We start from the raw sequence: 54,478 nt of genomic DNA, 5'->3' as shown, positions 1-54,478 counted from the left end.
CATGCCTACATCACCAACCGGCAGATCGAGTCGGCCCGTATCGCCATCAACCGCCACATCAAGCGCGGCGGCAAGGTCTGGATCAACATCTTCCCGGACCGCCCGCTGACCAAGAAGCCTGCCGAAACCCGGATGGGTTCCGGTAAGGGTTCGCCCGAGTGGTGGGTGGCCAACGTCAAGCCGGGTCGCGTGCTCTTCGAGCTGAGCTACCCGGACGAGAAGACCGCACGGGAAGCGCTGACCCGTGCAATCCACAAGTTGCCGATCAAGGCACGCATCGTGACCCGAGAGGAGCAGTTCTGATGGCAGTGGGAATTTCCGCTGGCGAACTGCGCGAGCTCACCGACGACGAGCTGACCGACCGCCTGCGCGAATCGAAGGAAGAGTTGTTCAACCTGCGGTTCCAGAACGCCACCGGGCAGCTCAACAACAACCGTCGGCTGCGCACGGTGCGACAGGAAATTGCGCGCGTCTACACGGTGTTGCGCGAACGTGAACTGGGTCTGGCCGCCGGGCCCGTTGGTGAGGATTCGTAATGGCAGAAGTATCAGAAGCTAAGGGTCCCAAGCGTACCCCGCGCACCGAGCAGCCCCGCGGCCGTCGCAAGACCGCCATCGGCTACGTGGTGAGCGACAAGATGCAGAAGACCATCGTCGTCGAGCTGGAATCTCGCAAGAGCCACCCGCTCTACGGCAAGATCATCCGGACCACCAAGAAGGTCAAGGCCCACGACGAGAACGGGGACGCCGGTATCGGCGACCGCGTCTCGTTGATGGAGACCCGCCCGATGTCGGCCACCAAGCGGTGGCGCCTCGTCGAGGTGCTGGAGAAGGCCAAGTAGCCAAACCTCCAGTGCCGTAGGGCACTTGACGCGCAGAACCCCCGCACGCCCACGAGGCGGCGGGGGTTTTTGCAATCTGGCGAATTGTGGCTTGCGGTGGTTTCTCTCATCGCAGCGCCGAGAGTGGGTGCCAGGTACGACCGGTCAGCAGCACGATGCCGGCTGCGGTGGGAATTGCAGCAGATCGGCGGCCCGCAGAGAGTAGTGTCCGAACCGGTTCGGGACGGTCATCGAGGTTGGGGGCGGGCAATGGCTGCTGAGTTCAACGGCAGGATCGAGCTGGATATCCGCGACTCCGAGCCGGATTGGGGCCCGTACGCGGCGCCGACGGCACCCGAGGGCGCGCCCAACGTGCTCTATCTGGTGTGGGACGACGTCGGCATCGCGACCTGGGACTGCTTCGGCGGGCTGGTCGACATGCCCAACATGAGCCGCATCGCCGAACGCGGCGTGCGGCTTTCGCAGTTCCACACCACCGCGTTGTGCTCGCCGACGCGGGCGGCGCTGCTCACCGGCCGCAACGCCACCACCGTCGGCATGGCGACGGTCGAGGAGTTCACCGACGGCTTCCCCAACTCCAGCGGCCGCATCCCCAACGAGACCGCGCTGCTGTCGGAGGTGCTCGCCGAGCGCGGCTGGAACACCTACTGCGTCGGCAAGTGGCATCTGACCCCGCTGGAGGAGTCCAATCTGGCTGCCAGCAAGCGACATTGGCCGCTGGGCCGAGGCTTCGAACGGTTCTACGGCTTCCTGGGCGGCGAGACCGACCAGTGGTATCCCGACCTGGTGTACGACAACCACCCGGTGCCCGCCCCGGCGACCCCCGAGGACGGTTACCACCTGTCGAAGGACCTCGCCGACAAGGCCATCGAGTTCATCCGCGACGCCAAGGCGATCGCCCCGGACAAGCCGTGGTTCTCCTACCTGTGTCCGGGCGCCGGCCACGCCCCGCATCACGTGTTCGCCGACTGGGCCGACCGCTACCGGGGCCGCTTCGACATGGGCTACGAGCGTTATCGCGAGATCGTGCTGGAGAACCAGCGGCTGATGGGCCTGGTGCCGCCGGACACCGAACTGTCCCCGCTGAATCCCTACGAGGACGTCACCGGACCCGACGGCCAACCGTGGCCGCAGCAGGACACGGTGCGGCCGTGGGACTCGCTGAACGACGACGAGAAGCGGTTGTTCTGCCGGATGGCCGAGGTGTTCGCGGGCTTCCTGAGCTATACCGACGACCAGATCGGACGCCTCCTGGACTATCTCGAGGACTCCGGTCAGTTGGACAACACCATCATCGTGGTGATCTCCGACAACGGCGCCTCCGGGGAGGGCGGCCCGAACGGTTCGGCCAACGAGGTCAAGTTCTTCAACGGCTACGTCGACAGCATCGAGGAAAGCCTGCGCTACTACGACGAACTGGGCACGCCGTCCACCTACGGGCACTATCCGATCGGCTGGGCGATGGCGTTCAACACGCCCTACAAGCTCTACAAGCGCTACGCCTCGCACGAGGGCGGCATCGCCGACCCGGCAATCATCTCGTGGCCGAAAGGCATTGCGGCCCAGGGCGAGACCCGCGACGTCTACGTCAACGTCTGCGACGTCACCCCGACGGTCTTCGACCTGCTCGGGATCACCCCGCCGGCCACCGTGCGGGGCATCCCGCAAAAGCCGTTGGACGGAGTCAGTTTCGCGGCGATGCTCAAGGATCCGGGATTCCCCACCGGCAAGGACACCCAGTTCTACTCGATGCTGGGCACGCGCGGGATCTGGCACAAGGGGTGGTTCGCCAACGCGGTGCACCCCGCGGCGCCGTCCGGCTGGGGCAACTTCGACGCCGACCGCTGGGAGCTGTTCCACCTCGAAGCGGACCGCAGCCAATGCCACGACCTGGCCGAGCAGCATCCCGAGCGGCTCGAGGAACTCAAGGCGCTGTGGTTCAGCGAGGCCGCCAAGTACAACGGTCTGCCGCTGGCCGACCTCGACGTCTTCGCCATGTTCGGGCGCTGGCGGCCCTATCTGGTGGGGGACCGGCAGCGGTTCACCTACTACCCGGGCGCCGCCGAGGTGGGACCCGGCGCGGGCGTCGAACTGCGCGGGCAGACGTTCTCGGTGCTGGTCGAGGTGTCCGTCGAGGACCCGGGGGCCGCCGGGGTGCTGTTCAAGCACGGCGCCGGCCACGGCGGTCACGTGCTGTTCGTGGCCGACGGCGCGCTGCGCTACGTCTACAACTTCATGGGCGAGGACGAGCAGACCGTGGTGGCCCCGGGCGCGGTGACCGTCGGGGAGCACGTGTTCGGCGTGCGTTACGACCGCACCGGCACGGTCGAGGGCAGCCACACCCCGCTGGGGACGGTCTCGCTGTACGTCGACGACGCCGTCGTCGCCAGCCGGGCCGACGTGCGGGCCCACCCGGGCACCTTCGGACTGGCCGGGTCGGGGCTGACGGTCGGGCGCAACGACGGTCAGACCGTCTCGTCGGCCTACGCGGCGCCGTTCGCGTTCACCGGCGGTACCATCGCCAAGGCCGTCGTCGACATTTCCGGCGCGCCGTATGTGGACATCGAGACCGAGGTCGCGGCCGCCTTCGCCAAGGATTGAGCGTCCCGGATCGAGCCCGGTCAACGCAGGTCTGGGCGGTCATCGCACAGATTTGGTGCATTGCCGCTTGTCACCTAGACTCTAGGGGTTGCCGTGGGCAGACCTCGGTCGACGTGTGTTTCGTCGGCCCCGCGTGCCCTTCGGTGACGAAGACCGAGCTCGTCAAGGTTTGTTCGGCATGCCCTGCCCTGTATGCAGGGGGTGTCGGGGATTTCTTGGCGTGCGCAACGAGGAGACCAGCGCGTTTCGGCCGGGATCGAACGACACGGGCTGGGAAATATAGGGAGATCTAGTGATTCAGCAGGAATCGCGGCTCAAGGTCGCCGACAACACGGGCGCCAAGGAGATCTTGTGCATCCGCGTTCTCGGTGGCTCGTCGCGTCGCTACGCCGGCATCGGTGATGTCATCGTGGCGACCGTCAAGGACGCCATCCCCGGCGGCAACGTCAAGCGCGGCGACATCGTCAAGGCGGTCGTGGTGCGCACCGTCAAGGAACGGCGTCGGGCCGACGGCAGCTACATCAAGTTCGACGAGAACGCGGCCGTGATCATCAAGGCCGACAACGACCCGCGCGGTACCCGCATCTTCGGACCCGTCGGTCGTGAGCTTCGCGAAAAGCGCTTCATGAAGATCGTCTCGCTGGCCCCGGAGGTTTTGTAAATGAAGGTCCACAAGGGCGACACCGTCCTCGTCATCTCCGGCAAGGACAAGGGTGCCAAGGGCAAGGTCCTGGTTGCCTACCCGACCCGTAACCGGGTCCTGGTCGAGGGCGTCAACCGCATCAAGAAGCACACCGCGGTCTCGGCGAACGAGCGCGGCGCCTCCTCGGGCGGCATCGTCACCCAGGAAGCCCCGATCCACGTCTCCAACGTGATGGTCGTCGACTCCGACGGCAAGCCCACCCGGGTGGGATACCGCACCGACGAAGAGAGCGGCAAGCGCGTCCGCATCGCCAAGACCAACGGCAAGGACATCTGAGAAGCATGACCACTGTGGAAACCACCGAGAAGGTTCAGCCCCGGCTGAAGCAGCGCTACCGCGAGGAGATCAAGGACGCGCTGCTCAAGGAATTCGAGTACGCCAACGTGATGCAGATCCCGGGCGTGGTCAAGGTCGTGGTGAACATGGGCGTGGGCGACGCCGCCCGCGACGCGAAGCTGATCAACGGCGCGGTCAACGACTTGGCGCTGATCACCGGCCAGAAGCCGGAGATCCGCAAGGCCCGCAAGTCCATCGCGCAGTTCAAGCTGCGTGAGGGCATGCCCATCGGCGCCCGCGTGACCCTGCGCGGCGACCGGATGTGGGAGTTCCTGGATCGACTGATCTCGATCTCGCTGCCCCGTATCCGCGACTTCCGTGGACTGAGTCCGAAGCAGTTCGACGGGACCGGCAACTACACCTTCGGCCTGACCGAGCAGTCGGTGTTCCACGAGCTCGACGTGGACTCGATCGACCGCCCCCGCGGCATGGACATCACCGTCGTCACCTCGGCGACAAATGACGACGAAGGACGAGCGCTGCTGCGGGCTCTCGGCTTCCCGTTCAAGGAGAACTGAGCAGATGGCAAAGAAAGCTCTGATCAACAAGGCCAACAAGAAGCCCAAGTTCAAGGTGCGTGGCTACACCCGCTGCAACAAGTGCGGTCGGCCGCACTCGGTGTACCGCAAGTTCGGCCTGTGCCGGATCTGCCTGCGCGAGATGGCGCACGCGGGCGAGCTGCCCGGCGTGCAGAAGTCCAGCTGGTAACCCACAGACCCACAACGACCAAGTAAGGGCGCGGCAGGCCCGGACCAGTAGCTGGGAACCGCCGCGAGGAAGGTGACATACCTGTCATGACCATGACGGATCCGATCGCAGACTTCTTGACGCGTCTGCGCAACGCCAATTCGGCGTACCACGACGAGGTGGTTCTCCCGCACTCGAAGCTCAAGGCGAACATCGCCGAGATCCTCAAGACCGAGGGCTACATCACCGATTACCGGACCGAGGACGCCCGGGTGGGCAAGGCCCTGGTGGTCTCGCTCAAGTACGGCCCCAGCCGTGAGCGCAGCATCGCCGGCCTGCGCCGCGTGTCCAAGCCCGGTCTGCGGGTTTATGCAAAATCCACCAATCTGCCGCGGGTGCTCGGCGGCCTGGGCGTGGCGATCATCTCCACGTCCTCGGGTCTGCTCACCGACCGTCAGGCAGCGCGACAGGGCGTGGGCGGCGAAGTCCTCGCGTACGTCTGGTAGCGGGATAGGAGCTAGGAGACTATGTCGCGTATTGGAAAGCAGCCGGTCCCGGTTCCCGCCGGGGTCGATGTGACGATCGACGGACAGAACGTGTCCGTCAAGGGCCCGAAGGGCACGCTGTCGCTGGACGTCGCCGAGCCCATCGTGGTGACGCGGGACGACGACGGCGCCATCGTGGTGACCCGCCCGGACGACCATCGGGACAACCGCAGCCTGCACGGGCTGTCGCGGACCCTGATCGCCAACCTGGTGACCGGTGTGACCGAGGGGTACACCACCAAGATGGAGATCTTCGGCGTCGGCTACCGCGTAGTGGCCAAGGGCAGCAACCTCGAGTTCGCCCTCGGCTACAGCCACCCGGTCGTGGTCAGCGCCCCCGAGGGCGTGAACTTCGCGGTGGAGAGCCCGACGAAGTTCTCGATCTCCGGAATCGACAAGCAGAAGGTCGGCCAGCTGGCGGCCAACATCCGTCGTCTGCGGAAGAGCGACCCCTACAAGGGCAAGGGCATCCGCTACGAGGGTGAGCAGATCCGCCGCAAGGTCGGAAAGACAGGTAAGTAGACATGGCCGAAACCACCTCTCCCAAGAAGCATCAGCCGGTCGGGCAGAACATCTCGGCGACCCGGCGGGTGGCGCGGTTGCGTCGGCACGCGCGGTTGCGCAAGAAGGTGTCCGGTACCCCCGAGCGTCCGCGCCTGGTGGTCAACCGCTCCTCGCGGCACATCCACGTTCAGCTGGTCGACGACCTGAGCGGCACCACGCTGGCCGCGGCCTCCTCCATCGAGGCCGACGTGCGTGGGGTCGAGGGCGACAAGAAGGGCAAGAGCGTCCGGGTCGGTCAGCTGATCGCCGAGCGCGCCAAGGCCGCTGGAATCGAAGCCGTGGTGTTCGACCGTGGCGGATACACCTACGGCGGCCGTATCGCGGCGCTGGCCGACGCCGCCCGCGAGAACGGACTGAAGTTCTGATGACTGACAACGGAAGGACCGCATGATGGCGGAGCAGACTACGGGCGGAGCGGCCGAGACGGCCGCCAGCACCGGCGCCCCGACCGCCGGTACCCGGACCGACACCGAGCGTGGCGGACGCGGCGGACGTGACGGCGGCCGTGGCCGCCGCGACGACCGCGGTGGCCGCGGCGGCCGTGACAACGCCGACAAGAGCAACTACCTCGAGCGGGTCGTCACGATCAACCGCGTGTCCAAGGTGGTCAAGGGCGGTCGCCGGTTCAGCTTCACCGCGCTGGTCATCGTCGGCGACGGCAAGGGCATGGTCGGCGTCGGCTACGGCAAGGCCAAGGAAGTTCCGGCCGCCATCGCCAAGGGCGTCGAAGAGGCTCGCAAGAACTTCTTCCGGGTCCCGCTGATCGGCGGCACCATCGTGCACCCGGTGCAGGGCGAAGCCGCTGCCGGTGTCGTGATGCTGCGTCCGGCCAGCGCGGGTACCGGTGTGATCGCCGGCGGTGCGTGCCGCGCGGTGCTGGAATGCGCCGGCGTGCACGACGTCCTGGCCAAGTCGCTGGGCAGCGACAACGCGATCAACGTGGTGCACGCCACCGTTGCCGCGCTGAAGATGCTGCAGCGCCCCGAAGAGGTGGCGGCCCGTCGCGGTCTGCCGATCGAGGACGTCGCGCCGGCGGGCATGCTGCGCGCGCGTCGGGACAGCGAAGCGCTGGCTGCCGCAGCGGCGCGTGAAGGAAGCAACTAGTCATGGCTGAAGTGAAGATCACCCAGGTGCGCGGCGTCATCGGCGCGCGCTGGAAGCAGCGGGAGAGCCTGCGCACTCTCGGCCTGCGGAAGATCCGCCATTCGGTGGTCCGCGAGGACAACGAGCAGACGCGCGGTCTGATCCGCGTGGTAAACCACCTCGTCGAGGTTGAGCCAGTTGAGGAGGGCGGCAAGTGAGCGTCATCAAGCTCCACGACCTGAAGCCGGCCGCCGGGTCGAAGACCGCCAAGACCCGCGTGGGTCGCGGTGAGGGATCCAAGGGTAAGACCGCGGGCCGCGGCACCAAGGGCACCAAGGCACGCAAGAACGTGCCGGTCACCTTCGAGGGCGGGCAGATGCCGATCCACATGCGGCTGCCCAAGCTGAAGGGCTTCAAGAACCGGTTCCGCACCGAGTACGCCGTCGTCAACGTCGGCGACATCGCCAAGGCGTTCCCCCAGGGCGGCACCGTCGGCGTCGACGAACTCGTCGGCGCGGGCCTGGTCCGCAAGAACGTTCTGGTGAAGGTGCTGGGCGACGGCAAGCTGTCGGCCAAGGTCGACGTGACCGCCCACAAGTTCAGCGGTAGCGCGCGGGAGGCCATCACGGCCGCCGGCGGCAGCGCCACCGAACTGTAGGCACAGCAAACGAGAGAACGGCCCCCGCCGCGGCGGGGGCCTTTCTCATGGGCGTCCCATGGGCACCGCGCCTTCGGGAGGCGCGAGCGGGCCGTCGGCGACTACACTGCGTCTGGCGAGCAGCGAGGAGAGCCATGAAGCATCGGAGTACCGCCGGCGTACTGGCGGCGGCCTGCATCGGCGCGAGCGCGTTGCTGGCTGCCGGCGCGGCCCAGGCCAGCACCGACGATCAGCGGTTCACCGATGCGGTGGCCACGCTGAACATCCCGATGGCCCCCGACGTCGACGTGCCCAAGGTGGGCCGCGACGTGTGCGGCATGATCACCTCCGGCCGCGCGACCACCGTGGACCCGGTCCGGACCGTGCGCGGCGTGGTCGGCACCCTGGAGAAGAGCGGGATGAATCGCGGTCAGGCCGTGGGCCTGATGCGCGCCTCGGTCGCGGTGTACTGCCCCGAGCACGGCGGCATCGTCGGCCGCTGACTCGGGCGGATCCGGGCCGGACCTCGTGCCGGGCCGACTCGGTACGCTCGATTTCATGCTTGCGTTCCTGCCCGGCCTGCCCGGGCCCGACGATGTCCGGGCCCTGGCCAAGAAGGTCGACACCGCCCGCCACAACGGCGTGCCCGACGGCTGCATCATCGAACTCGACCTGCAGTCGGTGCCGCCGGAGACCGGCGGCACCGGCCCGGTGGCGATGGTGTCCAACATCGTGGGGCAGCGCCGGCCGCTGACGCTGCGCGAGACCGTGGCGGCCCTGCACCGCGCCGCCGAGGACGACCGTGTCGCCGGGTTGATCGCCCGGGTGCAACTCAGCGCCGCGCCGCCGGGACCGATCCAGGAACTGCGCGCGGCGATCGCGGCGTTCACGGCGGCCAAGCCGTCGCTGGCCTGGGCCGAGACCTACCCCGGCACACTGTCCTACTACTTGGCCTCGGCGTTCGGCGAGGTGTGGATGCAGCCGTCGGGCACCGTCGGCCTGATCGGCTTCGCGACCAATCCGATGTTCCTGCGCGACGCGCTGGACAAGGCCGGCGTCGAGGCGCAGTTCATCACCCGCGGCGACTACAAGTCGGCGGCCAGCCTGTTCACCGAGGACGGCTACACCGCCGCGCACCGCGAGGCCGACACCCGGATTGTGCAGAGCCTCGCCGAGCAGGTGTGGCGCGAGGTCGCCGAATCCCGCGGCACCACCGTGGATGCCGTCGACGCCCTGGCCGACCGGGCGCCGCTGCTGCGCGACGACGCGGTGGCCGGCAAGCTGATCGACCGGATCGGCTTCCGCGACGAGGCCTACGGCCGGATCGCCGAACTCGTCGGCGCCGAGGGTATCTCGCCGAGCACCGGGGACCCGGATGGCGAGGACGCCCCGCCGCGGCTGTACCTGGCGAAGTACGCCCGCAGCGGCAAGCCCGAACTGCCCGCGATGAACATCCCCGGCCGCCGGGGCCCGGCCACCGTCGCCGTGATCACCCTGGCCGGTCAGATCGTCAGCGGGCGCACGACACCGCAGGTGCTGCCGGTCGGCCGGCCCAGCGCCGGCGCGGACACCATCGCCGCGGCGTTGCGGGAGGCCGCCGCCGACGACGACATCTCGGCGATCGTGCTGCGGGTCGACAGCCCCGGCGGTTCGGTGACGGGTTCGGAGACCATCTGGCGGGAGGTGGTCCGGGCCCGGGCCGCCGGCAAGCCGGTGGTCGCATCGATGGGGGCGGTGGCCGCCTCCGGCGGGTACTACGTGTCCATGGCGGCCGACGCGATCGTGGCCAACGGCGGCACCATCACCGGGTCCATCGGGGTGGTGACCGGCAAGCTGATCGCGCGCCACCTCAAGGACCGCCTCGGCGTGGCCTACGGCGGCGTGCGCACCAACGAGAACGCCGACGCCTGGTCGATCAACGCGCCGTTCACCGCCGAGCAGCAGGCCCGCGTGGAGGCCGAGGTCGACCTGTTCTACACCGACTTCGTCGAGCGCGTCGCCGACGGCCGCGGGATGACCACCGACGCGGTCCACGACATCGCGCAGGGACGGGTCTGGACCGGCGCCGACGCGCTGGAGCGCGGGCTGGTCGACGAACTCGGCGGGCTGCGCGCCGCGGTGTGCCGGGCCAAGGTGCTCGCCGGGGTCGACCCGGACGCCAAGGCCCGGGTGGTGGCCTATCCCGGGTCTTCGCTGCGCGACATGCTGCGGCCGAAACCGTCGTCGGTACCCGCGGCCGCGGCGCTGTCCGCGGCGGTGCCCGCGATGCTGATGACGGCGGTCACCGAGGCCGTTGACCAGGTGCAACGGCAGTTCACCGGCGCCAACGCGATCTGGTTGGGGCAGCACCGCTTCTGAGCTGCGTGACACTCCCGGAATGCCCGAATGTTTGCCGCGCGAACCTGCGGGTACCTAACATCAGGCGTTGGAGCCGGCATTGTCGGGTGAGCCGAGGAGGAGCGCTGTGGAGCGCGAACACCAGCAGGAGTTGACTGCCGAGGGTCCGCAACCACCGCCCGGAGTGCTGAAACGCGCGATCGCCGCCTCGGCGATCGGCAACGCCACCGAGTGGTTCGACTACGGTCTGTACGCCTACGGCGTGGGCTACATCTCGGTCGCGATCTTTCCCGGCGACACCCAGAGCGCCACGCTATTGGCACTGATGACGTTTGCCGTCTCGTTCCTGGTTCGACCGCTCGGCGGTTTCGTGTGGGGACCGCTCGGCGACCGCATCGGACGGCGAGCCGTGCTGGCGGTGACCATTCTGTTGATGTCGGGGGCCACGCTGTGCGTGGGGCTCGTCCCGACCTACGACATGATCGGGTTCTGGGCGCCGCTGCTGATGGTGCTCTTGCGGATGATCCAGGGCTTCTCCACCGGCGGCGAGTACGGCGGGGCGGCCACGTTCATGGCCGAGTACTCGCCCACCCGGCGACGCGGATTCCTGGGCAGCTTCCTGGAATTCGGCACGCTGGCCGGGTTCGCCACGGGTGCGTTGATGATGTTGGGCATGTCGCTGATGCTCAACGACGAGCAGATGCACAGCTGGGGCTGGCGAGTGCCGTTCCTGATCGCCGCACCGCTGGGGTTGATCGGCATCTACCTGCGTTCGCGGCTGGAGGAGACGCCCATCTACCAGGAGTTGGAAGACGAGGGCCGCACCGAGAAGGGGATCACGGAGGAGTTCAAGGATCTGCTGGTGCGGTACCGGGGTCCGATCCTGCGCCTGGGCGGCTTGGTGGTGGCGCTCAACGTCGTCAACTACACGCTGCTGACCTACATGCCGACCTATCTGGGCGCGACCATCGGGCTGTCGGAGACGATGTCGCTGCTGGCGCCGATCATCGGGATGTTGGCCATGATGGTCTTCCTGCCGATCGCCGGTCAGTTGTCCGACCGTGTGGGCCGCAAACCCCTGTGGTGGTTCTCCCTGATCGGGTTGTTCGTCATGGGTATCCCGATGTTCCTGTTGATGAGTACCGGCGTCGCGGGCGCGGTGATCGGGCTTGCGATCCTCGGGTTGTTGTATGTGCCGCAGCTGGCCACGATTTCGGCGACATTCCCGGCGATGTTCCCGACCCAGGTGCGCTTCGCCGGGTTCGCGATCGCCTACAACGTGTCGACGTCGCTGTTCGGAGGCACCGCACCGGCGGTCAACGACTGGTTGATCAACGCCACCGGCAACAATCTGGTGCCGGCGTACTACATGATGGGCGCGTGCGTGATCGGCGCGATCGCACTGGTCGGAATGCCGGAGACCGCTCGGTGTCCGATCGGCGGCACCGAGACCCCGGGCACTCCGGAGGCGCCCGATCAGTTGGAGTACGCGGTGGCCGGGGCGAGGTGAACGTCAGCTCTGCGGTGCGTTCTAGCTCAAGGTGGCGCTGACGTAGACGATCTCACCGAGCGGGTCGACGCTCTCGGCGGTGGGGACGGGCCGGCGGAACCGGGCGAACAGGTCGTCGCGCGGGATACCGCTGACCTGCCAGCCCAGACTGGCCAGATAGTCCATCACGTGGCTGCGCCGGCCGGCGTACACCAGCGCGGACATGTCGATGTCGAGGCCGTGTTCGCGCAGCGGCGCCGAGAGTTCCCGCGCCTGTTCGGCGTTGAAATCCATGATGCCCGGGGCGTATTCGGTGGCCACCGTGCTGCCGGCCGCCGACAGCGCGGTGATCAGGTCGAACAACCGGTCCTGCGCCTCGGGCGGCAGGTAGATCAGCAGACCCTCGGCCAGCCAGGCGGTGGGTGCGGCGGGGTCGAATCCGGCCGCGCGCAACGCCGCCGGCCAGTCCTCGCGCAGATCGATGCCCACCGTGCGGCGTTCGGCCGTCGGCGTCGCGCCGATGTCCGCCAGCGTGCCGGACTTGAACTCGATTACGGCGGGCTGGTCGATCTCGTAGACCACCGTGCCGCTCGGCCAGGCCAGCCGGTAGGCCCGGGCGTCCAGGCCCGAGGCCAGGATGACGGCCTGGCGCACCCCGGTGGCGGCGGCGTCGGTGAAGTAGTCGTCGAAGAACTTGGTGCGCACCGCCATCCCGTCGATCATGGCCTGCAGTCGCTCCGGGGACGCGTCCGGAACCTGCGAGAGGTCCAGGTCGCCGTCGAGCATCCGGGTGAAGAAGTCCAGGCCGACGGCGCGCACCAACGGCGCGGCGAACGGGTCGTCGATCAGCGGGTCGGGGGAGCGGCTGGCGATGGCCCGTCCGGCGGCCACCATGGTCGCGGTGGCGCCCACGCTGGAGGCCAGATCCCACGAGTCGTCACCGGTGCGTGCCATGGCTGCCCTCCTCAGGTCGGCCGCGCGGACAGTTCGGCGCTCAGATAACCGGAGTCGCCGATCATCGCCAACAACTCGTCCTTGGGCGCCTCGTAGCCCTGCGCAGTGTAGGCCTGCGCGGTGGTGCGAATGCTGATCTGCCAGCCGCGTTCGGCCAGGTAATCGCGGGCGCTGTTGCGTTCGCCCGAGTAGAACAGCTTGGTCAGGTCGACGCTGCTGCCGTGGCGTTGGCCGCGTTCGGTCAGCTTGCGCGCCCAGTCGCCGGTGAACGCGCGGCTGTCCATGTGCTCGGTGGCCAGCCGGCTGCCCGGGGCGCTGAGCGCGGTGATGTGGTCCAGCAACCGGTCCTGCGCATCCGGCGGCAGGTAGATCAGCAGACCCTCGGCGATCCAGGCGGTGGGGGCGTCGGGGTCGAAACCGGCCGCGGTCAGCACGGCGGGCCAGTCCTCGCGCAGGTCCACCGCGACGGCGCGCCGGTCGGCGGCCGGTTCGGCGCCGAGGTCGCCGAGCACCCGGGTCTTGAACTCGATGACGGCGGGCTGGTCGATCTCGAACACCACGGTGTCCGCCGGCCAGTCCATCCGGTAGGCGCGGGTGTCCAGGCCCGAGGCCAGGATCACGGCCTGGCGGATGCCCGCGGCGGTGGCCTCGGCGAAGAAGTCGTCGAAGTAGCGGGTCCGGACCACGATCTGGGCCCGCATCGTGTCGCCGTCGAACAGCGGGTCCTCGTCGAAGTCGACCGCGCCCTCGGCCACCCGGACGAAGTAGTCGGTGCCGACGGCCCGCACCAGCGCCGCCGCGTACGGGTCGTGGATGGGCGGGTTGGGGCCCCGGCTGGCCAACGCCCGCGAGGCCGCCACCGACGTCGCGGTGGCCCCCACGCTCGAGGCCAGGTCCCAGGTGTCGCCTTCACTGCGGGCCATGGCTATTTCTCCGCACTCACGTAGGTGACCGCCGCGAACCCCTCGTCGGCGTCCAGCCGCTGCATGCCGTAGCGGACCAGCAGGTCGTTGGCCGTCGCCGCCGTCGTCGACCAGCCGTGTGCCTGCAGGTAGCTGGTGACGTCGGCGCGGTCACCGAGAAAGACCAACGCCGAGAAGTCGATGTCGAAGCCGTGTTCGCGCCAGCGGTCGGCCGAGGCCTGCATGCGTTCCCGGGTCTCGTCCTCGTCGGCGTCGGCCTGGCTGGGCACGCCCTCGGCGGCCAGCCGGCTGCCCGGCGCGCTGAGCGCGCTGATCTGGTCGAGGAGCCGGTCCTGGCCCTCGGGCGGCAGATAACCGAACAGGCCCTCGGCGATCCAGGCGGTGGGTGCGGCGGGGTCGAAGCCGGCCGCGGTCAGCGCGGCGGGCCAGTCGGCGCGCAGATCGATCGCGACGGTGCGCAGGTCGACGCGGGGCTGGGCGCCCAGGCCGGCCAGGGTGGTCGTCTTGAACTCGATGACCTCGGGCTGGTCGATCTCGTAGAGCACCGTGCCCGTCGGCCACGCCAGCCGGTACCCGCGGGCGTCCAGACCCGAGGCCAGGATCACGGCCTGCCGGATGCCGGCCTCGGCGGCGGCGGCGAAGAAGTCGTCGAAGAAGCGGGTCCGGGCCGCCATGCCGTCGGCGAACCGGCTCATCCCGACGGGGGAGTCGCCGCCGTCGAGTTCGGCCGCGGTCAATTCACCGCGGGCCAGGCGGGCGAAGAACTCGATGCCCACGGCCTCCACCAGCGGCGCGGCGTACGGGTCGTCGATCACCGCGGGCTCGGCCCGGGTGGCCATCGCACGGGCGGCGGCCACCATGGTCGCGGTCGCCCCGACGCTGGAGGCGAGGTCCCAGGTGTCGTCATCGGTTCGGGCCATGCGCATCCTTTCGGAAGATGTCAGGTAATTAGGTAATTAGTCTGTATAAGAAGATACTGCGAGCCTACGCGCGCCCGACTGAGGAAAAGCTGTGAGGAGGTCGGCCCGCGGCGCCGAGAAGTTCGATCGGCCGGACAGCGTTGTGCGATGCGGATCCGCCCGAGTCCGGCTGTTACTCTCGTAGACTGCTGCACGCCGCCGTCATCGGCGCGTCACACCCGGACAAACCCGACGCTGGCTTGGGACATCTCGAAGCCAGCCCCATTGGCACGTCGCGGCACCCACCCGGCGGCCCAGGAGGAAGAGTGCTCTCAGCCTTTATCTCGTCGCTGCGGACACCTGACCTGAGGCGCAAGATCCTCTTCACGCTCGGAATTGTCCTGTTGTACCGCGTCGGCGCGACCCTGCCGTCCCCGGGCGTCGACTACGGCAACGTCCAGCAGTGCATCGACCAGGTCAGCGGCGGCGACTCCGGTCAGATCTATTCGCTGATCAACCTGTTCTCCGGCGGCGCGCTGCTGCAGCTGGCGGTCTTCGCCGTCGGCGTCATGCCCTACATCACCGCGAGCATCATCGTGCAGTTGCTCACCGTGGTCATCCCGCGGTTCGAGCAGCTGCGCAAGGAAGGCCAGTCCGGCCAGGCCAAGATGACGCAGTACACCCGCTACCTGACGATCGCGCTGGCCATCCTGCAGGCCACCTCGATCGTGGCGCTGGCGGCCAACGGTGGCCTGCTGCAGGGCTGCTCGCTGGAGATCATCCCGGACACCAGCATCTTCTCGCTGGTCATCATGGTCCTGGTGATGACCGCGGGTGCCGCGCTGGTCATGTGGATGGGCGAGCTGGTCACCGAGCGCGGCGTCGGCAACGGCATGTCGCTGATGATCTTCGCCGGCATCGCCGCCCAGATCCCGGGCGAGGGCCAGATGGTCCTGGAGAGCCGCGGCGGCATGGTCTTCACCCTGGTCTGCATCGCCGCCCTGGCGATCCTGATCGGCGTCATCTTCGTCGAGCAGGGTCAGCGCCGGATCCCGGTGCAGTACGCCAAGCGCATGGTGGGCCGCAAGATGTACGGCGGCACCTCGACCTACCTGCCGCTGAAGGTCAACCAGGCCGGCGTCATCCCGGTGATCTTCGCCTCGTCGCTGATCTACATCCCGCAGCTGATCACCCAGCTCATCCAGAGCGGCCGCAGCGAGCCGGGCAACAGCTGGTGGGACCGGTTCGTCGCCGACCACCTCACCAACCCCGCCGACGTCGTCTACGTCGCGTTCTACTTCGGGCTGATCGTGTTCTTCACGTACTTCTACGTGTCGATCACGTTCAACCCCGACGAGCGCGCCGACGAGATGAAGAAGTTCGGCGGCTTCATCCCGGGCATCCGGCCCGGTCGTCCGACCGCGGACTACCTGCGCTTCGTCCTGAACCGCATCACGCTGCCCGGCTCGATCTACCTCGGTGTCATCGCCGTGATGCCCAACCTGTTCCTGCAGATGGGTAGTGGGGCCACGCTGCAGAACCTGCCGTTCGGCGGTGTGGCCGTGCTGATCATGATCGGCGTCGGCCTGGACACGGTGAAGCAGATCGAAAGCCAGCTCATGCAGCGCAACTACGAAGGGTTCCTGAAGTGAGAATCGTTTTGCTCGGACCTCCCGGAGCCGGTAAGGGAACCCAGGCGGTCAAGCTGGCCGAGGAGCTCGGCGTGCCCCAGATCTCCACCGGAGACCTGTTCCGCTACAACATCAGCAACGGCACCGACCTGGGTAAAGAGGCCAAGAAGTACCTCGACGCCGGTGACCTGGTGCCGGCCACGCTGACCAACGCCCTGGTCGACGACCGGCTCAACGACGCGGACGCCGCCGCCGGGTTCATCCTCGACGGCTTCCCGCGCTCGGTGGAGCAGGCCGAGGCGCTCGCCGAGATGCTCGCCAAGCGCAACGTGGCCCTCGACGCCGTCGTCGAGTTCCGGGTGCCCGAGGACGAGCTGGTGACGCGCCTCAAGGGACGCGGTCGCGCCGACGACACCGAGGACGTCATCCGGCACCGGATGGGCGTGTACCGCGACGAGACGGCCCCGCTGCTGGACTTCTACCGCGATCAGCTCAAGACCGTCGACGCCGTCGGCTCGCTCGACGAGGTGTTCGCCCGGGCGCTGCAGGCGCTCGGCCGCTGACGGCGGCACCGGCTCATGGTTTCGTTGCCCGGACTGCGCAGCCGCAAGGTCGTCGCGCAGCGTAGCGCCGCCGAACTCGACGCCATGGCCGTCGCCGGCGCGCTGGTCGCCGCCGCCCTGCGCGCGGTCCGCGAGGCCGCCGCACCCGGCGTCTCCACCCTGGACCTGGACCGGATCGCCGAGGCCGTCATCCGCGACGGCGGCGGCGTCCCGTCGTTCCTCGGCTACCACGGCTTTCCCGCCACCGTGTGCTCCTCGGTCAACGACCGCGTGGTGCACGGCATCCCGTCGGCCGCCGAGGTCCTGTCCGCGGGCGACCTGGTGTCCATCGACTGCGGGGCGATCGTCGACGGCTGGCACGGCGACTCGGCGGTCACGTTCGGGGTGGGCGAGCTCATCCCGGCCGACGAGGCGCTGTCGGCGGCCACCCGGGACTCCATGGAGGCCGGTATCGCCGCCATGGTGCCCGGCAATCGGCTCAGCGACGTCTCGCACGCCATCGAACGCGGCACCCGGGCGGCCGAGGCCAAGTACGGCCGCCGCTACGGCATCGTCGAGGGCTATGGCGGGCACGGCATCGGCCGCCAGATGCACATGGATCCGTTCCTGCCCAACGAGGGAGCCCCCGGGCGCGGCCCGCTGTTGGCCCCGGGCTCGGTGCTGGCCATCGAGCCGATGCTCACCTTGGGCACCGTCAAGACCCGCATCCTCGACGACGAGTGGACCGTCGTCACGACCGACGGTTCGCGCGCCGCGCACTGGGAGCACACCGTCGCGGTCACCGAGGACGGCCCGCGGATCCTGACACTCGCGGCGGACTGAGGTCCACCCCACCCGCATGCGGTATGAATGTGCCGATGGTCGATTCGGTTGAGTCGCGCGACCCGATCGCGCAGGCGCACGATAACTGGGAGCGTTCCGGCTGGGGCGATGTCGCCGACGGCATGGTTGCGGTCACGTCGGTCATGCGGGCCCATCAGATCCTGCTGGCGCGGGTCGAGACCGCGCTGCGGCCCTACGATCTGAGCTTCTCCCGGTTCGAGCTGCTGCGGCTGCTGGCGTTCAGCCGCAGCGGTGCCCTGCCCATCACCAAGGCCTCGGATCGGCTGCAGGTCCACGTCACCAGCGTCACGCACGCCATCCGCCGGCTCGAGGCCGCCGGCCTGGTCCGGCGGCTGCCGCATCCGACCGACGGGCGCACCACGCTGGTGGAGATCACCGAGTTGGGCCGGTCGACGGTGGAGGACGCGACGGTCACGCTCAACGAGAAGGTGTTCGCCGACATCGGGATGTCTGCGGAGCAGTCCCGCGCCCTGGTGGGCTCGATCGAGTCGTTGCGCCGGCACGCCGGCGATTTCTGAACTGCCGGTGAACAACCGGTGTCACGGTAGCTCGGCACACACCCTCTGACGTGACCGTCGATGAGGGTCTCGTCACATTGATTCGCCATACTTGCCCAGAAACCGGGTCATACCTCTATGGTTTGTCGACAAGAAGATTTGCTGTGCCGATGCGGCGCGCGAATCGTCGGGCAAACGAGAAAGGTTCGCTGGCATGGCACGGGGATCGGGCGGGTGGCATCCGGTGCGCAGCGGCTGGCAGTTGCTGGGCGCGGCGGCGGTGCTGGGGGCGTTCCTGGCGCTGTGCGTACCGCTGTCGCTCAGCGTCGTCGACCGGGCCGGTCAACCCATCGGCTGCGGCAGCGGCCTGAACCCGGACACCTCGGCCGCGCGCTACGTCGACACCGTGAACCAACGGCTGCACGTTCAGGGCGGCGCGGCCTTCGTCGCCAGCGATTATGTCGGCGAATGCCATGGTCTGATCGGCGATCGCCGCGCGGTGGCGGGCACCGTCGGCGGGGTCGGGACGGCTGTGCTGCTCACGGCGCTCATCGCGCCGGTGGTCGCCGGGGCCCGGCGTTCCCGAACCCCGGCGCTGCACTACTCGCCGCGCAGGGCCTCGATGACGGCGCTGAAGTCCTTGTCCGCGTGATCGGCGGCGAACTTGGCGTAGATCTCGGCGGCGTGGCTGCCCAGCGGTGCGTTCGAGCCGGTGGAGGACACCGCGGCCATCGCCAGCCCGAGGTCCTTGTTCATCAGCGCGGTCGCGAAGCCCGGCTTGAAGTCGTTGTTGGCCGGTGAGGTCGGCACCGGTCCGGGCACCGGGCAGTTGGTGTGCACCGCCCAGCAGTTGCCGGTGGCCCCGGTGATGACGTCGAACAGCGACTGCGCCGACAGGCCCAGCTTCTCGGCCAGGACGAACGCCTCGCCGACGGCGATCTGCTGCACCGCGAGCACCATGTTGTTGCAGACCTTGGCGGCCTGACCGGCCCCGGCCGTGCCGCAGTGCACCACCTTGGCGGCCATCGGCTCCAGCACCGCGCGGGCGCGTTCCACGGCGTCGTCCTCGCCGCCGACCATGAAGGCCAGGGTGCCGGCGACGGCACCCTTGACCCCGCCGGAGACCGGCGCGTCGAGCTGAGCGAAACCGGCCTCGACGGCCTGCTTGTGCACCTCGCGTGCGTCGTCCACCGAGATCGTCGAACTGTCGATGAACAGGGCACCGGCCTTGGCCGCGGGCAGCACCTCGGCGTAGCAGCGCTTCACCACATCGCCGTTGGGCAGCATGGTGATCACCACATCGGCGCCGTCGACGGCCTCGGCGCCGCTGCCGAACACCTCGGCGCCCTTCTCGGTGGCGGCCTGCGCCAGCGCGGCAACCGGGTCGAACCCGCGCACGGTGTGGCCGGCATCCAGCAGGTTGGCCGCCATCGGCCCACCCATGTTGCCCAAGCCCAGGAATGCGATCGTCGTCATTGCCAACCTTTCCAGCGGTTCTTTAACCGGCGGCCCTGGCGCGGGCGGCCTCGGCCCGGCCGATGACCACACGCATGATTTCGTTGGTGCCCTCGAGGATGCGGTGCACCCGCAGATCGCGGACGATCTTCTCGATGCCGTACTCACCCAGATAGCCGTAACCGCCGTGCAACTGCAGCGCCTGATCGGCGACGTCGTAGCAGGTGTCGGTCACGTAGCGTTTGGCCATCGCGCACAATTCGACCTTGTCGGCGGCGCCGGCGTCAAGAGCGGAAGCCGCGCGCCACAACATGATTCGCGAGGTCTCCAGCGCCGTGGCCATGTCGGCCAGGGTGAACCGGATGGTCGGCTCGTCGAGCAGCGAGCCGCCGAACGCCTCCCGGTCACGGACGTAGCCGGCGGCCTTCTCGTGCGCGGTGCGGGCCCCGCCCAGCGAGCAGGCCGCGATGTTGATCCGGCCGCCGTTCAGCCCGTTCATCGCGATGCCGAAGCCGGTGCCCTCGCCCTCGGGGCCGCCCAGCATCGCCTCGGCGGGCACCCGGACCTTCTCGAAGATCACCTGGGCGGTGGGCTGCGCGTTCCAGCCCATCTTGGCTTCGTTGGCGCCGAAACTCAGTCCGGGCGTGTCCTTTTCGACCACGAAGGTGGAGATCCCGCGCGGCCCGTCGGCGCCGGTGCGGGCCATCACGACGTAGACGTCGGACACCCCCGCGCCGGAGATGAACTGCTTGACGCCGTCGAGCACGTAGTCCGAGCCGTCGCGCACCGCCCGGGTGCGCAACGCCGAGGCGTCCGAACCCGCACCCGGTTCGGTGAGGCAGTAGCTGGCGATGGACTCCATGGAGGCCAGCCGCGGCACCCAGGTCTTGCGTTGTTCCAGGGTGCCGTAGCTGTCGACCATCCACGCGCACATGTTGTGGATCGAGATGAACGACGCGATGGCCGGGTCGGCCGCGGCCAGTTCCTCGAAGATCCGCACCGCGTCGAGCCGGCGCAGACCACTGCCGCCCACGTCCTCGTTGCAGTAGATCCCCGCCATGCCCAGTTCGGCGGCCTCGCGCAGCACATCGGTGGGGAAGTGCTTGGTCTCGTCCCACTCCAGCGCGTGCGGCGCAAGGCGTTTGGCGGCGAACGCGGCCGCCGTCTCGGCGATCACGCGTTCGTCGTCGTCCAATTCGAACACGTCGGACCTCACCCCTCCTTGAAGGTGGGGATGGAGAACTCGGCGCCATCCTTGATGCCCGAGGGCCAGCGCTCGGTGACGGTCTTGACCTTGGTGTAGAACTGGATCGAGGCCGTGCCGTACTGGTTCAGGTCGCCGAAGCCGGAGCGCTTCCAACCGCCGAAGCTGTGGTAGGACACCGGAACCGGGATCGGGACGTTGACGCCGACCATGCCGACCTGCACGCGCGAGACGAAGTCGCGGGCGGCGTCGCCGTCGCGGGTGAAGATCGCCACGCCGTTGCCGTACTCGTGCTCGGAAGGCAGCCGCAGCGCCTCGTCGTAGTCGTCGGCGCGCACGATGCACAGCACGGGCCCGAAGATCTCGTCGGTGTAGATGGACATGTCGGCGGTGACGTTGTCGAACAGGGTGGGCCCGATGAAGTAGCCCTTCGACAGGTCGTCGTCACCGAAGGCCAGGTCGTCGCTGGCGCGCTCGCGGCCGTCGACCACCAACTCGGCGCCGGCGTCGACACCCTGCTGGATGTAGTCGCGCACGCGCTCCAGGGCGGCGCCGGTGACCAGCGGGCCGTAGTCGGCCTTGGGGTCCAGGCTGTGCCCGACGCGCAGCTGGCTGATCCGCTCGACCAGCCGGGACCGGAGCCGGTTCGCGGTCTCCTCGCCGACCGGCACGGCCACGCTGATGGCCATGCAGCGCTCGCCGGCGCTGCCGTAGCCGGCGCCGATCAGCGCGTCGACGGCCTGGTCCAGGTCGGCGTCGGGCAGCACGATCATGTGGTTCTTGGCGCCACCGAAGCACTGGGCGCGCTTACCGGTGTTGGCCGCGCCCGAGTAGATGTACTGGGCGATGTCCGAGGAGCCGACGAAGCCGACGGCCTGGATGTCCGGGTGGTTCAGGATGGCGTCGACGGCCTCCTTGTCGCCCTGCACGACCTGCAGCACACCGTCGGGCAGGCCCGCCTCGCTGAACAGCTCGGCCAGCCGCAGCGGCACCGAGGGGTCCCGCTCGGAGGGCTTGAGGATCAGGGCGTTGCCGCAGGCCAGCGCGGGGCCGGCCTTCCACAGCGGGATCATCGCCGGGAAGTTGAACGGCGTGATGCCGGCGACCACGCCGAGCGGCTGGCGGATCGAGTAGACGTCGATGCCGGTGCCGGCGTTCTCGGTGAACTCGCCCTTCATCAGGTGCGGGATGCCGACGGCGAACTCGATGACCTCGATGCCGCGCTGGATGTCGCCGTGGCTGTCGGCGACGGTCTTGCCGTGCTCCTTGGAGAGCAGCTCGGCCAGCTCGTCGGCGTTGGCGTTGACCAACTCGATGAACTTCATCAGGATCCGCGCGCGGCGCTGCGGGTTGTAGGCCGCCCACTTCTTCTGGGCTTCCACCGCCGAGGCGACGGCGGTGTCGACGTCGGCGGTCGAGGCCAACAGCACCTGGGCCTGGACGTCGCCGGTGCTCGGGTTGAGCACGTCAGCGGTACGGGTGGAGGAGAGGTCGCTACGACGTCCATCGACGAAGTGCGGAATCTTAGTGGTCATGTGACGTCCTGCGGAGAGTCGGAGCAGAGATACTTGCATATCCTAGTAAATGGCTACGGCGGCGCGCAAGACCTTGTTCGAGGGGGCACAGCCCCGGCGGCGGGCGATCCCGCCGTCGAGCGCCGCCGCCATCGAGAGTGCGCTCAGGGCTGTGGTCGCGGCCGATCGCACGACCCTGGTGATGTTCTCGGCGCGCCGAGCGGTCGTGCTAGGCCAGGCCGGCGAGGAAGTCCTGGGTCTCCTGCCAGGTGGGCAGCAGCCCGGCGGCCTTGACCTCGGCGAGGCTGGGCGCTTCGGCGTCGCGCTCGGAGATGACCCGACTGCTACCGAAAACCGTGTCCGGCCAGTCGATCCCGATCTCCGGGTCGGTGGGGGAGATGGTGTGCTCGCGCTGCGGGTCGTAGCCCGCCGAGCACAGGTACATCACCGTGGAGTCGTCCTCGAGCGCCAGGAAGCCGTGCGCCAGGCCCTCGGACAGGTAGATGGTGTTGCGGGTCTGCTCGTCGAGGCGCACCGAGTCCCACTGCCCGTAGGTGGCCGAACCCACGCGCACGTCGACGACCACGTCGAACACCGCGCCGCGCACGCACGTGACGTACTTGGCCTGGCTCGGCGGCAGCTGGGCGAAATGCAGTCCGCGCAGCACGCCGGCCGAGGACACCGAGCAGTTGGCCTGCCGCAGATCGAACCGGTGCCCGGCGAACTCGGTGAACTCGGCGTCGGTGAACCATTCGAAGAAGGTGCCGCGCGCATCGGAGTGCAACCTCGGGGTGATCTCGTAGGAGCCCGGGATCTTCAGTTCGCGAAAGGCCATCTCACTGTCCCCGCTTTGCGTATCGGTCTTCCACGGCGTCCTTGAGCGGGGACCACCACTGGGGGTTGTCCCGGTACCAGTCGATGGTCGCGCGCAGCGCGTCGTCGAAATCGGTGTGCGCCGGCGTCCAGCCCAGCTCGTCGCGCAGCACCGTCGGGTCGATCGCGTAGCGCAGGTCGTGGCCGGCGCGGTCGGTGACATGGTCGAAGTCGTCCGGATCGCGGCCCATGAGCCGCAGGATCGCTTGCAGCACAGTGATATTGGAGCGCTCGTTGGAGGCGCCGATCAGGTAGGTGCGGCCCATCCCGCCCTGGTCCAGGATGCGGCGCACCGCACTGTTGTGGTCGTCGACGTGGATCCAGTCCCGCACGTTGGCGCCGGTGCCGTACAGCTTGGGCCGCCGGCCGGTCAGGATGTTGGTGACCTGCCGCGGGATGAACTTCTCCACGTGCTGGTAGGGCCCGAAGTTGTTGGAGCAGTTGGAGATCGTGGCGCGCACCCCATAGGACCGCACCCAGGCGCGCACCAGCATGTCGGCGCCGGCCTTGGACGCCGAATACGGGCTCGACGGGTTGTACGGGGTGGTCTCGGTGAACCGCTCGGAGCCGTCGAGGTCCAGGTCGCCGTACACCTCGTCGGTGGAGATGTGGTGCAACCGCACGCCGTGCTTGCGCACCGCCTCGAGCAGCGTGAAGGTGCCCATGACGTTGGAGTGCAGGAACGGGCTGGGATCCGAGAGCGCGTTGTCCACATGGGTTTCGGCGGCGAAGTGCACCACGGCATCGCACGCCGAGACCAGCTTGTCCACCAGCGCCGCGTCCGCGACATCGCCCTCGACGAGTTCGACCGCGTCCTCGACCGGGGCCAGCGCGGTCCGACTGCCCGCGTAAGTCAGGGCGTCGAGCACGGTGATCTCGTCCTCGGGATGCTCGCGCACGGTGCTCTGGACGAAGTTCGCGCCGATGAAACCCGCACCCCCGGTGACCAGCAGCCGCATGCCTGCAGACCCTACCTGGGCGCTCAGCTTCGGGCCGTGAGGCCCAGCGGCCCGGCCAGGTCGGCCAGGGTGGGCAGCAGGTCCTCGGGGTCGCCGAGCACCTGGATGGTGACGTGGTCGGCGCCGAGTTCCAGATGTTCGGTGAGCCGCGCGGCGATGTCGTCGGGCGTGCCGTGGGCGACCACCGCGTCGATCAACCGGTCGGCGCCCGGGCGGGCGACCTCCTCGGCGGTGAAGCCGAGCCGGCGCCAGTTGTTGACGTAGTTCGACAGCCCCAGATAGAAGTCGACGGTCTGCCGGCCGAGCGCGCGGGCCTGCTCGGCGTCGCGGGTCAGCACGACCTTGTGTTCGGGGGCGAGGAACACGGTGTTGCCGATGGTGCCGCGGGCGCTGGCGGTGTGCTCCGGGGTGGTCAGGTACGGATGCGCGCCGGCGCTGCGCTGCGCCGAGAGCTGCAGCACCTTGGGGCCCAGCGCCGCGATGACCCGCCGGCTGGTGGGCACGGTCTTGGCGTCCAGGGCGTCGAGGTAGCTCACCAGGGCGTCCAAGGGCTTGGTGTATTCCTCGGTGTTCTCCGGGTGACCCACCCCGATACCCAGCAGAAACCTTCCGGGGTAGGCCTTTTCGATGCGGTGATAGGAGTCGGCGACCTCGTCGGCCGGGGCCGTCCAGATGTTGATGATGCCGGTGGCCACCTGCAGGCTGTCGGTGGCCGCCAGGATCGGCTCGACGAACTCGAGGTCGGCGGCCGGTGAGCCACCCACCCACAACGCGCCGTAGCCGAGCTTCTCGATCTCGACGGCGGTCTCCGGGCTGACGGGGCCGAATGTCCAGACGCCGTAGCGGCCGAGGTCGGGCTTGAGCGAAACTGCGTCGGTCATCGGGTGTCCATCTCCGTGTCGCTAAGCGGCGCCGGCGGTCAGCCCCAACGGGCCGGCCAATTCGGCGAGGGCAGGTATCAGCTTGTCAGTTCGGGTCAGCACCTGCACGGGTACGTGGTCGGCGCCGGCGGCGCGATGCTCCTGCAGGCGCGCTGCGACCTGCTCGGCGGTGCCATGGGCGATGACCGCGTCGACCAGCGCGTCGCTGCCCGGTTTTTCCAGGTCGGCGTCGGTGAAGCCGAGCCGTTTCCAGTTGTTGCGGTAGTTCTGCAGGCCCAGGTAGATGTCGAGCATCTTGCGCCCGGCCGTGCGGGCCTGGTCGATGTCGGTGTTCAGCACCGCCTTGTGTTCGGGCGCCAGGAAGGCGTCGGGGCCGAGCACCTCGCGGGCGCGCGCGGTGTGCTCCGGGGTGGTCAGGTAGGGGTGTGCGCCGGCGCTGCGCTGCGCCGACAACGCGAGTACCCGCGGACCGAGCGCGGCAACCACCCGGCGCTGCCGCGGCACCCCGTGCCTGTCGAGTTCGTCCAGGTAGGCCACCAGCGCGTCGTAGGGCTTCTGGTACTCGGTCTGCGCCTCGGGATGGCCGGCCCCGATGCCGAGCAGGAACCGACCGGGGAAGGCGGCGTCGATCCGGTGGAAGGATTCGGCGATCTCGGCGGCCGGCGCCGTCCAGATGTTGACGATCCCGGTGGCCAGCTGCAACCGCTCGGTCGCCCGCAGGATCGGCGCCACCCAGTCCAACTCGGCGGGCGGGGACCCACCGGCCCACAGGGCCCCGTAGCCCAGGGCCTCGATCTCGCGGAGTTGTTCGTCGCTGAACTGCTGCCACTGGGCGTAATGGCCGAAGACACCGAAGGCGCCGAGATCTGGGGAGGTCATGTCTGAGGACAACCCGGGGGCTCGGCCGGACTATTCCTCGACGGGCGCGAGCGGGTCGACACCGTTGCCTTTGGTCCGGTTCAACATCTCGGCCAGGTCGATCCCGGACGACTGGAGCGTCTCGATGATCTTGGCGACCGCCAGCGGGCTGACCCCGAGCAGCCCGCCGACCGCGTCCTGGGTGTCGGCGGACCCGCCGATGATGGACAGCCGCTCGATCTCGGCCAGCGGTGCGGCCGCGGCCTCGGTGGACTTGATCACCGACTGGAGCACGTCGGGCAGCATCTGCAGCCGCGCGGCGTCGGCGGAGTAGGTGTTCAGCGCCGGTCCTGCTGCGCGAGTTTTGGCGCCTGGGCACCGAGCGGGTATCGTGGACCAACGGTGCGGCCACCGCGCCGACTTCTCGCGTGCTTTCTCCTGCCGTCCTGGAATTCCAGGGGTGGATTTCACGTTTATCGTAGTCGCAGCTGTGGCTGTGCCCACCTGGGCGCAAACGAAGTTAAGTACATACGAAACCGACATAGTTACGAAACACCAGACGACAGGATCGCCAAGAAGTTATGGCCAAGAAAGACGGTGCCATTGAGGTCGAGGGCCGCGTGGTCGAGCCCCTGCCCAATGCGATGTTCCGCATTGAGCTGGAGAACGGACACAAGGTGCTCGCGCACATCAGCGGCAAGATGCGGCAGCACTACATCCGCATCCTCCCTGAGGACCGCGTCGTAGTGGAGCTCTCTCCCTACGACCTGTCCCGCGGCCGCATTGTGTACCGCTACAAGTAAGCCGCCCCGCAATACCACCCCCGTACGAACAGAGAACAGGATCGAACAGCCGTGAAGGTGAACCCGAGCGTCAAGCCGATCTGCGACAAGTGCAGGGTGATCCGCCGGCATGGGCGGGTCATGGTGATCTGCTCCGATCCTCGCCACAAGCAGAGGCAGGGCTAGTCCGGATCAGTCCGGGGCTCTACCGGAGCCGGTACACCGGCCGTCGCAGCACCACAACTTAATGCAGACCTCCCAGCACCACTGAGCAGATTGGCTGCTCATCACGTCCGGCACGGAGGCCGGACCCCATCAGCAGGTGGGAACGGACTGGGAACAGACCTCCGCATAGAAGAAGGAAGCACACCACTGTGGCACGTCTAGTGGGCGTCGACCTCCCGCGCGATAAGCGTATGGAGATCGCGCTGACCTACATCTACGGCGTAGGCCGTACCCGCTCCCAGGAGATCCTGGCTGCGACCGGTATCGACCGGGATCTGCGCACCAAGGACCTGACTGATGACCAGCTGACCCAGCTGCGCGACTACATCGAGGGCAACCTCAAGGTGGAGGGCGATCTGCGCCGCGAGGTCCAGGCCGATATCCGCCGCAAGATCGAGATCGGCTGCTACCAGGGCCTGCGGCACCGCCGCGGCCTGCCGGTGCGCGGCCAGCGGACCAAGACCAATGCGCGCACCCGCAAGGGCCCCAAGCGCACCATTGCCGGCAAGAAGAAGGCCAGGTAACCCCCGATGGCAACAGCAAAGAAGGCGGCAGCCGGGCCCAAGAAGGGCAAGACCACCCGTCGCCGGGACAAGAAGAACGTCCCGCACGGCGCCGCTCACATCAAGAGCACGTTCAACAACACGATCGTGTCGATCACCGATCCGCAGGGCAACGTCATCGCCTGGGCGTCCTCGGGCCACGTCGGCTTCAAGGGTTCGCGCAAGTCGACGCCGTTCGCCGCGCAGCTGGCGGCCGAGAACGCCGCCCGCAAGGCGCAGGAGCACGGCGTGAAGAAGGTCGACGTGTTCGTCAAGGGACCGGGCTCCGGTCGCGAGACCGCGATCCGTTCGCTGCAGGCCGCCGGCCTCGAGGTTGGCGCCATTTCCGATGTCACGCCGCAGCCGCACAACGGCTGCCGTCCGCCCAAGCGGCGCCGGGTCTAGGGAAGAGGATTTAGACAATGGCTCGTTACACAGGACCCGTGACCCGCAAGTCGCGCCGCCTCGGCGTCGACCTGGTGGGCGGCGACCAGTCGTTCGAGAAGCGCCCCTACCCGCCCGGCCAGCACGGCCGCGCGCGGATCAAGGAGAGCGAATACCGGCTGCAGCTGCAGGAGAAGCAGAAGGCCCGCTTCACCTACGGCGTGATGGAGAAGCAGTTCCGCGGTTACTACGAAGAGGCCCAGCGCCGCGCCGGCAAGACCGGTGAGGAGCTGCTGCAGATCCTCGAGAGCCGGCTGGACAACGTCGTGTACCGCGCCGGCCTGGCGCGTACCCGCCGGATGGCCCGCCAGCTCGTCAGCCACGGCCACTTCACCGTCAACGGCGTTCGGGTCGACGTTCCCAGCTACCGGGTGTCGCAGTACGACATCATCGACGTCCGGGACAAGTCGCTGAACTCCGTGCCGTTCCAGATCGCCCGCGAGACCGCGGGTGAACGCCCGATCCCGTCCTGGCTGCAGGTCGTGGGCGAGCGGCAGCGCATCCTCGTCCACCAGCTGCCGGAGCGGGCACAGATCGACGTGCCGCTCGCCGAGCAGCTGATCGTCGAGTTCTACTCGAAGTAAGAGATGGGTCGCCGGTAAACCGGCCGGCGACCACCTAACGGCATCAAATAGCGGGTGCCGAGAAGGAGATAAGAAACACCATGCTGATTTCTCAGCGTCCCACCCTGAGCGAAGAGGTCATCGCCGAGGACCGCTCCCAGTTCGTCATCGAACCGCTGGAGCCGGGTTTCGGTTACACCCTTGGCAATTCGCTGCGGCGCACGCTGCTGTCGTCCATCCCGGGCGCGGCGGTCACCAGCATCCGCATCGACGGCGTGCTGCACGAGTTCACCACGGTTCCCGGGGTCAAGGAAGACGTCACCGACATCATCCTGAACCTCAAGGGTCTGGTCGTGTCCTCCGAGGAGGACGAGCCGGTCACCATGTACCTGCGCAAGCAGGGCCCGGGTGAGGTCACCGCGGGCGACATCGTCCCGCCGGCCGGCGTCACCGTGCACAACCCGGACATGCACATCGCGACCCTGAACGACAAGGGCAAGCTCGAGGTCGAGCTGGTCGTCGAGCGGGGCCGCGGCTACGTGCCCGCCGTGCAGAACAAGGCCTCCGGCGCCGAGATCGGCCGCATCCCGGTCGACTCGATCTACTCGCCGGTGCTCAAGGTCACCTACAAGGTGGAGGCCACGCGTGTCGAGCAGCGGACCGACTTCGACAAGCTGATCCTCGACGTCGAGACCAAGAACTCGATCAGCCCGCGCGACGCGCTCGCGTCGGCCGGTAAGACCCTGGTCGAATTGTTCGGTCTGGCACGGGAACTCAACGTCGAGGCCGAGGGCATCGAGATCGGGCCGTCGCCGGCCGAGGCGGACCACATCGCCAGCTTCGCGCTGCCGATCGACGACCTGGACCTCACCGTCCGCTCGTACAACTGCCTCAAGCGCGAGGGTGTGCACACCGTCGGCGAGCTCGTCGCCCGCACGGAGTCCGACCTGCTGGACATCCGCAACTTCGGTCAGAAGTCCATCGACGAGGTCAAGATCAAGCTGCATCAGCTGGGTCTCTCGCTCAAGGACAGCCCGGCCACCTTCGACCCGTCCGAGGTCGCCGGCTACGACGCGGCCACCGGAACCTGGAACAGCGAAGCCGGCTACGACCCGGAAGACAACCAGGACTACGCCGAAACCGAGCAGCTCTAAAGAACAACCGTCCCGGCCCTACCTGATACGGGGGCCGGCCCCATTGAGGAGATAGTCGCAATGCCCAAGCCCACCAAGGGCCCTCGCCTCGGCGGGTCGTCCTCGCACCAGAAGGCGCTGCTGGCCAACCTGGCCACCTCGCTCTTCGAGCACGGCCGGATCAAGACGACCGAGCCGAAGGCGCGGGCGTTGCGGCCGTACGCGGAGAAGCTGATCACCCACGCCAAGAAGGGCACGCTGCACAACCGGCGTGAGGTGATGAAGAAGATCCGCGACAAGGACGTCGTGCACAGCCTGTTCGCCGAGATCGCGCCGTTCTACGCCGATCGCGACGGCGGCTACCTGCGCATCATCAAGGTCGAGAACCGCAAGGGCGACAACGCGCCCATGGCGGTCATCGAGCTGGTGCGCGAGAAGACCGTGACCGACGAGGCCAACCGGGCCCGCCGCGCCGCGGCCTCGCAGGCCAAGGCCGAGCAGCCGGTCGCCGCGGCAGCGGCGCCGCAGGCCGCCGTCGAGCCGGAGGCGACCGAAGGTCCCACCGCCGACGACGCCACCGAGGCTCCCGAAGCTGAGGCCACCGAAGCTCCCGAGGCCACCGAGTCCGAGGCTCCCGCCGAGGATGACGCTGCCAAGTAGCGAAGACGCCACGAACATGCCCGCCATCGACTCCGGTGGCGGGCATGTTCGTCTTAAGCTCGACATCGCCTACGACGGCACCGATTTCGCCGGTTGGGCCGTCCAGCGGGGCCAGCGGACCGTGGCCGGGGTCGCCGAGGAGGCCTTGTCGACGGTGTTCCGGACCCCGGTGGTGTTGCGCGCCGCCGGCCGTACCGACACCGGCGTGCACGCCACCGGCCAGACCGCGCACATCGACCTCCCCGACGACGCGCTGGTCCACGCCTACCCGCGCACCGTGCGCCACGGCGAGCCCGAATTCCGGCCGCTGGTGCGCAGATTGGGCCGTTTGCTGCCCGAGGACGTCCGGGTGCGGGACATCGTCCGGGCGCCGGCCGGGTTCGACGCGCGCTTCTCGGCGCTGCGCCGCCATTACGTCTACCGGCTGTCGCTGGCGCCCTACGGCGTCGATCCGCAGGAGTCCCGGTTCGTCACGCCGTGGCCGCGGCCGCTGGACGTGGCGGCCATGAACGAGGCCGCCCGAGAACTGTTGGGGCTGCGCGACTTCGCGGCCTTCTGCCGGCATCGTCCCGGCGCCACCACGATCCGCGAACTGCAGCGGCTCGACTGGGAGCGCGACGGCGACCGGGTCAGCGCCCACGTCACCGCCGACGCGTTCTGCTGGAACATGGTGCGGTCGGTCGTCGGGGCGCTACTGGCCGTGGGGGAGGGCCGCCGCGACGCGGACTGGACGGCCGGGCTGCTCGAACAGACCAGCCGGTCCAGCGATTTCGCGGCCGCCCCGGCCCGCGGGCTCACGCTGGTCGGGGTGGACTACCCGCCCGACGACCAGCTCGCCGCGCGCACCCTGATCACCCGCGACCTGCGCAGCGCCGACGAGCTCTGAGACCTACAGGCGGGCCGCGACGAAGTCCGCGGCCTGGTTGACCATCCCGGCCTTGATGTAGGCCGGCGCCAGGTGGTCGGGCCAGTAGGCCTCCCAGTTATCCGGGTCGGTGGGGTTGCAGATCGGGTCGTCCCCGTGGCACAGCTCGATGGTGCGCTCGGCATAGACCGGGCTGAAGGTGGAGATGGGCCCGGCCCAGCCCATGCCGTTGCCGAACAGGGCGACCGCGGCGATGCGCTGCTCGGAGCTCTGCGGCAGCGGGTTCTTGAAGGTGAACACCGAGAACGGCACGGCCAGAACCACATCGGCGACCGCGGCGCCCAGCGAGTAGCCACCGACGACGATGCGGGTGTCGGGGCAGTCGGCCACGGTGGCCTGGATGCGCCGGCTCATGTCGTTGGCGCCGAGGTCCACCTCGCTGTTGGCCGGGTAGTTCACCGAGTACAGGCGGATGTTCTGGCCGGTCTTGGCGCGCAGGGCGTCGACGAACGCGTTGCCGATCTGGCCGGCGCCGGCCGGTTCCAGGCGCCCGCGCGCGAAGACGACCTCGACGTCCGGGCAGGGCGCGGCCGCGGCGTGCGGGATCGCGGGGGTCGGGGCGACGGTGGCGGGTGCGAAGAGCAGGGCTGCGGCGGCGATGACGCCGGCTCCGAACAGTGCGCAGTATCGGCGGATTTCCACCCCGTCAATAGTACCGAAACGGGCTCAGAGCCAGCGGAGGATGAATCCCGCGGCCTGGGCGGGCATGGGGCCCGACTCGTAGTTGGTGTGCGCGAAGGGATTGCGTCCACCGGAGCAGATCGGGTCGCCGTCGCTGCACATGTCGATCGACCGGGCGCCGAGATTGCCTGCGCTGACCGGGTTCCCGAACTTCGCGGCGGGGTTGCCGAACACGGCGATCGCGGCCACGTTGTCGCGCAGGCCGGCCGGCAGCGGGGCGGCCGATCCGACGTCGCCAATCTTGTTGCCCAGCGGCGGGATTCCGACGAGCATGTCGACCACCGCGGCGCCCTGCGAGTAGCCGCCGAGCACGATGCGGGTCGACGGGCACTGCGAGGCCATGGTCGCGATGCGGTTGGTGGCGTCCCGGGCGCCGTCCGCGGCGGCCAGGAAGTCGTAGGTCGCCGGGTAGTTGACCCCGTAGGTACCCAGGGTGCGGCCGTTCAGTTGCCCCTGCAGTGACCCGGCCAGTGCGTGGCCGACCCGGCCGATGCCGGGGGCCTCGCTGGTGCCGCGGGCGAAGATCAGTTCCACGTCGGGGCACGGTTCGGCGGCCGCGGCCGGCAACGCCGTGGGGACCAGCATCGGCGCGAGCGTGAGGGCCGCTGCGGCCACCGTGGTGCCGACGGCGGCAGCAGCCCGTCGGACGGCGTTGCGGAGGGGATGAACGTCGCTCATGGCGCTAATACTCACATATCGGTGCTGGCAGATAGAAATTTCGCTCAGAGCCGACTGGCGACGAACGCCGCCGCCTCAGCCGCCTGGCCGGACGCGACGTAGTCGCTGTGGGCGGCCACGTCGCGGCCGTCGGAGCAAATCGGGTCGCCGCCGTTGCACAGATCGATGGCCCGCCCGGCCCAGACCGGGCTCGAGGTCAGCGGCAGGCCCAGCTTGGCGGTCGGGTTGCCGAACACCGCGATGGCGGCCACGTGCTCGGGCGCATTGGGCGGCAGCGGCGCGTTGAACCCGACGCCGGGCACCGGGATGGCGGCGATGACGTCGATCACCGCGGCGCCCTGCGAATAGCCGCCGAGCACCAGGCGGGTGGCCGGGCAGTTGGCCATCATCCACTGGATGTGTCCGCTGGCGTCGTTGGCGCCGCCGGCGGCGGCGAGGAAGTCCCAACTGGCCGGGTAGTTCACGGCGTAGGCGTCCACCTGCCGCCCGCCGACCTGGGCGCGCAGCGAGTCGACGAACGCCTGGCCCACCCGGCCGAGGCCCGGGGCCTCGGTGGTGCCGCGGGCGAAGACCACCTGGATGTCGGGGCACTCCGCGGCGGCGGCGGTGGGGGTCAGGGACGGCGAGAGCACCGCGGGCGCGGTCAGCACGGTGGCCGCGGCAAGCGCGGCGCCGGCGAGCGAGGCGAGGCGGCGAAGGCGGGTGGCGATCACAGCAAACATGTTAGCGAGTCGAGGTGTCGGGCAGCGCGGTCATCTGCCCCGGCTCGGCCGATCCGGCGCTCGCGGGCGCGGTCACGGTGGTCCGCGCCAGGGCCAGGCCGGCCAGCACCACGGCACCGCCGACGGCCTGGACGGGGGTCATCGCCTCTCCGACCAGCAGCCACGCCCACAGCACCGCGGCCAGGACCTCCGACAGCCCCACCAGGGACGCGAAGCTGGGTCGCAGCAGCGCCACCGCCTTGATGCCCAGGGTGTAGGCCACGGCCGTGCTGAACACGGCCAGGACTATCACGGGCACGATCCAGGAGGTGGTGATGCCGGCCACCACGACGTCGTTCGCGGTGAACCGCAGCGGCATGACGCCGGTCACGCCCAGCAGCGCCACCCCCACCGCGCCGACGACCAGGCCGCCGGCCGCCAGGGCGAGGGGATTGAGGCCGGCGCCGTCGGGTTGGTCATCGACCCGGGCGCTCATCAGGAAGTAGCACGCGGCGCAGACCGCGGCCACCATTCCCCAGAGGACGCCGACGGTGTTGATCTGCGCGGCACTGAAGACGTTGAGCACCAGCATGATTCCCACCACCGCCAGAGCCACGCCGACGAGAGTGCGGTTGGCGGGCCGACGGCGGGTGACTGCCCAGACCCAGCCGACCACCAGGATGGGCGAGGTGTACTCCAGCAGCAGCGCCACGCCCACCGAGAGGTGTTCGACGGCGTTGTAGTAGCCCAGCTGCGCACCGGCGATCGGGAAGATCCCGTAGGGCAGGACGGTCCGGTAGTGGCGCAGCGCCTCGCCGATCCAGCCCGGCCGGACCAGGCTCGCGTACACCGCCAGCACCAGCGCGCCGCCGGCCAGCCGTGCGGTGACCGCGGCGGTGGGGGTCCAGCCGGCCGTCATGAGCGCCTTCGCGAACGGTCCGGACATGCCGAAACTGACCGCCGAACCGACGGCGAGCAACAGGCCGAGCCGGAAGCGGCGATCGACCGGGGTCATCAGCATTGCGATCCTCGACGGCAGCCGCCGCCATGTCATGAGTAAAATGAATGTTGCTCATGACGCTAAGTCAGGGAGGAGTCATGAGTCAAATGAATTTCAGTCATGACACTGAGCTCACCTTGCGCACCATATGTGCGCTGGTCAACAGCGACCGCACCGACGGTGAACAGCTGGGTGACCAGCGCACGCTCGACGACTATCTCGACGGCTGGGGTTGGACCGGCCGTCGCGACCGCGACGACGACGAATTGGCGGCGGTGCACCGGCTGCGCGGCCGCCTCGGCGACCTCTTCACCCTGCTCGACGACGAGGAACGCACCGTCGCGGCGGTCAACGCCCTGCTGGCCGACACCCGTGCCACGCCCTGGCTGACCCGGCACCCCGAGATGCCCGAGTGGCATCTGCACCTGGCGTCGGTCGACGATCCGCTGGCCCAGCGCATGGGCGCCGAGATGGCCATGGCGCTGGCCGACCTGATCCGCGGCGGCGAACTGCGCCGCCTCAAGACCTGTGCGGCCCCCGACTGCGACGCGGTGCTGGTGGATCTGTCCCGCAATCGGTCCCGGCGGTTCTGCGACACCGGCAACTGCGGCAACCGACAGCACGTCGCGGCATATCGGGAACGCCGAGGCCAGCGGGCCGCGGCGGAGTAACCCGAATCGGAGTAACCCGAATCGGAGTAACCTCGACGGCCATGGGGGCCGGGGGGCGCGAGCTCGACATCGTGCTCTACGGCGCCACCGGCTTCATCGGAAACCTGGTCGCCGACTACCTGGCGACCTACCTGGCAACTGTGGCCGCGGGCGTGCGGATCGCGCTGGCGGGCCGCTCGCCGGCCCGGCTCGCGGCGCTGCGCGCCCGGCTGGGGACGGACTGGCCGGTGGTGGTCGCCGAGGCCGACGACCCGGCGGCACTGCGATCGCTGGCCGCGCGCGCCCACGTCGTCATCAGCACGGTCGGACCCTACGGGCGGTGCGGGCTGCCGATGGTCGAGGCCTGCGCCACCACCGGGACCGACTACGCGGATCTGGCCGGGGAGATCCCGTTCGTGCACGCCTCGGTCACCCGCTGGCACCAGGCTGCGGTGGCCAGCGGCGCCCGGATCGTGCACTCCTGCGGGTTCGACTCGGTTCCCTCGGACCTCAACGTGCTGGCCCTGCACCGGCGCGCCCGCGCCGACGGCGCCGACGAACTGGGCCAGACCACCTTCGTTCTGCGTACCTACTCCGGCGGTTGTTCGGCCGGATCGCTGCAGACGATGCTGGACCTGATGCGGGTGGCCGCGGACAACCCGGCGATCCGGACGGTTCTCGATGATCCGTACAGCCTCAGCCCGGACCGGGCCCACGAGCCCGACCTCGGGCCGCAACCGGATGTCGAGGCGCGCAGCGGATCCGAGATCGCCCCCGAACTGACCGGCCTGTGGGCCGGCGGTTACCTGATGGCGCTGTACAACACCCGCTGTGTGCGACGCAGCAACGCGCTGCAGGGCTGGGCCTACGGCCGCGGGTTCCGCTACGCCGAGACCATGAGCATGGGCTCGACGATCGCCGCGCCGATGCTGGCCGCGCTCACCGGCCTGACCATCACCGCCGCGGCCCGCCTCGGCGGCGCCTACCTGCGCCTGCTGCCGGCCGGACTGCTCGAGACGATGATGCCCGCCGGCGCCGGCTACGACCAGGGGGAGCGGGGCTACTACAAGGTGGAGACGTACACCACGACCACCCGCGGGCACCGCTACGTCGCGACCATGTCCCAGCACGGCGATCCGGGCTACTCGGCGACGGCGGTGCTGATCGGGGTCTGCGCGCTGGCGCTGCTGCGCAGCCGCGGCCGACCGGGTGGGGTGCTGACCCCGGCCGCCGCGCTGGGCGACGAGTTGCTGGAACTGCTTCCCGCGGCCGGGGTCTCGCTGGGTACCGCCCAGCTGGGCTGAGCGCGATCAGGGCAGGTGGAAGCCGCGGATACGATGCAGGCGGCCGCGGCCCAGCAGCGTGTTGGCCGCCTGCAGTCCCGACATCACCGCCGCCTCGATGCAGCCGGCGTTGAGGCCGGAATCCGTCCAGTCGCCGGCCAGGACCAGGTTGTCGTAACCACTTTCGTCGGCGCGCAGCCGGTACTTGTCCGAGCCGGGCACCGACTGCACATACCGGTCGGACGGATCGATGTTGACGCTGACGTGCTGGGTGTCCAGCGCCGCGGATCCGCGGCTGTCGCCGTTGCCGCACAACAGCTCCCAGGCGAACCCGCGCTCGGTGACCGCCCCGGGCAGATACAGCCCGACGTGGCGATCGAGGTGGTCGGCCGCGGTGGCGCTCACCCGCTGCCGGCACCGCCGCAGGTAGTCCGCCGGTGCCGACTCGACCGGCCACGGCGCGTCCAGGACACCGCAGAAGTAGGCGACCGCGCGGGGCCGGTCCTCGGCGGGCCAGGCCTCGGCCCACAGGGTCTGCGGCATCGACGCCCAGGTGTCGAACGGTGCGACGTAGCCGCTGGTGGTGACTCCCGGCCGGCCCCAACCCAATTGGTCCTCGCTGGACCGCAGCCACAGCTGGAAGGACTGGGTGGCCACGGTGCGCACCCGCCGGGTCATGTCCCGCCACTCGGGGCGGTCGGCGATCAACTCGCCGCAGATCAACTCCACCATGCCCAGCGAGGCGGCCAGCACCACCCGGTCGAAGTCGGTGCCGCGCCGCAACACCCGGGTCTCGACGTCGCGGCGGTCGTCGCCGAAATGACATTCGAGTCCGGCCAGGTCGCCGCGCGGCCGCAGCTGGTCGGCCAGCGGTGCGGCGGGAAACACCGGCAGCCCGCCGACGCGGATCAGGGGTTCGTAGCGGTCGTGCCCCGGTGCCAGGTGCACCTGGCGTCCCATGGTGATCGTCTCGATCGCCTGGCGGCGCGCGTCGAGGTGCAGGCCGTCGACGCGATGGAAGAACTCGAAGCGCACGCCGCGCCGGCGCAGCACCTGATACAGCGGCGCGATCACCACATCGCCCATGCCGGCGGTCATCTTCCAGAAGAAGGCGCCCTTGTACTGGAACAGTGCGATCCCGGTGAGCAGCACGCCCAGCCCGGCCGCGAAAGTCGGTCGGGCACAATCACCATCGGCGTAACCGAAGACCATGTCGTAGAGGCCGCGGATCAGCGCGAAGTCCAGCACGTCCGGGTGCGCGCCGTGCCGCAGCAGCCAGTCGCCGTACTCCTCGTCGTTGATCGCGCGAAAACCCTGCGGGTCGGTGACCAGGTTGTCGACGATCACCCCGCGCGCCGTGGCGGTCAGCACCGACAGCAGCAGCCAGAACCGGCGGTGTTCGGGGCGGTGCTCGTAATCCAGGGGGTCGCGCACCCCGTCGAGCGGCGCGTCGAACAGGCGGCGCCCCGCCGGCGGGTCCGATCCGGCATCGGCCAGCACGGCCAACGCCGTCAGCGCGCCGCGGCGCAACTGGTCCAGTGCTCGCAGCGGGAATGCCGTGCGCGCCGGGGCGGGGGCCTCGGCGGCCAGCGAGTCGGCGAAGTCGAGGATCAGCCCGAGGGTGCGCCGGGCGAGGTCGGTCGCGGTGACCTCGCGCCCGTCGGCGTCCGGCTCGCCGGGCAGTTCGTCGTTGCGGCTGAACTTGCCGGGCCACACCGACCACTGACCCGCCCACCGATCGGCCATCCCGAGCTCGTCGGCGGGGACCAACGCCTGATCCCAGGTGCGTACGGGCGCGTCGGGATCGGTGCTGGCCCGGTCCAATTCGGCGTAGCACTCGCGCAGCAGCGCGAAGGCGTTCTCGTAGGAGCCCAGCCAGATGTGCAGCCCGTGTTCCTCGATGCGGCCGTGGGCGCCCCGGCTCGACGCGGCCTTGCCGCCGAGGCGCCACCCGCGCTGATAGACCGTGATGGATTCGAACCGGTCCCGCCAGCCCGGTTCGCTCAGCCGCCACGCCGCGGACAGCCCGGCCATGCCGCCGCCCAGGATGGCCACCTTGTCCCGGCCGCGCATCACCCGACCAGCGAGCGCAGCCGCGCCAGGTCGGGCCAGTCCTGACCGGCCGGAAAACGATCCAGCACCGCGAGCAGTTCGGCGCGGTGGGGCTCGCCGCCCCACCTGAACGCGTCTGCCGCGGCGCGCAATTCGAACACCAACGCCCCCTGCCGGCGGGCCAGCTCGAGCGCGGCGCGCAGGTCGGCCTCGACGGCGTCGGCGCAGTCGTGGGTCTGGGCGCGGATGCGCAGCAACTCCGCGTCGTAGATGTGCCAGTCGGTCTCCTGGGCCATCTGCAGCGCCAGGTCGACGCGGTCCCGAGCCTCCTCCTTGCGGCCGGCCGCGAGCAGGGTCTGGGCCAGGGCCGCGTCGTACCAACACAGGAACGAGATGAGCTCGGCCGCGCGCCACGCCTCGACGACGACGGTCAGGTTCTGGATGTGCTCCTCGAGCGCGGCCGGATCCCTGGCCCCGCCGGCGACCGGACTGCGGGAGGAGGTGTTGGCGCCGGCGCTCGCCGCGATCATCACCCACTCGTCGAACCCGGCCTGTTGGCCGATGGCCGCCACGTCACCGAGAAGCTGTGCGGCCCGGTCGGTCTGGCCGGCCTCGGTGCGGATCAGCGATTCGATGGTGTGTCCGTAGCACAGGGTGAACGGGCCGTGCGGGAACGGCAGCGTCTGGCAGCGCCGCTCCATCTTGGTGAAGGACTCCTCGGCGCCGGCCAGGTCGCCCTGGATGAAGCGGGTGAATCCGACGAAGGTGTACATCCCGGCGACCGGGTCGTTGGGGGCGAACCAGGCCCCCTCGATCTCGGCGGAGTCCAGGCTCTCCACCGCCAGCGCCGCGGCCTCCAGAATGGCTCTCGCGGAATCGAACTCGCCCCGGAACACGGCCAGCGAGCCGAATACCGCGTCGGTGGCGGCGCGGTACCAGTCGGGCATGTCGGCCAACCGCAGCCGCAGCGCCTCCACCAGCTGGGTGGCGCGGCGCAGGTCGCCGCGGGTCGCGTAGTAGCTCCACAGGCCGCTGAAGGTGGCGTAGAGGGCCAGGCCGGGCTCGTCGCTGATCAGCTGCAGGCAACGCTCGAACTCGGCGGCGGCCTCCGCGCTCGCGTGCCCGGTGGCCGTCGAGGACAGAAAGCCGCGCTCGAGCCGGATGTCGACCTCGTGCAGGTCGCGGGCGTGACTGGCGGGCAGCCGCTCGACGTTCTCCAACGCGCGGGCAAGGTGGTTCTGGGATTCGATCAACGCCCCGCGCTGCCGGGCGTTGATGGACGCCTTCTGATACGCGGACGCGGCCTCGTCGAACCGCTGCGCCTTCTCGTAGTGGTGGGCCACCTGCGGCCACTCCGGCGTCCCGTCGGCGGCGCCGGCCACCAGGGCGTCGGCGATCCGGATGTGCAGCCGGCGTTGCACACTCGGGGGCGAGAGTTCGGCGGCGACCTCGCGCAGCAGTTCGTGGTGGAATCGCCACCGGTTCTTGCCGACCGCCTGCAGCACCCGGCCCCGGGTCAGCTCGTCGAAGATGGCGTCGACCTCGCCGCGGTCCAGGTCGACCACCGAGCGGATCAGTCCCCGGTCGATGAGCCCGCCGGTCAGCGCTGCGGCCTCGACGACGACGCGGGCCTTGGTGCTCGACCGCACCCGGGCGATGAGTGCGTCGTAGAGGGTGTCGGGCACCTGGGTCGAGGAACCCGCGTCGGTGGTTGCTCCCGGACCTTGGCGACCACCTCCTCGATGTAGAGGGGGATGCCGTCGCAGCGCTGCCGTACCTTCTTGCGGGCCCGGTTGTCCAGCTGCGGATGCAACGCCCGGATCAGCTGATCGGCCTCGTCGTCGTCGAGTGGCCGCAGCGCCAGGACGTCCGGGTCGCCGGCCAGCGTCGGGAGTTCGCGGTCGGTGATCAGCACCAACGCGTGCGGGTGCGGGTCGCGCGCAGCAGCGCCTCGAGGACCTCGACGGTGTCCTCGTCGTACCAGTGCAGATCCTCGAACAGGATCACCCCCGGGCCGGGGCCCACGCACGCCAGCAGGTAGTCGCGGACGGCCTCGGCGATCTGCTGGTAGAGCCGCGTGGCGTTCGCCGTCGCCAACCGGTAGCCGCTCTCGGGGGTCAGCCCCAGCACCGGGGCCAGCAGCGGCACCACCCGGTTGGTGTCCAGCCCAACGGAATTGAGTTCGGTCGTCAGTTTCTGCAGGGTCGTGGCCGCGTCCGAGTTGCGTTTGATGCCGCACCGACGTTCCAGCAGGCGGCGCACCGGCCGCAGCCCGACGTGGGTGTGGAACGGCGAACCGAACAACCGCAGCACCGGCGCCTTATCCCGCTGGGCCAGTTCGACCACCGACTCGACCAGCCGGGACTTACCGATGCCGCCCTCGCCGCACACCGCGAGGCCGGCGGGGCCCAGTTCGCCGGCGCCGGCGCCCGCCCAGGCATCGCGCAACCGTGCGACTTCGGCCTCCCGGCCGATCAGCGGGCCGCGGACGCCGGCCGACGTGTCGCGCTCGCCGATCACCCGGAAGTGGGCGACCGGTTCGTCGACGCCCTTGACCAGCGCGGCGGGGCGCTCCTCGAGTTCGTAGTCGTCGCGTACCAGGTGTTCGATGGCCGCGGACACCGCGACCGCGTCCGGGTCGGCCAGGCTGCACATCCGGGCGGCCAGGTTGGCGCCCAACCCGTAGACGTCGTCCTGGGCGATGTCGAGGTAGACCAGGCCGCGGTGCACGCCGACCCGCACCGCGATGTCGAAACCGAAACGGCGGCGCACCTTCTCGCTGAGCTGGACGACCTCCCGGGTGATGTCCAGCCCGGCCTGCACGGCGCGGCGCGCGTCGTCCTCGTGGGCGGTGGGATGGCCGAACACCGCCAGCAACCCGTCGCCCTTGGTGGAGCCGACGTGGCCCTCGTAGCGGTCGACGATCCGCAGGACCTGATCGCGGTAGTGTCCGACGACCGTGCGATAGACCTCCGGCTCGATCCGGGTCGACAGCGCGGTGGAGTCGACCAGGTCGGCGAAAAGAATTGTCAGACGCCGGATCTCGCCGCCGTCGGCGGGGGAGTCCAGCAGCCCCTCGGCGTCGGAGTTGCTGCGGTCGACGGCCAGCACCTGCCCGGCCAGGGCGTCGGCGGTGGCGCGGTCGCCCCGGTTGATCGCCGTGACCGCGCGGTCGAGCAACTCTTCGATGCTGGGCTGATCGGTCAAGCGCTGCTCACAACCCAACGGTGACGGGCAGGGGATCGAGGGCGGCCGGGATCCCGTCGGCTCTGGTGAACCGCACCGTTCCGGTGTAATTGGCGCCGATCCGGCATTCGTCTCTCAGGTAGACCCGGAAGTGGTCGGCGTTGGCGTCGAGCACCGCCGGCCGGAACTCGATCAGCGCGCTGTCGACGGTGTCGTCGCCGCGGCCCACCCGTCGGAATCCGACGGCATCGAGGCGGCGCGGGAACTTCGCCGGTTCGACGAACACCTTCTCCGAGGGCCACGGCTTGCCCGGTCCGAGACCGCCGAACCACGGCCCGGCGCCGGCGGTCTGCAGGTACCCCGCCACGGTGCGGATCTGCAGGTCGATCAGGTCGTGGATGGTGCGGATCCAGCCATCGAGACCCCACTTGCCGGCCTTGTCGTCCGCGGCGGCGTTGGCGATGATGATCCGCAACTGCTCCTGCAGCGCCCGCGCGGCGGCCTCCTGTTCCCGCAGGACCGGGTTGCCCGACGACGGTGCCGCCGGGGTTTCGGCGGGCGGCGTCGGGTAGCGCGGTTGGGTGACCGTCTCGAGGTACTCGAGCGGTTTGGTCAGCAACTGCTCGGTGACGCCCTGGTAGTGCTTGGTGACGTCGGCGAGGCGCAGCGTGCCGGCCGACCAGCGCCCCGCCAGGTTGAAGTAGCTGGTGCCGATGTTGGCGACGGCGTCGGTCCACAGCTTCACGGCGGTGGTGACCGCGTGGTCGGCCGGCCGCGGCGTCCCGTCCGCCGCGAACCCGGCGGCGGCCGGGTTGGGTGCGGGTTCGGCCGGCACCGGCACGCCGGTGTCGTAGTGGTCGAACTCCTTGCATTCGTTGGACGGGTGCTGGGCCGCGCCGATCAGGAAGTCGCCCGAGGCCGTGCCGTAGCCGGCAATACACACCAGTCGGGCCTGGGTATACGGCGAGACGCCGGTGATGTGCACGACCTTGCGGGTCCGCACGGCCACACCGTCTTTCGCTGCGCTGTTGGTGTCGTTGTGGGCCCACATGTTGATGTAGCCGCGGTCGACGGTCACCCGGCCGTCGCCGCCCCGGCCCGGGCACGGGTCATCCAGGTCGTAATCGAGTCGCGCCCAAGGGATCTTCTCGTCTTGGCCACTGACCGACAGGTGGTACTTCAGCGCGGTGCACAGGTGCAGATTGTTCGAGACGCTGCAGAATCCGACCTTCTCGAGCACGCGCCGCCAGCCGTCGGGGCGCTCGGGTTTGGCAATCGGGTCCATGCTGCAGAAGAAATGCTGGTAGTTGTGGTGCCAGTTGAAGGGGTTGACGACCTTTTTCAGCTTGTCCAGCGACACCGCGCCGGTGGTGCATTCGGTGTCGACCACCACGGCCTCGGTGCCGCAGACGTCGATCACCGAGGCGTGGCACACCGGGATGTCGAGGATGTCGGGGTCCAGGTGCAACGCGTCGACGGTGTGTCTGCGGAAACTGTAGAACTGGTCGCGGTGCGCCATCCGCAGCGGCAACTCGGTCAGGAAGGTCTGCACGGCGCCGCCGGGCTCCTGGCAGGTGGCGCTGAAGGTTTGCCGGCGCTCCTGATAATCCCGTCTGTCGCCGGCATTGTTCGGGGCCGGTCCCAGCAGCGCCAGCGCACGGGCGACGTAGTCCTCGAAGGGCGGTTCCTCCGGTGGTTTCCCGCGCGATTCGGGATCCTTCGGGTCCGCCGGGCGAACGGTGTCCTGATGCACCCGGCACAGCGCCGTCGTCGCATAGAGCAGCCGCGACTTCTCCGCGGCGCTCAGCGGGTCATCCTCATCGGTGGTCGTCTCCAATTCGGCGATGGCGTGGGCGAAGTTCGGTTCCAGTCGCGGATTCTGCGGAAAGAACAAGGTTTCGAGTTCGCGATACCAACCCGTATTCGCCGATGCGCCGGGAAGAAACTCGTCGACGATACTTGGGACGATGGAATCGGAGGCATGAGTCACCGCGGCATCCAACGCCCCGTACACCTCGAGTAGCGAACGCAACGCAGCCATTGCCCCCTCCTTGGCCCGTATGCGCAGTTAGCATACCGTCACGCGGGCCCCGATTCGGGTGGGTTTCGGGGTGGGATCACCGGTGGGGATTGCGAAGGAGTCAGGCCCATGGAGCGTGGGAATGGGGCCGCATCCGGCGGCGAGCTGCCGTGGGCCGCGGTATTCGATCCGGCAGCAAATATGCGGGCGCTGACGGGTATTCAGGCCGAGGGATTACGTGCGGCCAGCGGGTTGGTCGACCGTTTTATCCGAATTGCCGCGACCGGGTTGAACGGAATTGAGGGCGGCGCCGAAACTTCCACGGGAGATTCGCGCGGGAATGGTCGGCAGGACCGGCGCGCGGACCTGTTCGGCGCCACCGATATCGAACCCCTGCTGCGGTCGTGGCTGGCGATGATGGAGCAAATGCTGCCCGGGGCGGCGCCCCCGGAGCACGACGGTGCCGAGGGCGCGGCGCTGGATTTCAGCCGTTCGGTGGCCTCCGGCCGTATCGAATTGACAGCACATCCACAGGAAACGGCGCGCGCGGAGGTCTGGCTGCGCAATCCGGGTAGGGCCGATCTCGGTCCGGTGCGGCTGCGGTGCGGTGATTTGCTGGCGGCGGACGGCGGCACAGTGCCGGCGACGACCGTGCGTATCGATCCGGCCGCGGTGCCGATGCCGGCGCGGTCGAGCCGCGGGATCGAACTCTCGGTGCACGTGGACGCGGGCGTGGCGCCGGGGTGGTACCGGGGCATGCTGTTGGCGCAGGGTTACCCGGAGTTGTGGTTGCCGGTCGGCCTGCGGGTCTGCGAGCCCGACGCGTGACCAGCGTCGCCGACGACCCGGATCTGGTGGTCGCGGTCGAGGACCGGCTGCGCGACGTGGGGCGCCAGGTCCGGCGGGCGATGCTGGACGCCATGCCCGACGGCGAGCCGGTGCAGTGGCTGTACGGGCCGATGCGCGAGTATCCCGCGCGGCCCGGCAAGGCGTTGCGGGCCGCCCTGTGCTTGTCGTCGGGCCGCGCGTTCGGCGCCGACTCGGCGGCGCTGCTGGGCATCGCGGTGGCAATAGAGCTGCTGCACAACGCCTTCCTGGTGCACGACGACATCGCCGACGGCAGCGAGATGCGCCGCGGCCGGCCCACCCTGTCGGCCAGCCACGGGCTGGCGGCGGCGCTGAACGCCGGCGACGGCCTGGCGATCGTGGCAAGTCAGGTGCTGCGCAAGGCGACCCGGCCCCTGGACCGGGAGCTGGCCGACCGGGTGCTGGCGGAATTCGACACCATGGCCCTGCGGACCCTGGAGGGCCAGGCCACCGAGATCGGCTGGCAGTCCGACCATGTCGAGGATCTGGTGCCCGCGGACTACCTCGAGCTGATCATGCACAAGACGTGCTGGTACACCACCATCTACCCGCTGCGGGTCGGCGCATTGATCGGGTCGGCCGGCACCGCCGACCTGGCCCCGCTGATCCGGTTCGGCTTCCACTTCGGCGCGGCGTTCCAGATCCGCGACGACCTGCTGAACCTCATCGGTGACGAACGGACCTACGGCAAGGAGATCCTCGGCGACCTCTACGAGGGCAAGCGGACCCTGACGCTGGTCCACCTGCTCGACGTCGCGCGCGGATCCGACCGGGCGGTGCTGCGCGACTATCTGCGGCGCAGCCGGGCCGAACGCTCCCCGGAACTGGTGCGCACCGTCCGCACCATGATGGACGACTACGGCAGCATCGACTTCACCCGCGAATACGCCGAGGGGATCCTGCTGGTCGCCGAGGACTACTTCGAGGAGGCCTTCGCCGACGCGCGCCCGGGTCCGGATCTGGACTTCCTGCGTTCGTTGGTGCCGTACGTGTGGGCGCGCTGGCGCTGACTGTGGATCGGCGCGCACCCGGGGCGGCCGACTGCTCCTACGGTGGGGCGGTGATCGGAGTGCCCGAGGAGCGACAACAGGCCGGCGCCCGGCGGTATCTGGCCCGTCGCCTGGAACGGGCGTTGCTCTACGGCGATGCGCGCGGCGGTCCGGACGGTGCCCGCACGCCGGCGTTCTGGGTGTTCCTCGGCGCCGCGGTGGCCGCGCTGCTGACCGCCGGGGCCATGCTGCTGGACCTCCTGCGGCCCGCGCCGACTCTGGGCACCGCGGCCATCGTGATGGACCGCGACACCGGCGCGCTGTACGCCCGCGTCGACGACGTCCTGCACCCCGCACTCAACCTGGCCTCGGCGCGCCTGGCGACCGGCAGCGCGGAGGACCCCGACCCGGTGGGCCGCGCCGCGATCGACGCGGCCAAACGCGGTGCGCCGATCGGGATTCCAGGCGCGCCGCACCGCATCGGGGCGGCGCTGACCGAGGCCGAGTCGCGGTGGACCGTCTGCGACGGCGCCCGCACCACGATCATCGCCGGGCCGCCCCCGGCCGGCATCACGGCGCTGCCGGCGACGCAGCCGATCCTCGCCCGCGGGCCGGGCGGCAGCACGTATCTGCTCTACGACGGCCGGCGCGCGGCGCTGGACATCGAGGACTCGGCGGTGCGCCAGGCCCTGCGGCTCGACGGCACAACCCCGGCCCCGGTCTCGGCGGCCCTGCTGGGCCTGGTGCCCGAGGACCCGCCGCTGGTGGCGCCGGACATTCCCGGTCTCGGAAATCCCGGGCCGGACGCGCTGCCCGGGACCCGGATCGGCGACGTCGTGCGAATCGAGAGCACCAGCGGCCCCGAGTATTTCGTGGTGCTGGCCGGCGGCGTGCAACGGGTCGGCGCGGTGCTGGCCGACCTGATCACCTTCGCCGGCGGGCGTGCGATCACCGACCTCGCGCCGGGCGTGCTGAGCGCGGTGCCCACGGTGGGTGCGCTGACGGTGCCCCACCACCCGGACCGGCTGGAGCCGCCGCGACCGGCGCCGGCCGCGGTGTGCGCGACGTGGCTGCCCACCGGCGCGGTGCACCTCGAGGTCGCCGACGCGGTACCGACCGACGCCACGGTGCGGCTGGCGCAGGCCGACGGCGACGGGCCGGCCGTCGACGAGGTCCTGCTGCCGCCGGGGCGCGCCCTGTACGTGCGTCCCGAACGCGGCCCGCGGGTGGGAACCCTGGTGAGCGAGAACGGAGTTCGGCACGCGATCGACGACGCCGCGGCCGCCGGCCTACTGGGCCTGCCCGACTCGCCGGTGCCCGCGCCGTGGCCGGTGGTCGCCGCGCTCCCGGCCGGCCCGCCGCTGAGTCGTGCGGCGGCTTCAGTGGCCCGCGACGTCGTCGTCGCGCCCGCGACGCCCGCCCAACGCTGAGGCCGCGACCAACAGCACCGCGCACACCCCGACACCAATCAGGGCGGCGTTGCGGGCACCGGTATCCGCCGCGGGTTCGGCTGCCGGGGTGAGCGGGTGACCCTGCGCGCGGGGCGACGGCGCCGCCATCACCGATTCGCTGCCGAGCGCCCGCACCGGATCGACGACCCCGTTGCCGATCGCCGGATCCCAGCCGCGTCCGCCGCGCGCGCTGGTCTCGATGCGCTGCATCACCTGCCGGGCATCGAGGTCCGGAAACCGGGACCGGACCAGGGCCGCCAGGCCCGCGACGACGGGCGCGGCATAGCTGGTGCCCGAGATCGGCCGGTCGCCCGCGGCGGCCGGCAACGCGTCGATCAGGCCGTTGCCCGCCGGGTTCAGCGACACCAGGTTCTCTCCCGGTGCCCCGACGTCGACCCACGGCCCGGGCATGGTGAACGCGGACGGCGCGCCGTCCGGGCCCACCGACCCGACGGTCAGGACGTAGTCGTCGTACCAGGCCGGGCTGACCGCCACGGTGGCCGTATCCCATTGCGTAGCAGCCCCATCGGGCTGGCTCGGACATTGCCCGGCGCCACCGATGTTGCCGGCCGCCACGACCACAACCGCGTCCTTGACGTCGACCGCGTAGGCCAGCGCGGCGCCCAGCGCGCCGTCGTCGAGCGCCCCGGCGCGGCAGGCCACCGAGGAGATGTTGATGACCGTGGCGCCCCGGTCGGCGGCGGTCCGCACGGCCCTGGCCATGGTTTCGACGTCGCCGAACCCGACCGCCCCCGGGTCGTGGGCGGGCCCGAACTTAGTGCTCGACTGGCGGATACTGAGCACCGTCGCCGCCGGCGCGAGGCCGGAGAACCCGTCGGGGCCGGGCGCGGCGGCGATGATCCCGGCGACGACGGTGCCGTGGCCGTCACAGTCCTCGGTGCCGTCGCCGGCGGCGACGTAGTCCCCGGCGCCCTCGAGGCGGGCCAGGCGGTGATGGCGCGCGACGCCGGTGTCGATGACGGCCACCCGCTGACCCTGCCCGCGGGTCAGCTGCCACGCGGCCTCCAGACCGAGCGCGGCCACGGGATGCTCGGGGGCGCCGTCGGTGGGCAATTGCCGTGGCACCGCGCAGATCTCGCGCTGGGCGGTGGCGACCGGGGGAGTCGGTGCGGCGGGTCCGGGCAGCCGGTGGCTGTCGATGACCGGCGGTGTCAGCGCCTGCGCGGGTGGCGCCGGCCCCGCGGCCGCGACGAACAGCGCCGCCGCGAGGATCCGAAACGTGCGCATCAGCGCAGGTCCAACGCCCACCACGCGGCCGGCAGCACCGCGACCAACGCGATCTGTTCGGCCGCGGCCAGGACGCGCAGCAGCCCGGCGGTCGGGCCGGCCACGGCCCACCGGATCGCGAACACCGCGGCCGCCACGCCGACCGCGGCCGGCCACGTCGCCCCGGCCGGGGCCTGGGTCACGAGAGCAGCGCAGGCGCTCAGGGTGCCCGAGGTCAGCAGCACGGCGCGGGCGGTCGGCGGCAGCGGATGGCCCGCCCGCAACAACAGCACCACGGCCGCCACCGCGCTGAACACCACATCGTCGGCCAGCACCGCGCCGATCCCGGCCGCGGCCGCCGCCCCCGCCACCACGCGGGCGTGCAGGCCCGCCCACCGAGCGGGTTCGGATCCGCCCCGCGTCAGGACCGCCCGTCCCGCCGTCGCGAGCACCACCAGCGCGACGGCGGCCAAGGCCAGACCGGTCAGCGCGATCCCGGCGTCAAAGATCATGGCCGGCAACGCCGCTGCGATCACCAGCCCCGCGGCCATCGCGACCGGGGCGAACACGTCGGTCACCCCGGGTGCCCGCCGCGCGGCCGGGACCGCGACCGTCGCGACCGCGGCCGCGGCCAACAACAACCGGGGGACCGGCGCCTCGGGAATCGCGGTGGCCCCGACGGCCGCGGCCGCGCACGCCGCCGCGGCCAGCGCCGCGATCCGGGACCGCCGCGGGGTCCAGCGGCCCCGGTCGCGGGTGTGGCGCGCCAGCGCCCGCGCCGGGTCGACATCGAGGACCTCGGTGGGCACTGCCGATTCGGTGGTCAGCACCAGCAACTCACCGTCGGTCACCCCGGCCTCGGTCAGCGTCGCCGACGGGTCCACCGGGCCCACGCCCGGAGCGTAGAGATGCCGGGACAGCGCCGCGGTGCCCTCGTCGGCGCCGTGGGCGATACCGATGTCCCAGAGCGCCGGCAGCAGTTCGGCGGCCGGGACATCGTCGGGCACGGTGACGTCAAAGCCGATGTCGTTGAGACGGATCGAGACTCGCATGCCGCGACGCTAGGCCGATCCGTACCCGGTGCGTGCGCGACGATCCACAGGTGAATTGCCGGGTGCGGCGACGCTGCATACGGTCCGTTCCGTGGTCGAGATCACCGTGTCGGAGCCGCCCGCGCTGCCGCGGGACACCCGCGGCTGGGCCCGGAACCGCTGGCTGCCGGTCCTGGGACTGGTCGCCGGGGCGGGCGTCATGGTGGCGCTCGGCGTCGGTGGGGCGCCGCTGCCGCAGCACAACCCGGCGATGCTGGCGTTCCCGGTGATCATGATCGTCTCGACGCTGACCTCGCTGGCCTACGGTGTCGGCGCGGGCGGCAACGCCAAGCTCGACCGCGACCGGGACGACTACCTGGACTATCTGGACCGCACCGGTGCCGATTTGGCCGAAGCCGCTGCGCGGCAACAAGTTCGGTCCGCACAACGCCATCCTGACCCCGATGCGCTGTGGGCCGCGGTGGGGACCCCGGCGATGTGGCGGTGCCGGCCCGGCGACGCCGACTTCGGCCGTCTCCGCATCGGCCGCGGCGACGTCACCCCCGACACCCGCCCGGTGCGGGCACCCCGCCCCGACGACGCGCAGGGCCCGCAGACCCCCGACCCCGTCACCGAGTCGGCCCTGCGGGAATTCCTCGCCGCCTATGCGACCGTGCCGGGGCTGCCGGTCACCATCGACCTGCCGGCCGCGGGGGTGGTCGCGGTGCGCGGCGCCTCGGCCGACGCGGCCGCCCTGGCGCGGTCGATGATCTGCCAACTGGCGGTCTCGCACGGGCCCGGTGAGGTCGCGATCGCCGTGGTGGCCGGCCCCTCGGCGCGCCGGCGGTGGGACTGGATCAAATGGTTACCGCACAACCGGCACCCCGCACCGATGTTCTGCCGGGACCTCGCCGAGGCCGGGCAACTGGGCACCGATCGTCGGCTGCTGGTGGTTCTCGACGCGGCCGGGGTGCCCGCGGCCACCCCGCCGATGTGCGTGCTGGTAATGGGCGGCTCCGACGCGGCGGATCTGGAGTTGACGGTGACCCCGCAGCAGGTCGCCGCCTGCCGCGCCGACGGCGCGGTGCTGGCCACGGCCACCCCGGACCTGATGGGCGAGGCGCAGGCGCTGACCTGTGCCCGCCGGCTGACCCGGCACCGCGACGACGCCGGGCGGCGGCCCGACGACTTCTGGTCGCAGCTGATGAACCGCGCACACCGGCCCCTGCGCATCCCGATCGGGACCACCCCGGGCGGCGAGGCCGTCGACCTCGACATCCGGGAATCCGCGGCCGGCGGTATCGGTCCGCACGGGCTGTGCATCGGCGCCACCGGCTCCGGCAAGTCCGAACTGCTGCGCACCGTGGCGCTGGGCATGATCGCGGGGCATTCCTCCGAGGAACTCAACCTGATCCTGGTGGACTTCAAGGGCGGGGCGACGTTTCTGGGACTGGAACGCGCACAACACGTCTCGGCCGTGATCACCAACTTGGCCGACGAGGCCTACCTGGTCGAGCGCATGCAGGAGGCCCTCACCGGTGAGCTGCAGCGGCGGCAGCGGGTGCTGCGCGAAGCCGGCAACCTCGGGGGCGTCGACGCCTACCGGCGCGCCCGCGCCGACGACCGGTCCCTGCCGCCGCTGCCCACGCTGCTGGTCATCGTCGACGAGTTCGCCGAACTGCTCAGCCAACACCCCGAATTCGTCGACGTGTTCGTGGCCATCGGCCGGCTCGGCCGGTCCCTGGGTGTGCATCTGCTGCTGGCCAGTCAGCGCCTCGAGGAGGGCCGGCTGCGCGGACTGGAATCGCACCTGTCCTATCGGATCTGCCTGAAGACGTTGTCGGCCGGAGAGTCTCGGGCGGTGCTCGGTGTCGCGGACGCCTACGAGTTGCCCGCCGCACCCGGCAGCGCCTACCTGAAGGCCGGCGCCGGCGAGCCGCTGCGCTTCCGCGCCGTCACGGTGTCGGGTCCCGCACCTGCGCCCGCCCCGGGCCCCGAACCCGTCCGCACCGTCACCGAGTTCACCGCCGAAGCGCGGCGTCCCGAACCCGTCGCGCCCCCGCCGGCGGGCACGCTGCTGGACGCGGTGCTCGACGCCGTCGAGGGGCGGGGGCCGGCCGCCCACCGGGTGTGGCTGCCGCCGCTGCCGCACTCGCCGAGCCTGGACGCGCTGCTGTCCGACGTCGCGGCCGCGGACCTGCGGGTGCCGATCGGGCAGGTCGACCGCGTCTTCGACCAGCGCCGCGAACCGCTGATGGTGGACCTGTCCGGCGCGGCGGGCCACGTGGCGGTCGTCGGAGCGCCGCAATCGGGCAAGAGCGCGGCGCTGCGCACCCTCGCGCTGGCACTGGCCGCCACGCACACCCCGCGGCGAATCCAGCTGTACGGCCTCGACTTCGGCGGCGGCGCCCTCGGTCCGCTGCGCGGGCTGCCGCACGTCGGCGCGGTCGCGGCCCGCCGCGACGTCGAACTGGCCCGGCGCATCGTCACCGATCTGACCGCGCTGCTGCGCCGCCGGGAGATCCTGTTCGCCCGGCACGGCCTCGATTCGATCGCGGAGTATCGGCGCCGCCGCGCCGACGGCACCCTGGGTGCGGAGGACCCGTTCGGCGACGTGTTCCTGATCGTCGACGGCTGGGCGGCGTTGCGCCAGGAGCGCGACGACCTGGAACTGGCCATCACCAACCTTGCCGCGGAGGGCCTTTCGCTGGGTGTGCACGTCGTCCTGGCCGCATCGCGCTGGGCCGACCTGCGCCCCGCGCTGCGCGATCAGATCGGCACCCGGATCGAACTGCGGCTGGCCGACCCCATCGACTCCGAGGTCGACCGCCGCGCCGCACGCAGCGTGCCCGCGCAGCGGCCGGGCCGAGGACTGGCCCCGGACGGGTCCGCGTTGACCCTGGCGCTGCCGCGCCTCGACGGGGCCGCCACCGCCGCCGGTCTGGCCGAAGCCACCGCGGCGGCGGGCGCCGCGCTGACCGCCCGCCATCCCGGCCACCGGGCACCGGCGACCAAGGTGTTGCCGCACCTCGTCGACCGCGCAACCCTCCCGCACGACACCGGACCCGGCCGCCGCGTCACGCTCGGACTCGACGAGGCTGAACTGCGCGCCGTGGTACTGGATTTCGATGTGCAGCCGCACCTGCTGATCCTCGGCGACCGGGGCTGCGGCAAGACCGCGACGCTGCGCGGCATCGCCCAGCAGCTCGGCGGGCCGGACCGGCTGATCGTGGTGGACCCGCGCCGGACCTTGACCGCACCCGCGGGGGCGACCCACGTCGTCGGCGAGGCCGCCCTCACCGCGCTGGTCGCCGAGGCGGTGCCGCGGCTGCGTCACGGCGCGGCCGGGCACGTGTTCATCCTGATCGACGACGCCGACCTGACCTCCGCGGGCGCGCTCGCGCCACTCGTCGAGTTCCTCCCGGCGTCCCGGGACATCGGCCTGCACCTGGTGATCGCGCGCCCGGCCGCCGGCGCCGCGCGTGCGCTCTACGAGCCGTTCCTCGCCGCGGTGCGGCACAGCGACGCGATGGGACTGCAGATGAGCGCCGCCGCCGATGAGGGACCGCTGCTCGGCTCGACGCGTCCCGCGGCGCTGCCCCCGGGGCGCGGGGTGCTGAGCACCCGCGCCGGCGGCGAGCAGCTGGTCCAGGTCGCCTGGAGCGCACCGTGACCCGGGTCGCGGTCTGCGAGCTGGGGCCGGTCACGATCCGCCGCCTGGACGGGGTGCCGAGGACCGCCGACCCGGACCTGGCCGACGCGGCGCTGCAGGCGGGCGATGACCCGATGACCGTGGTGGGGGAGCGCGCGGTGCGCACCGCGGCGGTGTGGCGCCGGGTCCTCACGCCGTTGCTCGACGGCGCATCCGAGGCGCACCTGATCCACCCCAGCTGGTGGCCCGCGACGCGACCGGCCATGGTCGCCGCGGCGGCCGCCGGCCTGGCGGACCGGGTGCTGACCCGGCCGCGGTCGGCCTCGGCCGCCGCCGACGCCGTAGTCGAGATCGGGCCGGATCAGCTGCTGGTGGCCCGCGCCGGCGGTCACGTCGTCGAAACACGCTCGGGGACAACCGAAGCGCTGGCAGCACGGGTCGCGGAGCTGGTCGACGGCGCCGGATCGGTGGCCCTCGACGCACCCGCCGACGTGCCCGGCGCCACGGTGCTGGGCGGGTTGATCACCGCGCGCCTGCGCACCGGCGTGACCCCCGTGGATCCCCGGCAATGGGCCATCGAACCTGCGGCGCCCGATCTCCCGACACCGGCGCGGGCCGGGAACCGTTGGCGTTGGGTGGCGGGCGTCGGCCTCGGCGGCGCGCTGGCCGGGGCGGCCTGGCTCGCCGCACCCGAGGCCGCGGTCGATGCGCCGCCGACGGTGGCTCTCGTGGAGGGCCGGATCAGCACCGCCGTCCCGGACGGCTGGGCGGTGCGCCGCGTCACCGACGGACCCGGATCGGCGCGGCTGGAGGTGGCCGCCCCCGGCGAACCCGCCGCGGTCCTGCACCTCACCCAGGCGGCCGTGCCCGGCGGCGATCTGCCGGCCGTGGCCGCCACCCTGCACGCCGCGCTGCGCGAGCAACCACCCGGGGTGTTCGTCGACTTCAACCCCACCGACCGGCGCGCGCAGCGCCCGGCGATCACCTACCGGGAGATCCGCCCCGGCGCCGAGATCCGCTGGACGGTCCTCGTCGACGACGGAATCCGGATCGGCATCGGCTGTGTGGGCCCGCCCGAACTTTCCGCCGTGTGCGACGCGGCGATCGGCTCGGCACATCGAATCCGGTGAAAAGGGAACCGAATTCGTCCCGGCACCGTCCAACCAACAAGGAAGATCCGACACCAGGGGAGCAGATGACCACACCACACGACACACCACAGGACGGCCTAGCCACCGACTTCGCACTGATGGCGAAGGTGGCGGCCCTGACCGATGCCCGCAGCGCCGAGGTGCGCGGGCTGTTGCACGCCTTCGTCGGCCGGTTGACCGCGGTGCCGCCGTCGGTCTGGAGCGGCACGGCGGCCACGGTGTTCCGCGACGTGATGCAACGCTGGAACGCCGAATCGGTGCGGCTGTGCACCGCGCTGGACGCCATCGCCGAAACCATCCGGACCAACGAGCGAGCCCTGCGCGCGGCCACCGAACGGCACGCCCAGCAGGTCAGCGCCAGCGCGGCCGAGCTCTGAGGGCCGCCGCCATGGATCCCATGCTGTCCTATCAGTTCGGCGAGATCGAGACCCTGGTGCGCCAGGAGATCCAGACCACCTCGGCCCGGTTGAACACCCTGCTCGACGATCTGCGGGCGCAGATCGCGCCGCTGCAGGAACTCTGGACGCGCGAGGCCGCGACCGCCTACCGCGGCGAGCAGTTGCGGTGGCAGCAGTCCGCGCTCGCGCTCAACGACATGCTGGTGCGGCTCGGTCAGGCCGTCGGTGCGGGCGCGGACGACCTCGCCGAGACCGACCGGCACGCGGCCAACACCTGGTTCCGGTAGCGCCGCCACGATCCGCTGCGCGG

61 protein-coding genes (1 of these 61 only partly in view) are annotated in these 54,478 nt (G+C 70.3%); 39 read left to right on the top strand and 22 right to left on the bottom strand.

The genetic code is table 11. The features are described 5' to 3' along the window. From rplP to EL338_RS18955, 17 genes are all read left to right on the top strand, one after another. Positions 1 to 303 carry the 3' portion of a 50S ribosomal protein L16 gene (gene rplP, locus EL338_RS19035; protein WP_126335178.1) on the top strand. 114 nt of this gene lie to the left of the window's left edge, so 303 of the gene's 417 nt are visible here — the last part of the coding sequence; the start codon falls outside the window, past its left edge; its stop codon occupies positions 301 to 303. After that, the gene (gene rpmC / locus EL338_RS19030) at positions 303 to 536 is read left to right on the top strand and encodes a 50S ribosomal protein L29 (RefSeq protein WP_126335177.1); all 234 of its coding nucleotides are present in this window, start codon (positions 303 to 305) and stop codon (positions 534 to 536) included. The genes rplP and rpmC overlap by 1 nt, the downstream gene beginning before the upstream one ends. Beyond that, positions 536 to 841, top strand: coding sequence for a 30S ribosomal protein S17 (rpsQ, locus tag EL338_RS19025; protein ID WP_126335176.1), 306 nt, complete (start codon positions 536 to 538; stop codon positions 839 to 841). Before rpmC ends, rpsQ begins: the two co-directional genes overlap by 1 nt. 249 nt (positions 842 to 1,090) lie before the next feature. Then, complete coding sequence (locus EL338_RS19020) at positions 1,091 to 3,442, top strand: arylsulfatase (RefSeq protein WP_126335175.1); 2,352 nt, start codon at positions 1,091 to 1,093, stop codon at positions 3,440 to 3,442. Between the two features lie 292 nt (positions 3,443 to 3,734). Then, a complete protein-coding gene (gene rplN, locus EL338_RS19015) occupies positions 3,735 to 4,103 on the top strand; it encodes a 50S ribosomal protein L14 (RefSeq protein ID WP_013830249.1) in 369 nt (122 codons plus the stop codon). Beyond that, positions 4,104 to 4,421, top strand: a complete 318-nt coding sequence (gene rplX, locus EL338_RS19010) for a 50S ribosomal protein L24 (RefSeq protein WP_126335174.1) — start codon at positions 4,104 to 4,106, stop codon at positions 4,419 to 4,421. A gap of 5 nt (positions 4,422 to 4,426) precedes the next feature. Beyond that, positions 4,427 to 4,999, top strand: a complete 573-nt coding sequence (gene rplE, locus EL338_RS19005) for a 50S ribosomal protein L5 (RefSeq protein WP_126335173.1) — start codon at positions 4,427 to 4,429, stop codon at positions 4,997 to 4,999. A 4-nt stretch (positions 5,000 to 5,003) separates the two neighbouring features. Next, a complete protein-coding gene (locus EL338_RS19000; RefSeq protein ID WP_126335172.1) occupies positions 5,004 to 5,189 on the top strand; it encodes a type Z 30S ribosomal protein S14 in 186 nt (61 codons plus the stop codon). An 86-nt stretch (positions 5,190 to 5,275) separates the two neighbouring features. After that, positions 5,276 to 5,674 (top strand): 30S ribosomal protein S8, encoded by a 399-nt coding sequence (gene rpsH / locus EL338_RS18995; RefSeq protein ID WP_126335171.1) that lies wholly within the window; start codon positions 5,276 to 5,278, stop codon positions 5,672 to 5,674. A gap of 21 nt (positions 5,675 to 5,695) precedes the next feature. Next, the gene (rplF, locus tag EL338_RS18990; protein WP_126335170.1) at positions 5,696 to 6,235 is read left to right on the top strand and encodes a 50S ribosomal protein L6; all 540 of its coding nucleotides are present in this window, start codon (positions 5,696 to 5,698) and stop codon (positions 6,233 to 6,235) included. A 2-nt stretch (positions 6,236 to 6,237) separates the two neighbouring features. After that, entirely contained in the window at positions 6,238 to 6,642 is a 405-nt protein-coding gene (rplR, locus tag EL338_RS18985) for a 50S ribosomal protein L18 (RefSeq protein ID WP_126335169.1), read from the top strand. Between the two features lie 22 nt (positions 6,643 to 6,664). Further along, positions 6,665 to 7,381, top strand: coding sequence for a 30S ribosomal protein S5 (gene rpsE / locus EL338_RS18980; protein ID WP_126335168.1), 717 nt, complete (start codon positions 6,665 to 6,667; stop codon positions 7,379 to 7,381). Positions 7,382 to 7,383: 2 nt separating this feature from the next. Continuing rightward, complete coding sequence (gene rpmD / locus EL338_RS18975; RefSeq protein ID WP_126335167.1) at positions 7,384 to 7,578, top strand: 50S ribosomal protein L30; 195 nt, start codon at positions 7,384 to 7,386, stop codon at positions 7,576 to 7,578. Next, complete coding sequence (gene rplO, locus EL338_RS18970) at positions 7,575 to 8,018, top strand: 50S ribosomal protein L15 (RefSeq protein WP_126335166.1); 444 nt, start codon at positions 7,575 to 7,577, stop codon at positions 8,016 to 8,018. The genes rpmD and rplO overlap by 4 nt, the downstream gene beginning before the upstream one ends. Before the next feature lie 134 nt (positions 8,019 to 8,152). Continuing rightward, the gene (locus EL338_RS18965) at positions 8,153 to 8,500 is read left to right on the top strand and encodes a DUF732 domain-containing protein (protein WP_163791848.1); all 348 of its coding nucleotides are present in this window, start codon (positions 8,153 to 8,155) and stop codon (positions 8,498 to 8,500) included. A gap of 55 nt (positions 8,501 to 8,555) precedes the next feature. Continuing rightward, entirely contained in the window at positions 8,556 to 10,355 is a 1,800-nt protein-coding gene (gene sppA, locus EL338_RS18960) for a signal peptide peptidase SppA (protein WP_126335164.1), read from the top strand. A 106-nt stretch (positions 10,356 to 10,461) separates the two neighbouring features. Beyond that, positions 10,462 to 11,844, top strand: coding sequence for an MFS transporter (locus tag EL338_RS18955; RefSeq protein ID WP_163791845.1), 1,383 nt, complete (start codon positions 10,462 to 10,464; stop codon positions 11,842 to 11,844). Between the two features lie 21 nt (positions 11,845 to 11,865). On the opposite strand, the gene EL338_RS18950 is transcribed toward EL338_RS18955, so the two are convergent. Genes EL338_RS18950 through EL338_RS18940 form a run of 3 tightly spaced genes read right to left on the bottom strand, consistent with a single transcriptional unit; the run spans position 11,866 to position 14,620 of the window. Next, positions 11,866 to 12,777 (bottom strand): class I SAM-dependent methyltransferase, encoded by a 912-nt coding sequence (locus tag EL338_RS18950; RefSeq protein ID WP_126335162.1) that lies wholly within the window; start codon positions 12,775 to 12,777, stop codon positions 11,866 to 11,868. Positions 12,778 to 12,788: 11 nt separating this feature from the next. Continuing rightward, the gene (locus tag EL338_RS18945) at positions 12,789 to 13,700 is read right to left on the bottom strand and encodes a class I SAM-dependent methyltransferase (protein WP_126335161.1); all 912 of its coding nucleotides are present in this window, start codon (positions 13,698 to 13,700) and stop codon (positions 12,789 to 12,791) included. 2 nt (positions 13,701 to 13,702) lie between these two features. Then, positions 13,703 to 14,620, bottom strand: a complete 918-nt coding sequence (locus tag EL338_RS18940) for an SAM-dependent methyltransferase (protein ID WP_126335160.1) — start codon at positions 14,618 to 14,620, stop codon at positions 13,703 to 13,705. Positions 14,621 to 14,925: 305 nt separating this feature from the next. Between EL338_RS18940 and secY the strand changes: the two genes are divergently transcribed. The 5 genes from secY (at position 14,926) to EL338_RS18915 (ending at position 18,785) form a co-directional block, all read left to right on the top strand. Next, positions 14,926 to 16,251, top strand: coding sequence for a preprotein translocase subunit SecY (secY, locus tag EL338_RS18935; protein ID WP_126335159.1), 1,326 nt, complete (start codon positions 14,926 to 14,928; stop codon positions 16,249 to 16,251). Further along, a complete protein-coding gene (locus EL338_RS18930) occupies positions 16,248 to 16,793 on the top strand; it encodes an adenylate kinase (RefSeq protein WP_126335158.1) in 546 nt (181 codons plus the stop codon). The genes secY and EL338_RS18930 overlap by 4 nt, the downstream gene beginning before the upstream one ends. A gap of 15 nt (positions 16,794 to 16,808) precedes the next feature. Then, the gene (map, locus tag EL338_RS18925) at positions 16,809 to 17,615 is read left to right on the top strand and encodes a type I methionyl aminopeptidase (protein ID WP_126335157.1); all 807 of its coding nucleotides are present in this window, start codon (positions 16,809 to 16,811) and stop codon (positions 17,613 to 17,615) included. A gap of 35 nt (positions 17,616 to 17,650) precedes the next feature. After that, positions 17,651 to 18,154, top strand: a complete 504-nt coding sequence (locus EL338_RS18920; RefSeq protein WP_126335156.1) for a MarR family transcriptional regulator — start codon at positions 17,651 to 17,653, stop codon at positions 18,152 to 18,154. A 193-nt stretch (positions 18,155 to 18,347) separates the two neighbouring features. Beyond that, complete coding sequence (locus EL338_RS18915) at positions 18,348 to 18,785, top strand: hypothetical protein (protein ID WP_126335155.1); 438 nt, start codon at positions 18,348 to 18,350, stop codon at positions 18,783 to 18,785. On the opposite strand, the gene mmsB is transcribed toward EL338_RS18915, so the two are convergent. From mmsB to EL338_RS18875, 8 genes are all read right to left on the bottom strand, one after another. Then, positions 18,734 to 19,609: a 3-hydroxyisobutyrate dehydrogenase gene (mmsB, locus tag EL338_RS18910; protein WP_126335154.1), complete on the bottom strand. Its 876-nt coding sequence runs from the start codon at positions 19,607 to 19,609 to the stop codon at positions 18,734 to 18,736. The two genes, EL338_RS18915 and mmsB, sit on opposite strands and share 52 nt — an antisense overlap. A gap of 22 nt (positions 19,610 to 19,631) precedes the next feature. Beyond that, a complete protein-coding gene (locus EL338_RS18905) occupies positions 19,632 to 20,804 on the bottom strand; it encodes an acyl-CoA dehydrogenase family protein (RefSeq protein WP_126335153.1) in 1,173 nt (390 codons plus the stop codon). After that, a complete protein-coding gene (locus EL338_RS18900) occupies positions 20,801 to 22,327 on the bottom strand; it encodes a CoA-acylating methylmalonate-semialdehyde dehydrogenase (protein ID WP_126335152.1) in 1,527 nt (508 codons plus the stop codon). The genes EL338_RS18905 and EL338_RS18900 overlap by 4 nt, the downstream gene beginning before the upstream one ends. Before the next feature lie 208 nt (positions 22,328 to 22,535). Next, positions 22,536 to 23,141, bottom strand: coding sequence for a dTDP-4-dehydrorhamnose 3,5-epimerase (gene rfbC, locus EL338_RS18895; protein WP_126335151.1), 606 nt, complete (start codon positions 23,139 to 23,141; stop codon positions 22,536 to 22,538). Position 23,142: 1 nt separating this feature from the next. Beyond that, positions 23,143 to 24,138, bottom strand: coding sequence for a dTDP-glucose 4,6-dehydratase (rfbB, locus tag EL338_RS18890; RefSeq protein WP_126335150.1), 996 nt, complete (start codon positions 24,136 to 24,138; stop codon positions 23,143 to 23,145). A gap of 23 nt (positions 24,139 to 24,161) precedes the next feature. Then, positions 24,162 to 25,019 (bottom strand): LLM class F420-dependent oxidoreductase, encoded by an 858-nt coding sequence (locus EL338_RS18885; protein ID WP_126335149.1) that lies wholly within the window; start codon positions 25,017 to 25,019, stop codon positions 24,162 to 24,164. A 21-nt stretch (positions 25,020 to 25,040) separates the two neighbouring features. After that, on the bottom strand, positions 25,041 to 25,898 hold the full coding sequence (locus tag EL338_RS18880; RefSeq protein ID WP_126335148.1) for an LLM class F420-dependent oxidoreductase: 858 nt from the start codon (positions 25,896 to 25,898) through the stop codon (positions 25,041 to 25,043). A gap of 30 nt (positions 25,899 to 25,928) precedes the next feature. After that, positions 25,929 to 26,171 carry a hypothetical protein gene (locus EL338_RS18875; protein WP_235666210.1) on the bottom strand — a complete coding sequence of 81 codons (243 nt, stop codon included), beginning with the start codon at positions 26,169 to 26,171 and terminating at the stop codon, positions 25,929 to 25,931. 287 nt (positions 26,172 to 26,458) lie between these two features. Between EL338_RS18875 and infA the strand changes: the two genes are divergently transcribed. From infA to truA, 8 genes are all read left to right on the top strand, one after another. Then, positions 26,459 to 26,680, top strand: a complete 222-nt coding sequence (infA, locus tag EL338_RS18870) for a translation initiation factor IF-1 (RefSeq protein WP_003418601.1) — start codon at positions 26,459 to 26,461, stop codon at positions 26,678 to 26,680. A gap of 51 nt (positions 26,681 to 26,731) precedes the next feature. Beyond that, a complete protein-coding gene (gene rpmJ, locus EL338_RS18865; RefSeq protein WP_003879483.1) occupies positions 26,732 to 26,845 on the top strand; it encodes a 50S ribosomal protein L36 in 114 nt (37 codons plus the stop codon). A gap of 188 nt (positions 26,846 to 27,033) precedes the next feature. After that, entirely contained in the window at positions 27,034 to 27,408 is a 375-nt protein-coding gene (gene rpsM / locus EL338_RS18860) for a 30S ribosomal protein S13 (protein ID WP_126335147.1), read from the top strand. A gap of 6 nt (positions 27,409 to 27,414) precedes the next feature. Further along, entirely contained in the window at positions 27,415 to 27,831 is a 417-nt protein-coding gene (gene rpsK, locus EL338_RS18855; protein WP_126335146.1) for a 30S ribosomal protein S11, read from the top strand. 17 nt (positions 27,832 to 27,848) lie between these two features. Next, complete coding sequence (rpsD, locus tag EL338_RS18850; RefSeq protein ID WP_126335145.1) at positions 27,849 to 28,454, top strand: 30S ribosomal protein S4; 606 nt, start codon at positions 27,849 to 27,851, stop codon at positions 28,452 to 28,454. A gap of 80 nt (positions 28,455 to 28,534) precedes the next feature. Then, entirely contained in the window at positions 28,535 to 29,587 is a 1,053-nt protein-coding gene (locus tag EL338_RS18845) for a DNA-directed RNA polymerase subunit alpha (RefSeq protein WP_126335144.1), read from the top strand. A gap of 60 nt (positions 29,588 to 29,647) precedes the next feature. Then, positions 29,648 to 30,226 (top strand): 50S ribosomal protein L17, encoded by a 579-nt coding sequence (gene rplQ / locus EL338_RS18840; protein WP_126335143.1) that lies wholly within the window; start codon positions 29,648 to 29,650, stop codon positions 30,224 to 30,226. After that, positions 30,210 to 31,112 carry a tRNA pseudouridine(38-40) synthase TruA gene (truA, locus tag EL338_RS18835; RefSeq protein ID WP_163791844.1) on the top strand — a complete coding sequence of 301 codons (903 nt, stop codon included), beginning with the start codon at positions 30,210 to 30,212 and terminating at the stop codon, positions 31,110 to 31,112. Before rplQ ends, truA begins: the two co-directional genes overlap by 17 nt. A 3-nt stretch (positions 31,113 to 31,115) precedes the next feature. Here the strand turns inward: truA and EL338_RS18830 are convergent, their stop codons facing one another. The 4 genes from EL338_RS18830 to EL338_RS18815 are packed head-to-tail and all read right to left on the bottom strand — an operon-like array spanning position 31,116 to position 34,232. Beyond that, positions 31,116 to 31,793, bottom strand: coding sequence for a cutinase family protein (locus tag EL338_RS18830; protein WP_435404875.1), 678 nt, complete (start codon positions 31,791 to 31,793; stop codon positions 31,116 to 31,118). Between the two features lie 24 nt (positions 31,794 to 31,817). Next, positions 31,818 to 32,510: a cutinase family protein gene (locus EL338_RS18825; protein WP_126335141.1), complete on the bottom strand. Its 693-nt coding sequence runs from the start codon at positions 32,508 to 32,510 to the stop codon at positions 31,818 to 31,820. A gap of 44 nt (positions 32,511 to 32,554) precedes the next feature. Further along, positions 32,555 to 33,232 carry a cutinase family protein gene (locus tag EL338_RS18820; RefSeq protein ID WP_126335140.1) on the bottom strand — a complete coding sequence of 226 codons (678 nt, stop codon included), beginning with the start codon at positions 33,230 to 33,232 and terminating at the stop codon, positions 32,555 to 32,557. Position 33,233: 1 nt separating this feature from the next. Continuing rightward, positions 33,234 to 34,232: an EamA family transporter gene (locus EL338_RS18815; RefSeq protein WP_126335139.1), complete on the bottom strand. Its 999-nt coding sequence runs from the start codon at positions 34,230 to 34,232 to the stop codon at positions 33,234 to 33,236. 86 nt (positions 34,233 to 34,318) lie between these two features. Between EL338_RS18815 and EL338_RS18810 the strand changes: the two genes are divergently transcribed. Then, positions 34,319 to 34,882 (top strand): CGNR zinc finger domain-containing protein, encoded by a 564-nt coding sequence (locus EL338_RS18810; protein WP_163791842.1) that lies wholly within the window; start codon positions 34,319 to 34,321, stop codon positions 34,880 to 34,882. 41 nt (positions 34,883 to 34,923) lie between these two features. Continuing rightward, the gene (locus EL338_RS18805; protein WP_126335137.1) at positions 34,924 to 36,165 is read left to right on the top strand and encodes a saccharopine dehydrogenase family protein; all 1,242 of its coding nucleotides are present in this window, start codon (positions 34,924 to 34,926) and stop codon (positions 36,163 to 36,165) included. A 6-nt stretch (positions 36,166 to 36,171) separates the two neighbouring features. On the opposite strand, the gene EL338_RS18800 is transcribed toward EL338_RS18805, so the two are convergent. Genes EL338_RS18800 through EL338_RS18790 form a run of 5 tightly spaced genes read right to left on the bottom strand, consistent with a single transcriptional unit; the run spans position 36,172 to position 43,423 of the window. After that, entirely contained in the window at positions 36,172 to 38,217 is a 2,046-nt protein-coding gene (locus EL338_RS18800) for an FAD-dependent oxidoreductase (protein WP_126335136.1), read from the bottom strand. After that, a complete protein-coding gene (locus EL338_RS26620; RefSeq protein WP_235666208.1) occupies positions 38,217 to 39,881 on the bottom strand; it encodes an ATP-binding protein in 1,665 nt (554 codons plus the stop codon). The genes EL338_RS18800 and EL338_RS26620 overlap by 1 nt, the downstream gene beginning before the upstream one ends. Further along, a complete protein-coding gene (locus tag EL338_RS26615) occupies positions 39,797 to 40,111 on the bottom strand; it encodes a hypothetical protein (RefSeq protein WP_235666207.1) in 315 nt (104 codons plus the stop codon). Before EL338_RS26615 ends, EL338_RS26620 begins: the two co-directional genes overlap by 85 nt. Beyond that, positions 40,105 to 41,403 (bottom strand): adenylate/guanylate cyclase domain-containing protein, encoded by a 1,299-nt coding sequence (locus EL338_RS26610; RefSeq protein ID WP_235666206.1) that lies wholly within the window; start codon positions 41,401 to 41,403, stop codon positions 40,105 to 40,107. The genes EL338_RS26615 and EL338_RS26610 overlap by 7 nt, the downstream gene beginning before the upstream one ends. A 7-nt stretch (positions 41,404 to 41,410) precedes the next feature. Beyond that, entirely contained in the window at positions 41,411 to 43,423 is a 2,013-nt protein-coding gene (locus EL338_RS18790) for a hypothetical protein (RefSeq protein ID WP_126335135.1), read from the bottom strand. Between the two features lie 108 nt (positions 43,424 to 43,531). Between EL338_RS18790 and EL338_RS18785 the strand changes: the two genes are divergently transcribed. From EL338_RS18785 to eccB, 3 genes are read left to right on the top strand one after another with little or no spacing between them, the layout of a single operon-like run. Next, a complete protein-coding gene (locus tag EL338_RS18785) occupies positions 43,532 to 44,230 on the top strand; it encodes a hypothetical protein (protein WP_126335134.1) in 699 nt (232 codons plus the stop codon). Beyond that, positions 44,227 to 45,279 carry a polyprenyl synthetase family protein gene (locus tag EL338_RS18780; RefSeq protein WP_126335133.1) on the top strand — a complete coding sequence of 351 codons (1,053 nt, stop codon included), beginning with the start codon at positions 44,227 to 44,229 and terminating at the stop codon, positions 45,277 to 45,279. The genes EL338_RS18785 and EL338_RS18780 overlap by 4 nt, the downstream gene beginning before the upstream one ends. A 50-nt stretch (positions 45,280 to 45,329) precedes the next feature. Next, positions 45,330 to 46,688: a type VII secretion protein EccB gene (gene eccB, locus EL338_RS18775; RefSeq protein WP_163791840.1), complete on the top strand. Its 1,359-nt coding sequence runs from the start codon at positions 45,330 to 45,332 to the stop codon at positions 46,686 to 46,688. On the opposite strand, the gene mycP is transcribed toward eccB, so the two are convergent. Both mycP and EL338_RS18765 read right to left on the bottom strand, forming a co-directional pair. Beyond that, positions 46,638 to 47,957, bottom strand: coding sequence for a type VII secretion-associated serine protease mycosin (gene mycP, locus EL338_RS18770; RefSeq protein ID WP_126335131.1), 1,320 nt, complete (start codon positions 47,955 to 47,957; stop codon positions 46,638 to 46,640). The genes eccB and mycP overlap by 51 nt on opposite strands. Further along, complete coding sequence (locus tag EL338_RS18765) at positions 47,957 to 48,988, bottom strand: EsaB/YukD family protein (RefSeq protein ID WP_126335130.1); 1,032 nt, start codon at positions 48,986 to 48,988, stop codon at positions 47,957 to 47,959. The genes mycP and EL338_RS18765 overlap by 1 nt, the downstream gene beginning before the upstream one ends. Before the next feature lie 91 nt (positions 48,989 to 49,079). Here EL338_RS18765 and eccCa point away from each other — a divergent pair, with 91 nt between their 5' ends. The 4 genes from eccCa to EL338_RS18745 all read left to right on the top strand — a co-directional run bounded on the left by eccCa (position 49,080) and on the right by EL338_RS18745 (position 54,455). Continuing rightward, entirely contained in the window at positions 49,080 to 52,640 is a 3,561-nt protein-coding gene (gene eccCa / locus EL338_RS18760) for a type VII secretion protein EccCa (RefSeq protein WP_235666205.1), read from the top strand. Next, positions 52,637 to 53,749, top strand: coding sequence for a type VII secretion-associated protein (locus tag EL338_RS18755; RefSeq protein WP_126335129.1), 1,113 nt, complete (start codon positions 52,637 to 52,639; stop codon positions 53,747 to 53,749). The genes eccCa and EL338_RS18755 overlap by 4 nt, the downstream gene beginning before the upstream one ends. Positions 53,750 to 53,814: 65 nt before the next feature. Further along, the gene (locus EL338_RS18750; RefSeq protein WP_126335128.1) at positions 53,815 to 54,147 is read left to right on the top strand and encodes a WXG100 family type VII secretion target; all 333 of its coding nucleotides are present in this window, start codon (positions 53,815 to 53,817) and stop codon (positions 54,145 to 54,147) included. An 11-nt stretch (positions 54,148 to 54,158) separates the two neighbouring features. Next, positions 54,159 to 54,455: a WXG100 family type VII secretion target gene (locus EL338_RS18745; RefSeq protein WP_126335127.1), complete on the top strand. Its 297-nt coding sequence runs from the start codon at positions 54,159 to 54,161 to the stop codon at positions 54,453 to 54,455. Positions 54,456 to 54,478: the final 23 nt, after the last annotated feature.

Origin of the sequence: Mycolicibacterium chitae, assembly GCF_900637205.1 — a bacterium.
GTDB lineage: Bacteria > Actinomycetota > Actinomycetes > Mycobacteriales > Mycobacteriaceae > Mycobacterium > Mycobacterium chitae.
The sequence above is the reverse complement of the archived record's forward strand: the minus strand, read 5'-3'. Positions and strand labels throughout refer to the sequence as shown.

What these genes read in the sequence shown, in the direction of transcription:
- rpsQ (WP_126335176.1), top strand. Translation starts at nt 536, where the DNA reads ATGGCAGAAGTATCAGAAGCTAAGGGTCCCAAGCGTACCCCGCGCACC.
- rpsH (WP_126335171.1), top strand. Translation starts at nt 5,276, where the DNA reads ATGACCATGACGGATCCGATCGCAGACTTCTTGACGCGTCTGCGCAAC.
- EL338_RS18940 (WP_126335160.1), bottom strand. Translation starts at nt 14,620, where the DNA reads ATGGCCCGAACCGATGACGACACCTGGGACCTCGCCTCCAGCGTCGGG.
- EL338_RS18845 (WP_126335144.1), top strand. Translation starts at nt 28,535, where the DNA reads ATGCTGATTTCTCAGCGTCCCACCCTGAGCGAAGAGGTCATCGCCGAG.
- EL338_RS19000 (WP_126335172.1), top strand. Translation starts at nt 5,004, where the DNA reads ATGGCAAAGAAAGCTCTGATCAACAAGGCCAACAAGAAGCCCAAGTTC.
- EL338_RS18885 (WP_126335149.1), bottom strand. Translation starts at nt 25,019, where the DNA reads ATGACCGACGCAGTTTCGCTCAAGCCCGACCTCGGCCGCTACGGCGTC.
- infA (WP_003418601.1), top strand. Translation starts at nt 26,459, where the DNA reads ATGGCCAAGAAAGACGGTGCCATTGAGGTCGAGGGCCGCGTGGTCGAG.
- EL338_RS18945 (WP_126335161.1), bottom strand. Translation starts at nt 13,700, where the DNA reads ATGGCCCGCAGTGAAGGCGACACCTGGGACCTGGCCTCGAGCGTGGGG.
- rpsK (WP_126335146.1), top strand. Translation starts at nt 27,415, where the DNA reads ATGGCAACAGCAAAGAAGGCGGCAGCCGGGCCCAAGAAGGGCAAGACC.
- sppA (WP_126335164.1), top strand. Translation starts at nt 8,556, where the DNA reads ATGCTTGCGTTCCTGCCCGGCCTGCCCGGGCCCGACGATGTCCGGGCC.
- rplX (WP_126335174.1), top strand. Translation starts at nt 4,104, where the DNA reads ATGAAGGTCCACAAGGGCGACACCGTCCTCGTCATCTCCGGCAAGGAC.
- EL338_RS18820 (WP_126335140.1), bottom strand. Translation starts at nt 33,232, where the DNA reads ATGTTTGCTGTGATCGCCACCCGCCTTCGCCGCCTCGCCTCGCTCGCC.
- EL338_RS18745 (WP_126335127.1), top strand. Translation starts at nt 54,159, where the DNA reads ATGGATCCCATGCTGTCCTATCAGTTCGGCGAGATCGAGACCCTGGTG.
- rplQ (WP_126335143.1), top strand. Translation starts at nt 29,648, where the DNA reads ATGCCCAAGCCCACCAAGGGCCCTCGCCTCGGCGGGTCGTCCTCGCAC.
- truA (WP_163791844.1), top strand. Translation starts at nt 30,210, where the DNA reads ATGACGCTGCCAAGTAGCGAAGACGCCACGAACATGCCCGCCATCGAC.
- mycP (WP_126335131.1), bottom strand. Translation starts at nt 47,957, where the DNA reads ATGCGCACGTTTCGGATCCTCGCGGCGGCGCTGTTCGTCGCGGCCGCG.
- rfbB (WP_126335150.1), bottom strand. Translation starts at nt 24,138, where the DNA reads ATGCGGCTGCTGGTCACCGGGGGTGCGGGTTTCATCGGCGCGAACTTC.
- EL338_RS18750 (WP_126335128.1), top strand. Translation starts at nt 53,815, where the DNA reads ATGACCACACCACACGACACACCACAGGACGGCCTAGCCACCGACTTC.
- map (WP_126335157.1), top strand. Translation starts at nt 16,809, where the DNA reads ATGGTTTCGTTGCCCGGACTGCGCAGCCGCAAGGTCGTCGCGCAGCGT.
- EL338_RS18920 (WP_126335156.1), top strand. Translation starts at nt 17,651, where the DNA reads ATGGTCGATTCGGTTGAGTCGCGCGACCCGATCGCGCAGGCGCACGAT.
- EL338_RS18800 (WP_126335136.1), bottom strand. Translation starts at nt 38,217, where the DNA reads ATGCGCGGCCGGGACAAGGTGGCCATCCTGGGCGGCGGCATGGCCGGG.
- mmsB (WP_126335154.1), bottom strand. Translation starts at nt 19,609, where the DNA reads ATGACGACGATCGCATTCCTGGGCTTGGGCAACATGGGTGGGCCGATG.
- rplE (WP_126335173.1), top strand. Translation starts at nt 4,427, where the DNA reads ATGACCACTGTGGAAACCACCGAGAAGGTTCAGCCCCGGCTGAAGCAG.
- EL338_RS18810 (WP_163791842.1), top strand. Translation starts at nt 34,319, where the DNA reads ATGAATTTCAGTCATGACACTGAGCTCACCTTGCGCACCATATGTGCG.
- EL338_RS18965 (WP_163791848.1), top strand. Translation starts at nt 8,153, where the DNA reads ATGAAGCATCGGAGTACCGCCGGCGTACTGGCGGCGGCCTGCATCGGC.
- rpmC (WP_126335177.1), top strand. Translation starts at nt 303, where the DNA reads ATGGCAGTGGGAATTTCCGCTGGCGAACTGCGCGAGCTCACCGACGAC.
- EL338_RS18915 (WP_126335155.1), top strand. Translation starts at nt 18,348, where the DNA reads ATGGCACGGGGATCGGGCGGGTGGCATCCGGTGCGCAGCGGCTGGCAG.
- rfbC (WP_126335151.1), bottom strand. Translation starts at nt 23,141, where the DNA reads ATGGCCTTTCGCGAACTGAAGATCCCGGGCTCCTACGAGATCACCCCG.
- rplR (WP_126335169.1), top strand. Translation starts at nt 6,238, where the DNA reads ATGGCCGAAACCACCTCTCCCAAGAAGCATCAGCCGGTCGGGCAGAAC.
- EL338_RS18785 (WP_126335134.1), top strand. Translation starts at nt 43,532, where the DNA reads ATGGAGCGTGGGAATGGGGCCGCATCCGGCGGCGAGCTGCCGTGGGCC.
- EL338_RS18765 (WP_126335130.1), bottom strand. Translation starts at nt 48,988, where the DNA reads ATGCGAGTCTCGATCCGTCTCAACGACATCGGCTTTGACGTCACCGTG.
- EL338_RS18805 (WP_126335137.1), top strand. Translation starts at nt 34,924, where the DNA reads ATGGGGGCCGGGGGGCGCGAGCTCGACATCGTGCTCTACGGCGCCACC.
- EL338_RS18815 (WP_126335139.1), bottom strand. Translation starts at nt 34,232, where the DNA reads ATGCTGATGACCCCGGTCGATCGCCGCTTCCGGCTCGGCCTGTTGCTC.
- rpsD (WP_126335145.1), top strand. Translation starts at nt 27,849, where the DNA reads ATGGCTCGTTACACAGGACCCGTGACCCGCAAGTCGCGCCGCCTCGGC.
- rpsE (WP_126335168.1), top strand. Translation starts at nt 6,665, where the DNA reads ATGATGGCGGAGCAGACTACGGGCGGAGCGGCCGAGACGGCCGCCAGC.
- EL338_RS18900 (WP_126335152.1), bottom strand. Translation starts at nt 22,327, where the DNA reads ATGACCACTAAGATTCCGCACTTCGTCGATGGACGTCGTAGCGACCTC.
- EL338_RS18790 (WP_126335135.1), bottom strand. Translation starts at nt 43,423, where the DNA reads ATGGCTGCGTTGCGTTCGCTACTCGAGGTGTACGGGGCGTTGGATGCC.
- rpmD (WP_126335167.1), top strand. Translation starts at nt 7,384, where the DNA reads ATGGCTGAAGTGAAGATCACCCAGGTGCGCGGCGTCATCGGCGCGCGC.
- EL338_RS18880 (WP_126335148.1), bottom strand. Translation starts at nt 25,898, where the DNA reads ATGACCTCCCCAGATCTCGGCGCCTTCGGTGTCTTCGGCCATTACGCC.
- EL338_RS19020 (WP_126335175.1), top strand. Translation starts at nt 1,091, where the DNA reads ATGGCTGCTGAGTTCAACGGCAGGATCGAGCTGGATATCCGCGACTCC.
- rplF (WP_126335170.1), top strand. Translation starts at nt 5,696, where the DNA reads ATGTCGCGTATTGGAAAGCAGCCGGTCCCGGTTCCCGCCGGGGTCGAT.
- EL338_RS18950 (WP_126335162.1), bottom strand. Translation starts at nt 12,777, where the DNA reads ATGGCACGCACCGGTGACGACTCGTGGGATCTGGCCTCCAGCGTGGGC.
- EL338_RS18825 (WP_126335141.1), bottom strand. Translation starts at nt 32,510, where the DNA reads ATGAGCGACGTTCATCCCCTCCGCAACGCCGTCCGACGGGCTGCTGCC.